Below are 57,671 nucleotides of genomic sequence, written 5' to 3'. Positions count from 1 at the left end.
TTATCGTTCAAATCTTGACATGAGTGTTACCAAAACACTTGACTTACGTTTGGATTTATACGGAAACTTTGCCCAAGTAAATACGCCACAAGTTGGTAGCCCATTTGGTTATAACGATTTGTTTTATGATTATAGTAGTTTCGCTACTTTAGCACCTTTTGCCTATCCGATTTATAATCCAGATGGTTCATTAGGATATAGTTCTTGGAGTCGTAACGAAAACCCAAGTTATAACGTAAACAACGTAATTGGTCGTTTGTCGTATTATGGCTATAGCCAGAGTAATGAAAGTAATATTAACTTCATTGGTTCGGCTAAACAGAAATTGAATTTTATTACGGAAGGTTTGAATATTCAAGGTCGTGTTTCTTTCACTAGCAATTACGCTTATACAAGAAGTATGACACGTGACCAGTTCCCATCTTTCCTTTATAATGCAAGTACAGATACTTACGAACCACGTGACCCTAACGTGTATAGAGTAAGAAGATTCTTTCTTGGGTATGACCCAAGAAGTACTTCAAGAGTATTCAATATGCAGTTTATCTTGAATTATGATAGAACTTTTAACAAAGCTCACCACGTGTATGGTTTGGCTTTGATGAATCGTAACTCAACTACAGCTTCTAACGGTAATAATGTTTACAATTTTATTCCTAATAACTTCCAAGGATATTCGGGGCGTTTAGGATACGATTATAAAAACCGTTATTTATTACAATTGAATGCTGCCTATAATGGTTCTGACCGTTTTGTGAGTGATAAGCGTTTTGGTTTATTCCCAGCGGCTTCGGCAGGTTGGAATATCTCTGAAGAGCCTTTCTTCCAACAAACAGGTATTTACAAAACTATTGATATGCTTAAAATTCGTGGTTCGTATGGTATTGTGGGTAATGATGCTTTGGGAAGTGGTTTCTCGTATTATTATCAACAAAACTATGGTACGGGTAACGGTGTGGTACAACCAAACTTCGGATATTCTAGTAATGGTTACAATGGTGTATTTGAAGGAACACTTTCTAATAACGACGTAACTTGGGAAAAAGAGAAAAAACTAGACGTTGCCTTAGAATTCGGATTATTGAATAGCTCCCTTACTGGTAGCGTAGATTTCTTCGACAATAATCGTTATGACATCCTTACTACTCGTGGAACGGTTTCTGCTATTTTCGGACAAGGTTTACCCCCTGTAAATATTGGTAAAGTAAACAACCGTGGTTTTGAATTAGAATTGGGTTATCAAAGTCCTACTCGTAATGGTTTCTCTTATTCAATCAAAGGAAATTACTCTGTTGCAAAAAACAAAATCATTTTCCAAGACGAACCTAGTTCTCTGTATCCATACCAAGCTTACACTGGTAATAGTATCGGACAAATCAGAGCATATACTTTTATTGGTTATTATAAAAATGCGGATGATATTGCAAGTAGCCCTAAAACGGCTGTACCAGTACAACCAGGCGATTTGAAATATGCCGATTTGAATAATGATGGCAAAATTGATGGTTATGATATGTCGGTAACGGGAAATCCGAATACACCAAATACTGTTTATGGTATCAATTTGGGAGTTCGTTATAAGAGTATTAGTATCAGTGCCAATTTTCAGGGAGCTCTCAACTTTAACGTAAGAGGTACCGCTGAATCTATCCGTGCGTTTTCATCAAACTTAACCGCTATACACCAGCAAGCTTGGACACCAGAATTAGGAGATAATGCCAAATATCCACGTCTTACTTTATTAGGTGGGATTAGTGATCCAGGAGGTTATCCTTCTACATTCTGGTTTATTCCAGGCGACTACCTTCGTTTGCGTAATGCTCAGGTAAATTTTGAAGTACCAAGCAAGTTCTCTCTAAAGCTAGGTATTCCGCAAATCCGTATTTATGTGAATGGTTCTAACTTACTTACGTTTACTAAATTAAGTAAACTGTATCAGTTCGACCCAGAGATTACTTCTGGAACGGACAGAGTAAGTTATCCGCCTCAGAGGTTAATTAACCTCGGCATAAGTGCCACATTCTAAGTATTTAACCTTATTTGAAGAAAATAGTCATGAAAAAAATATTGTTAATTGGATGTATCATTGGTAGCCTTGCCGCTTGCAAACCTTCTGATGATTTCCTCGACCCAAAAACAAATGCTTTAACCGAGGAAACGGTTTTTAGCGATAGTACTCGTACAATGGCTTTCTTATTTCGTATTTATAGCGACGTGGGTTTTAGCTTTAACAAAGGCCGTTGGGATTCTCACGGAAATACTGAAGAAGCAACCGACGACGCTGAATATCGTTACTCTGGTACTGGTCAAAAAGCAGTTGTACTCTACAGCGGAACGGTAAGTCCGACCAATTTTCCATTCTTTGAATTTTGGTCAACACCTTATACCAATATCCGTAGAGTAAATTTATTATTACAAAAATTACCACAAGCACCTTTATCTGCCAAACTGAAAACTCAAATGGTGGCAGAAGCTCGCTTTTTGAGAGCGTGGTATTATCATTGGCTATTAATTAGTTTTGGCGGTGTGCCTTTGGTGAATGATAAAGTATATGAAATTACCGATTTTATTAATGAACCTCGTAATTCTTATGCAGAATGTGTAAGCTACATAACTAGCGAATTGGACGCTGCTGCGGCACAATTACCAAGTAAAAATGAGTATTCTGAGCAAGATTATGGACGTATCACAAAAGGTGCTTGTTTGGCATTAAAAGCAAGAGTTTTGTTGAATGCGGCAAGTCCATTGTTCAATGGTGGTGCTGAAACACAAAATGCTGATTTAGCTAAAATTGTAAGTAACCCAACCTATGATGTAGCACATTGGCAAAAAGCGGCTGACGCTGCATTGGCAGTTATCAATTCAAACGAATACAGTTTGTATAAAGATAATATCACTGCACCAGGTAATGGTTTTGCACAAGTATTTTTGGAAAGAGTAAATCCAGAATATATTTTCTTCCAAAACCGTCCTGCAAACCGTGATATGGAAGGTTTTTATAATATGCCAACCAGAGGTGGTGGAAATAACGCTGTACCAACTCAAAACTTGGTAGATGCTTTCCCAATGAAAAACGGAAAAGCCATTACAGACGCTACTTCTGGTTATGACCCGAAAAATCCTTATAAAGACCGTGACCCTAGATTTGGTTATTCTATCGTCTATAACGAATCTTTATATTACTTGGCTTCTGCCAATGCACTAAGACCCGTTTATACACATGAAGGTGCTGCTTCAGATGGATTTACTGTGTCAGGACAAACGACAGGATATTATACTCGTAAAATGTGTGATGTAAACATTTCTGCCAATAGTAGTTTTAATACTAACAGAGGCTGGCCTTTATTACGCTATGCCGAAATATTATTGAACTACGCCGAAGCTATCAACGAAACTGGAAAACCAGAATTGGCTTATCCTAAATTGATTGAACTTCGTGAAAGAGCAGGTATTGAGCCAGGAGCAAATAATCTTTATGGTTTGAAAGCGGGCATGGCAAAAGAAGAAATGAGAGAGGTTATCAGAAATGAACGCCGTATCGAATTATCTTTTGAAGACCACCGTTGGAATGATATTCGTCGTTGGAAAATTGCGATGGTTGTTAACAATGGTTTCAACAAGCGTATGAGAATTATCAAAAACGGAACAACTTATACGTATGAAGTAACTGAGTCTATCAGACGTCATAATTTCCGTCCAGAAATGTATTTATTACCAATTCCAGATTCAGAAGTACGCAAAGCACCAGCAATGCTACAAAACCCAGGATGGTAATTGTGAGTTTTAAGTTGTAAATGAGTGAATTGTGGATAAATAGAATATAAAACCACAATTCACTCAATTTATTACATTAGCTATTCTAGTTCATTTCCTGCAAAAGCCAAACATTGCATCGCTGCTAAACCCCATTGGGCTACGCCATTGGTAGAAATTGCAATGCCTTCCTCTACAGGATTCAGTACTGTTGGTCCAACTAATTTTTTAATTTGAATAGATGGCTTTTTAATACCTCCTTCTCCTCCATAAAACTCTTTCCAAGCACGTTTTCCTAATTCAGCATTTTTACTCCGTTTAGCAACAAAGGCGGTTAGACGAGCGTGACCTTGTTCTAAATTCAATTTTTTCAAACTTTCGCCCAACGCTGCTATTTGTTCTTCTGCTGTGCCATTGTATAATTGACAATACTGTAACCAAGCTTTTTCAAAAATAGGCATATCTACTACATCAATCAGTTCAGCACAAATTTCAGCCAAGCCAAACACAGCACTCAAATGTGAAACCGACAGTTTTTTAGCATCTTCCTGACGGAATTTCCCTGTTGCCAATTCCATAATGGCACCACCTGTCAAAAAGCCATGAGCTTGTTCAGCAATGGTACGCATACTGTTGAGTAATTTGGCTTTTACTTGTTGGTTCTCAGTACGCTCCCATTCTGTGAGCCAAGCGGCCGACAATGCACCCCAGTCTGTTCCAAAAGAAACACTTGCTAGTTCGCCTTTAGGGTCTGATTCAGGTGCTTTTTGTCCGATTTTTCTTCCTGGAATAATCGTTCTCAGTGTTCTATCAGCATTTACTTGCTCTCGCATCAAATCCCCTACTCTTTCGTCTGCCGTTAAGTAATAATAAAAACGACGGTTGGCTGCCGTGCTGATTCTCAACTGTTTGGCACTACAACCCCAGTGTTGTACATTATGGCGAGAACCTAGCGGACTAAAACGCCCGATATGATGCACATCTACTTCGCCCGTGTGGCGAGTCATGGCTTCTGCCATTCTGAAAACATCATTTCTGCCTGTTCTCAAGAAATAATACCAAAGCCATAAATCTGTTGAAAGTTCTGAATTATCCCAAGCAAAACCGCCTACATCATATTTCCAAACGTGTCGGTCGTTATCATAACTGTGCATGACATCGCCAAAATTCCAGAAACCATACCAACGACGTTGGTCGATTTGCTTTTTATAATAATCAAAGTAAAAATCTAGTTGATTTTCAATCGCTTGTTTTTTGGCTGAAGCAGTTTTTTCAGGTACAGAAAAAGCACTACCAAAAATTCCTACTTGAGCCAAGTATTCTGGCGAAGCCACCAATAAAGCTGGTTCTTGAATCTGCTTGGCAATCTCTACCAAGTTTTCGCCAGAAGGTGTTTCAGCTAAAACCCAAATTTGTACCTCACTGGTGCGAGCCACGCCAAAAGGTCTGCCGAATTCTGGTTCATAATCTTCATAAGTAATATCTAAAGCACTGTATTGTTTTTCGTGCGTGTCTTCCCCCATTCCATCATGGTAAAAACGTAAATCCATCGCTGGCGATTTGGGTGCCCAAAACCATAAAGTTACTTCTCCCTGTTCTGTATGAGCATTTTTAATATCAATTTGTGCAGGAAAACTTTGCCAAAAATTTCGGATTCCAAAAGCAATTCCTCCTTTTGGCGTACCGAAATAGCCCGTTCCGCTGGCACGCCCACCGAATGCAGATTGTATCCACGAATGTCCCGCTTTCGTTCTTTTCTGAATATCAAAAGCATCTGGCGAACCTTGATATAAAGTATAATCTCCAAAAGCGGGAATGTATTGAATGTTTTTCAGCACATTATCAGGCAATTGCGTAACCGACTTCCCTCCTATTTGGGCATCTAAAGCGGTTCTTCCTGCATCTCTTCTCAAACCTGATAAACCTTGTACGGCTTCTGTAAAAACGCCTGAGTTTTCTCCAACAAAACGGATATGTCTATCATACAAAGCTTCTTTCATAGGCACAGAAAAGCGAATGCCCAAACCTTTGATAAAATCTTTGTTTTCGTCGCCATCATAAATAATGGTATGAATCATTCGGATAGATTCCGCTTCTGCATAGAAGTACAAACGAAGGACGAAAGGCAATAAACTTTTAGAAGCCGTATTTTGATGCGAGCCTTCAATCTTCACAACAGCTCTGATGTCGCCACTTTGTTCAATACTTACTTTATCAATTTTTCCTTCAAAAGTATCAATTTTAAATGTTTCTCCAGCTTCTACATTATCTTGAACAGACAAAACCAATTTGCCATTTTGTGCTATTAATTGACCATCTCTTTGTAAAGAAGTAATCAAGGTTTGTCCTTTTTTATTAATTTCACATTGAATTTTTCCTGTGTCAATTTTGATGCTATCCGCTCCTTCTTGAATCTTTAAAGAAACCGTTGGTTTTACAGGTGTTCCAACTTTCAACTGAATATTATCAGCTAATTTTTCATTTTTACTGATGGCATGGGCTGTCCACTTTAAACTTCCGTCTGGCCAAAATGCCAAAGGCCAAGTTTGAGTAGGAATATCGTTTCCATTACTTTTTAAGGTAAATTCTGTTCCCTTTTTATGTAAACCTTTTGCCCAAGGTGTTCCCCAAGTCGTTCCTCTGAAAAATGGAGAAACTTGTTTATCTAACCAAGCTAAAGACACTGCATTGGGTTCTGGAACGAAAACAGATTGATTTTCTTTCGAAAAATCAATAGAAGAAGACAAAGGTAAACCTGCGGCAATCATTGAATTTTTAACAAATGATCGACGAGTAAACGAAAAAGGTGATTTCATATATTGTTATTTTGAGAGTTAGCTGCTGAGTACTTTGACTGTCATTTTGAACTTCAAACCTATTGGAAAAATGCAAGTTTATTGCGCTCAGCTCAAGGCTAGAAAGCAAATTAATCTGTATTTTTACCCAATTTTAACCTAAAACTATTGTTTAAACGCCATGAATAAAAGAAATTTTGTACTTATTGTCTCTATACTAAATATACTAATCGCTTGCAAGCTTCAAATTCATCATAATAAAATCCTTTTTTCTGAAGATTTTCAAGGAGTACTCAATCCTAAAAAATGGGTTTCAGAAATAGAACCTCTGCCCAATTCTAAAGTATATACTATTGATAATAAGCTTGTTCTGGATACAAAAGGTGGTGTAAGCGTTTGGTTCAATCAAAAACTAAAAGGTAATTATATGATTACTTTTAAACGAAAGTTTGTTTTGAACGGTGGCGTAAACGACCGCCTTTCGGATTTGAATGTTTTTTGGTTGGCAGAAGACCCAAAGAATACCAATCTCTTTACTCGTACTGGAAAATTTGAAGACTACGATAATTTAAAAATGTATTATGTGGGCATGGGCGGCAATACCAACAAAACAACTCGTTTCAGAAAGTATGAAGCAGGAGAAAGAAAACTTTTAGCCGAAAAAAGCGAAGCCCAATATTTATTAAAGCCCAATCATGAATATCAAATCAAAATTATCGTTAATGATAATATGACAAGCTTTTGGGCTGATGATGAAAAACTTTTTGAAGCGAAAGACAAGCATTTTCCACCAGCATCTTACTTTGGTTTTCGTTCTACTTTCTCGCATCAGGAGATTTCGGATTTTAAGGTGATCGGTCTTTAAGAAAGCATATTACTCTCATTATTAAAATATTTAAACTCAAAAACTACATAACGAATGAAAAGAACTATCGCACTTTACCTATTTTGCCTTCTTGTTTTCGGAGGAAAAATGACCTTCGCCCAAGGCAAAAAGCAAAATGTTAGCTCCAAAATTGAGCAAGTAACCGTTTTCACCAGTGGTGCTCAAGTGAGCCGAAAAGCCAAAGCAAATCTACAAGCTGGCAAAACCGAATTAGTTTTTTCGGGCATTTCTCCCAACATTGATGTACAAAGTATTCAAGTAAAAGGCTTCGGAAATTTTACCATTTTGTCGGTTATCCATCAAACGAATTACCTCAACGAACAAAAGCGACGTGAAGAAACTTCTACGCTAGAAAACCAACAAGCAAGTCTAAAAGCTAAATTAAGAGTTGAAAAAAGTATGTTGGCAGTCTTCAAAAACGAAGAAACCATCCTCACTAAAAATCAATCCATCGGCGGAAGCAATACTGGTGTGAAAACTACAGATTTAAAAGAAGCTGTTGATTTTCAAAGAAATAGACTTTCGGAAGTACTCTTGAAACAAATTGAGTATGAAAAAACTATCCAAAAAATAGACAGCAGTATTCGTACAATCGACTATCAGTTAAGAGCCCTGAACAATAACAAAGAGTACGCAACTAGCGATATTTTAGTGACTGTTTCAGCTAAAGAAATGGGTAGTTCTTCTTTCGATGTAAGCTATTTTGTAAAAAATGCAGGATGGTTTGCTACTTATGATTTAAGAGTAAAAGACATTAGCAATCCGATAGATTTATCGCTCAAAGCCAATGTATATCAAAGTTCTGGTGAAGATTGGAAAGATGTAAAACTCACTATCTCAAACGGTGACCCAACCGAAAGTGGCATCGCTCCGAATTTAGAACCTTGGTATTTACGTTTTGGAGAAACCCAATCAATGGCATTTAGCTCACCAGTAATACATAATGCCAACGAAATTTCAGGAAAAGTAACTGAAAGAGGCACAAATTTACCTTTACCCGGTGTAATGATTAATGTAAAGGGAACTACGATAGGTGTTTCAACGGACTCAGAAGGAAACTATAGTTTAAAGCTCCCTGAGAATGCCCAGTACTTAGTTTTTAACTATATCGGTTTTAAAAGACAAGAAGCATATATCAATGGTAAAATCATCAATATTGCTTTGGAAGAAGATAAACAGGAACTCAACGAAGTAGTAGTGGTTGGCTATGGTGTTCAACATAAGAAGAGTATGACAGGTGCAGTCAGTACTATAAGTGCTGCTCGTTCTGCCCCATTAGTTGCTACAGAAAAGTATCAGCCCACTACTTTAACTTTTGAAATTGAAATTCCTTATACGATTTTGAATGATGGTAAAATGTATTCGGTTGATATTAAAAACCAAACTGTACCAGCATTGTATGAGTATTTTGCTGTGCCAAAAATAGAAAAAGACGCTTTCTTGACAGCTAAGTTAATTGACTGGCAAGACCTTAATTTATTGGAAGGTGAAGTAAACCTTTACTTAGAAGGTGCATATTTAGGTAAATCAATCCTCGATGTTCGTCATGCTGGCGATACACTCAATATTTCTTTGGGAAGAGACAAAGGCATTATCATTGAACGAAAAAGATTAAAAGAATTTAGCACCAAGCAGTTTTTGAGTAATTACAAAAATGAAAATAGAGGCTTTGAAATCAGTGTAAGAAATAATAAGCAGCAAAGTATTAACATTGTTATTCAAGACCAATTCCCGATTTCAACGACGAAAGAAATTACGGTGGACGAACAAGAGTACAAAGATGCCACGCTGGATAAAGAAAGTAAAATACTTACTTGGAAATACCAGCTTCCAGCCAAGCAGGAGAAAAAACATATTTTGAAATATAGCGTTAAGTATCCTAAAAATCAGGAGGTTAATTTAGAGTAAAGTAACATATAGTCAAACAAAAAGCGGATTACTCTTATCGAATAATCCGCTTTTGTTTTTTTACGAGTTTTGAAACAAAACTCGTAATTCATAGGAATTGATAGGTTTAGCTGTTAAACAATAACTAGTTCAACGAAATAAAACGATCAGAAGATGATACTGGTTTAGTTGTTCCAACTTGTACATTCTTCACGATTTTTGTATTTCCATCGCTGATTTCAAAGCTATATTTACCATCCTCTAATTCTTTTAAGTCAAATTTTCCGTGGTAAACTGTTTGTTTCTTACCGATGTATTCGGTGTGAATTACATTTCCATCTTCATTTTTTAAAAAAACCGTTACGTTTTTTCCTGCTAATTTTTCAATCATTACATTCATTTTCAATGTATTAATTGTTTGGTAAACGCCTACTGTAAAAGTTTTTTTAGCGTTTGTAGCGTCGTTAGTATCTGTACTTGCATTAGCAAAGAATGATACTGTTGTGAATAAAGCGATTGCGAAAGTTTTTACTAAAGTTTTCATTTTCTTGTTTTTTAGAAATTAAAATTTATTTGAAAGTTTGAGGTTAAATGCTTAATATTTACATTTTTTCAATCATGCCAATAGTATTAACAGAACTATGCCAAAAAACACAAACAGCTGTTTTTCAATAACTTAATATTTTTAAACAATTATTAAAGTGTTCGATTTTGTTACAGTGACTGTTCGATTTAAGGACGATTTAGGCTTTTCTACTTATAAAGAAAAGTGATACATAAAGAGCAGAATTGGGGATTTAGTATTTCTCGTTCCCAAATTCATCAAAACCTCCTTCATTTAAAGCCATTTAATTACTTTATTCTCGAAAAATTCAATTTTTAATAGCTAAAACAGGGATGAAACTTAGTGAGTACAGAATGCAGAATAAGTAATCTCACAGAAGCTTTGTGTTCGTAAGTAAAATATTACAGCAGTTGTTTTTGTAGGAAAAATGTTGGAGATAATTTGTAGAAATTTAAATGAATGCTGATTTACTTTTGCCAAAGAAGTACTCAAAAATCGTTGAAGCGACGGTTTTGGTCTAAAAAAAAACTCCTTTTGATAAGATTACCAAAAGGAGTTTTAAAAAATCAATTCACTAATTCCAACCGCCACCCAGTGCTCGATAAGTATTTACAAGGGCATTCATTTGTTGCATTCTGGTTTCAATCAGTTCCATTCTTGATTCTAAGACATCACGCTGAGTCAATAATACTTCCATGTAATCAGCTCTCGCTGATTTAAATAACTTGAGCGATATGCCTGTTGATTGTGTAAGTGCCTGCACCTGATTGTTCTTCATCGTGTAGTTTTTCTCCAAATTATCAATATTTGATAATTGGTTGGCTACTTCGATATAAGCATTCAGAATGGTACGTTCAAAATTATAAACAGCTTGTATCTGCTTAGCATTGGCATTTTTATAAGTCGCCGTGATAGCATTCTTATTGATTAATGGACCAGCTAAATCTCCTGCCAAAGAAGACATCAACGTCTGAGGAATACTTGCCAAATAAATAGGATTGAACGAGCGTAATCCCAAAGAAGCCGAAAGCCCCAGTGATGGATAAAAATTAGCTTTGGCAACACTTATATCTAGCTTTGCCGCTCCTAATTTGAATTCCGCTTGTCTAATATCAGGTCTATTTTCCAATAATTGAGATGGAACACCCGCATACATTTTTGTTGGAATTAATTCATTAAAATGTTCTGAATTCCTTTGAACGTGTTGCGGGAATCTACCTACAAGGAAATTAATACGGTTTTCAGTCTCAACAATATTTTGTTGAATTTTATACTGAAGACTTTTCGTTTTAAAAACCTCTGCTTCAAATCTACGTACTGCCAATTCGCTTACTTTTGCCGCATCTTTTTCTAATTTAATAATCGTTAGAGCATTATTAAGAATATCAATGTTTTTTTGGATAATGTCTAATTGATTATCCAATGCCATCAATTCATAATAAGAATTAGCAATTTCAGAAACAAGATTAGTAACTAAGAAATTTTTCCCTTCGACAGATGCTAAATAATTAGCAACTGCCACTTTTCTAGCATTACGAAGTTTGTGCCAAATATCTACTTCCCAACGGGCAAAAGCACCCAAATAAGTATTGGGTAAGATTTCGGGCGTTGCTCTACCTGGTTTTATTTCTGAAATATCATCACTCGCTCCTTGACTGGTATATCTTGATGTTTTGTCAACACCAGCTCCACCGCCAAGATTCACAAAAGGTAAGTATTCCCCTTTTCTAGCACTTATTTCGTTCTGAGAAATTTCAATTTCTTGTAACGTAATGTTTAATTCTTGATTATTATGCAAAGCGGTGTCAATCAATGACAATAAATTAGGATCTGTAAAATAATTCTTCCAAACAGTTTTTGCTGTGTTGGTAGAGTCCTGAGCGTTATTAAAACGCTCAGGGGTATATTTACTTTCCTTTTTTTCAACGATGTTAACGGGTACGACACAAGCCGAAACCGATAATGCTAAGACAAAGAATCCCAAGCATTGGTGGGTGATTTTATTGCTTATTGTTTTCATTATTCTTCTTCGGGTTGGGGGAAACTATCAATTGAATGAACAAAGTCTTCAGATAATGGGTCATCATCTTCGTTTTTAATCAGCTTTCTACCTTCTGCCAAAGTACCAAAAATGTAGTACAAGCCCGGTACGATTATTACGCCGAAAACTGTTCCGAAAAGCATACCGCCAAGTGCCGACGCTCCGATGGTATGATTACCAATTGCCCCAGCACCATGTGCAAGAATCAACGGAATCAAACCTGCGATGAAGGCGAAGGATGTCATTAAAATTGGACGGAAACGTACTTTTGCACCTTCGATAGCCGCTTCTCTTACAGTAAAACCTTCCTTATGTTTCATCATGGCAAATTCTACAATCAAAACTGCATTTTTACCCAGTAAACCAACCAGCATGACGAGTCCTACTTGTGCATAAATATCGTTTGCCAAGCCCATCAATTTCAGTAATAAAAACGAACCAAAAATACCCGCAGGCAGTGAGAAAATTACCGATAATGGAATCAAGAAACTTTCATACTGTGCTGCCAAAACGAAATACACAAACACAACTACGATAAGGAAAATGTAAATGGCTTCATTTCCACGCATTGTTTCGTCTTTTGAAAGTGCCGCCCAGTCAATATCAAATCCTTGTGGTAAGGTTTCTTTGGCTACTTCTTGAATCACCTTAATGGCTTCACCACTACTGTATCCTTTTGCAGGAGCACCTCTGATGGCGGCGGTATTGTACATGTTGTAGTGGTTAATTTCGTTTGCTCCCTGTACTTTTTTGATTCTCATAAAGGCAGAAAACGGCACCATTTCATCACGATTATTTTTTACATACAGTTTCAAAATATCCGTCGGAAGTCTTCTATATTCTGGTGCTGACTGCACGAATACTTTGAAAAAACGTTGGAATTTAATAAAACCGAGTTCGTAAGTACTACCAATAAAAATCGACAAAGTATTCATGGCATTACCGATAGAAACACCTTTTTGCATCGCCAATTGGTTATCGATTTCAATTTCATATTGCGGATAATTCGCACTGAAGAAAGTAAATAAGCCTGTTAGCTCTTTACGTTTTCCCAGTTCTTTCATGAAATCATTTTTTACTCTTTCCAATTGTTTATAGTCACCAGAGTTGGTTTTATCTAACAATTGTAAGGCAAAACCACCCGCTGCACCATAACCGGGCACTGCTGGCGGGTCGAAGAATTCGATGGTCGCTCCGGGTATTTCCTTGGCTCTTTCTTCCAATTCATAAATGATTTCATTCACCGAATGCTTGCGTTCCGACCAAGGCTTTAAGTTAATCAAACAAGTACCTGCATTTGAACCTCTACCTTCTGTCAATACTTCATAACCAGCGATTGATGAAACCGATTGTACGCCTTCTACTTTTTGAATGATTTCTTGTAATTTTCCAGAAATATCATTGGTTCTTTCCAAAGTTGAACCCGGAGGCGTTTGAATAATGGCGTAAATCATCCCTTGATCTTCAGAAGGAATAAAGCCCGAAGGTAAAATGGTAGTTATCCCAAAAATACCACAGCTGAAGGCGATTAATATTCCGAATGTAAGTACTCTTCGGTTTACAATTAGCCTTAATAAACCCACATATTTACCCGTCAGTTTTTCAAAACCGCTGTTGAAACTATCCAAAACTCTGTTCAACCATGTTTTCTTTCTTGGTTTTCCATGATTATTTTTCAAAATCATGGCACAAAGTACTGGCGTAAGCGTAAGGGCAACGAAACCTGAAATGACGATAGAGGTTGCCATCGTAATCGCAAATTGTCGATAGAAAATCCCTACTGGCCCAGTCATAAAGGCTACTGGAACGAATACGGCTGTCATTAATAAAGTAATGGCAATTACCGCACCGCTGATTTCACCAATTACTTTTCTGACGGCATTATAAGGCGAAAGATGTTCTTCTTCCATCTTGGCATGGACGGCCTCGACGACGACAATCGCATCATCGACCACAATACCAATCGCTAATACTAGGGCAAAAAGCGTAATCATGTTGATGGTCAACCCGAAAAGTTGCATAAACATAAACGCACCAATCAAGGAAACAGGCACAGCAATCGTAGGAATCAGCGTTGAACGCCAGTCGCCCAAAAAGATAAATACCACCAATGCCACCAAAATAAAAGCATCTCGTAAAGTATGAATTACGTTTTCGGTGGAAGCATCAAGGAAATTAGAAACGTCGTAACTGATTTCATAATCCATTCCCGGAGGGAAAGATTTTTTTAATTGCTCCAACTGTTCTTTTACTTTTCCAATTACTTCACTGGCATTACTACCATAAGTTTGTTTCAAGACAATCGCCGCTGATGGGTTTCCGTTTAGGTTAGAATAAATATCGTAATATTCACTACCCAATTTTACTTCTGCCACATCTTTTAGGCGAAGAATTTCACCATTTGGATTCGCTCTGATGATTACATTTTCGTACTCTTCTGGCTTACTAAATCTATCAGAATACGCCAAAACATACTCCAAAGCTTCCGAACGACTACCATCGCCTCTCCCTATACGTCCCGCTTTACCAATCACACTTTGGTCGTTGAGGGCTTCCATTACTTCATCTGGTGAAATATTATAGGCTCTCATACGATCTGGATTCAGCCAAACACGCATAGCGTATTGGCGGCTACCCAAAATTTTAGCTTGTCCCACACCATTAATCCTTTGTAATTCAGGAATCATGTTAATCCCTGCATAATTGAAAAGGAATTTCATGTTGGCGTTTTTGTCCTTACTGAACAAATTAACGTACATCAACATACTTGGCATGATAGGCGTAATTACTACTCCTTCCCTCTGTACAAGAGCAGGTAACTTATTGGTTACCTGTTGAACACGGTTTGAAACCTGCACTAAAGCTTCGTCTGGGTCAGTACCCAAATTGAATACAATTTGAATATTTGCCTCACCAGCACTGGTAGCATCGGAAGTCATGTATTTCATGCCCCAAGCACCATTGATAGATTGTTCCAAAGGAATAATCACTGATTCTGCCAGTGATTTGGCACTTGCACCCGGATAAGATGCTGAAACCATTACCATCGGAGGAGCAATTGAAGGAAACTGCGAAGTAGGCAGTGTCTTGATTGCCAGTACGCCCATAAAAATAATAACGAGCGATAATATGATGGCCAAGACTGGTCTCTTGATGAATTTATTAAACATATTATTAGTTTTTTGAATCGTTATTACTACTCAGCATATACTCTTAAATTGGCAAGAACTTTTTGTGGTTCTTCGTAGTCATATACTATTTTCGTATTGTCTTTTACCTTACGAATTCCCTCAAGCAGTATTCTGTCATTCGCTGAAACACCACTCTTAACTACATATAAATCAGGCATTTCAGCACTGATAGTGATTTCTTTTGAATGCACGACATTGTCTTTTCCTACCACAAAAACATACTTCTTTTCTAATACTTCAAAAGTGGCTTTTTGAGGAATAATCAACGCTTTTTTGAAAGGCACAACCATTTGGATATTACCAGTTTCGCCATGACGTAAAAGTCCTTTTGGATTCGGGAAGGTGGCTCTGAAGGCAATGTTACCTGTTTCGTTATTGAAGTCAGCTTCAATGGTTTCCTCTACGCCTTGATGGTCGAATAATTGATGATTTGCCATCGACAGGTTTACGGTCATCAATTTATTCCCTTGCGTAGTAGCTTTATAATTCAAATATTCAGCTTCCTGAACATTGTAATAAACCCACATTTTACTATTGTCCGAAAGCGTTGTAAGTAAATCGCCCTCATTCAGAAGGCTTCCTAATCTTACTTGAAAGTGGTCGATGATGCCATCAAAAGGTGCTCTGATTTCGGTGAAACCTAAGTGTACTTTGGCGACAGCTAACTCGGCTTTTGCTTTATCTAATTTGGCTTTTGCTAGGGCTAACTCATTGCGAGACACGATATTACTGTCTGCCAATAATTTGGTGTTTTTATATTCTACTTCCACAAAATTGGCTTCTGCTTCTGCTTTTTGTACTTCTGCTTGATATTGAACAGGTAGAATTTGAAATAAAAGTTGTCCTTTTTTCACAAACTTACCTTCGTCCACAAAAATTTGTTTTAAATAGCCTTTTTCTAACGCTCTTAGTTCGATGTGCTGAATGGCATGAATCTGACAAACATAATCATTGGTAATAGTAGTATCTTTTAGGATAGGACTGGTAACCAATAGCTTAGATTCTTCCTTTTTTTCTTCATCTTTTTTAGATTCACAGCTTGTATAGCATAACAAAGCACCCAAGCTCATGATGATGAGATTTTTTTTCATGATCATTTTCTTTAAATATATGGTTCTGGAAATTTTAGATTGTATAGGGTACAAAAAGACGTATAGTGCTAGTTGACAGCCTATTAATGTTGTTAATAAGAATGAAAATGGAATGGGGAAAGATTAGTGAAATATCAAATTATCACTAAAAGCAAAGGAATCATATTCTGAACACACTGAATACGATGAATAATTTATAAAGAGGGAAATGTGAAAAATGCTTACCGAAATGTAAGACTTGAGAAGTATTGAGTACTAAAAAAAGTTTTGTGTACCAACTAAAAAAAGGAGCAGCAGCAAGATAAGTATTAACTAAATTCTTTTTTTGAGAGAGATAACTTTCTTTATCATCGTCATCTTCCTCATGCTCTTCCTCGCAATCAAAGAATAAATTCTCACGATTTTCAAAAGATAAAGCAGTAAAGATATTGGTTAAACCATGTTGATGTGTGCCAACATTAATGTTTTTGACTGGGGCAAAAAGAGCAGCTTCTCTGTTTGTTCGAGCGTTTAGCTGATTGCTAAGACCCAACAAGAGAATGCTAATTGAGAGGAGATATTTTAATATTGCCTTTGTCATCAACGGCTAAGGTAATCTACGTTGATTATTTCTACAAAATTTTTAATCTTAAATTTTCAATAAATGACAAAAGTTCTTTTATTATTCATATATTATCTTATATCGTTTAAATAAATTATCGACTTGTTAAAAATATAGGCTCAATCTTTAAAGCAAATTTGCTTCAAAATTGAGCCTATTGTTTATCGTTTTTTTCTCTTATAAGAAACAATATCTTTAATTTTTTGATAGTTTCAAATTTTGTGAATTTGGATAAGGGTTATTAATTTCTTAAACTGTTCTAAAGTATTAAAAAAGAAACATTATCCTAGTAATTATAATACTCTAATTTATAATTACTAGGATAATGGTATTGAGAAAGACAAAGTTATTAAATTATCGAAGGAATTTTTTAAATCAAAAATCGGTCTGAAAAATTCATTTTCCCGACCGATTTTTGGTAGTTTTTTGTTCATTCGGCTACTAATTATAATTATTTCGATATATTTGTCCTTGCAAATATAAATTACAATATTATAATTACAAGGATGATTGCAAGAAATAGCCAAGTTGAAATCATTGAATTGCTCGAAGAATTTCCAGCAGTAAGTATTTTGGGTCCCAGACAGGTTGGAAAGACAACACTTGCGGAAGAGATAGCATTATCACTAAGTCCTGAACCGATTTATCTTGATTTGGAAAGCCCTATTGACCAAGCAAAGTTAAATGACCCAGAAGCCTATTTTGAATTACACAAAGGGAAACTTATTATTTTGGATGAAATTCAGCGTGTACCTGAACTATTTGCAGTATTGAGGGGTGTGATTGACCGCCGAAGAAGACAAGGTTTCAGAACTGCTCAATTCCTGATTTTAGGTTCTGCATCACTTGACCTTTTGAAGCAGTCTTCGGAATCTTTGGCTGGTAGGATTGCGTACAAAGAATTGACAGGTTTGACAGCTTTAGAAGTCTATTCTCTAAGCGAAACCAATATTGATATACTTTGGCTTAGAGGTGGCTTTCCAGATAGTTTTCTTGCACAAACAGACGCTGCCAGTTTTAGATGGCGACAAAATTTTATCAGCACTTATCTTGAAAGAGATATTCCACAATTGGGAACAAGGATTCCTGCGGTAACATTACGGAGGTTATGGACGATGTTGGCACATCATCAAGGAGGACAACTAAATACGGCACAATTAGGGGCAAGTCTGGGAATAACCATTCCAACTGTAAAGCGATATATTGAATTATTAGAAGATTTATTTCTTGTCAGAACTATTCTGCCGTGGTCTGGAAATGTTGGGAAAAGATTAGTCAAAACGCCCAAAGTCTATATTCGTGATAGTGGATTGACTCACGCTTTGCTAAACCTTACTACTCAAGACGATTTGTTGGGGCATCCAATTGTTGGAGCAAGTTGGGAAGGTTTCGTTATTGAAAATATCATTGCTTGTTTACCTCAAGGGCTAACATTTTGGTTTTACAGAACTTCAGCAGGAGCTGAAATAGATTTAGTCATTGAAATTAACAATCAAGAAAGATATGCCATTGAGATAAAACGTTCTTTATCACCTACAGTTTCTAAAGGTTTTTATTTGGGCTGTGAAGACATAAAAGCTACAAAACGATACGTAGTTTATCCCGGAAAAGAAAGCTATCCTTCTGCTGAAGGAGTAAAAACTATTTCTTTGGTAGATTTAATGAAAGAATTACAAGGTTAAGTTTAAATTGTGAATATCAATTGGCTAACGATTTTAAACTCCTAAAATAGTTTTATACAATATTTGAAACATGAATCATCTCAAATTTTTAAAATCAAAAAAGCGGTCGAAAACTGAATTTCCGACCGCTTTTTGAATGATAAGACACAAATTATAAGTAATGAAATTTCATAATTCAAAACTCAAAATTTATATCTCCCAATGTCTATCGCTTAAAATAATTCTTTCTCTTTTTTGCTTTTGCTGATTCGCTTTCACCGATGATTTTGTCGATAGCCGCTTGCTTTTGACTTTTTAAAAGTCGGTCAGCTAAGTCTGGGCGATTGAGTTTGTGCAAACGCTTACGAATCCAATCTTTAAATTCTGGTTTGTACCAGAAAAAGTAATTGTTCTGATTCTGCTTTTCCTCTTTCGTTTTTGCCGTTTTGATAGGCAATAAAGTATATGGATGTACGCCAGAATAATATATCACTTCGGCAACCGTCATCGGCGTAGGAGTGAAATCTTGTACTTGTTCTAATTGAAAACCTAAATCCTTGGTTTCAGCAGCAAGATTTGCCATATCAGCTTCTTCACAACCAGGGTGCGAAGAAATAAAGTAAGGAATCAAAGGCTGTTTCAAGTTATGCTTCGCTTGAATGTTATCGTATTTTTCCTTGAACTTTCTGAAATACTTAAACGAAGGCTTACGCATTACTCGCAAAGTAGCATCAGAAGTATGTTCAGGAGCAACTTTCAAGCGACCAGAAACGTGGCGAGTAACCAATTGTTCCATGTAAATATCATGGTTGCCGTCTTGGTTATTTTTATTGAAATCATCCACCAATAAATCATAACGAACTCCCGAACCTACAAATGCTTTTTTAACACTTGGATGAGCATCTACTTTTTTGTAAATCTCCGTCAAAGGCGTATGCGAAGTATCTAAATTTGAACAAATCACAGGGTGAATACAACTCGGACTTTGGCAACGATTACAAATTGATTCATCTTTTCCCTTCATTTGATACATATTCGCCGAAGGACCGCCCAAATCTGAAATATAGCCTTTAAATTCTGGATGTTTCACAATTTGGTCAACCTCTTTCATAATCGACTTTTCACTTCGAGAAGCAATAAATTTGCCCTGATGTGCCGAAATCGTACAGAAACTACATCCGCCAAAACAACCACGGTGCATATTAATTGAGAACTTAATCATCTCATAAGATGGAATCGGTCCTCTTTTTTTATACTTCGGATGTGGCATACGAGTATATGGTAAATCAAAAGAAATATCCATTTCTTTTTCCTCCATTGTTTTAAAAGGAGGATTAATTACCAAAATCTTGTCGCTTACTTTCTGAATAATCCTGTTCGCTTGCCATTTGTTCGATTCAACTTCTACTACTTTGAAATTGGCAGCGTATTTAATTTTGTCTTGCAAACAAATTTCATGGCTTGAAATCTCAACAGTATCCCAGTTATTGAACTCTCCAAGTGCTTCGCTTGCAGGTTGTAAGTAAGAAATCTGATTGACATTACGAATGGTATTCAAAGGAACGCCTTGTTTTACCAAACGTAAAATCTCACGTAGCGGTTGTTCTCCCATGCCATAAACCAACATATCAGCACCCGAATCGAATAGGATAGAAGGCAACAATTTATCTTGCCAGTAGTCGTAATGCGTAACACGGCGAAGCGAAGCCTCAATACCTCCAATTAAAACTGGAACATCGGGATAAAGCTCTTTTAATATTTTGGTATAAACCGTAGTAGCATAATCTGGACGATAACCCGCTTCTCCACCAGGCGTATATGAATCGTTTGAACGCAAACGTTTATTGGCAGTATAATGATTCACCATAGAATCCATACAGCCAGCCGTTACGCCAAAAAAGTATTTTGGTTTTCCTAATTTTTTAAAGTCACGTAAATCATCTTTCCAGTTGGGTTGAGCCACAATCGCAATTTTGAAACCCTCACTTTCGATGATACGTCCAATTACAGCCGTTCCGAAGGCAGGATGATCTACGTAGGCATCTCCCGAAATTAGAATCACATCTAACTCGTCCCATCCACGTTTTTCTACCTCTTTTTTGGTCAGAGGCAACCAGTCAGTTATTGGTCTTTCAATCATAATACAAAATTACACAAGAAAGGAATGATAAAAATCATTTTTCTACAATAATTAAGCTGTTGTGATTATTTATTTGAACGCTAATCAAAATCGTCTTTATCAATTGAGATACTTTATCTTTCAAATTAATCTAAGTGGATTTGTATAAAGAAAGAGAAAATCAGCCATCAATCATTTCTCACTCTATTTCAAAACGATATTTTCAAGAAATTTCTGTACTCTTTTTCAACTACTCCCCTCTCCTATTCACTTTTAAAAATTCATTAAACCTTTTACTTTCAATTCTTTGAGTGTTCTGTTAAGGCTTCTTGTTGTAATGCCCAAATAATTAGCGATTTCTTGTTTAGAAATCAAGTTGGCTAAGTCTGCAAAATCATCTTTCAATCTCAATAATTTAGATTCAACGGGATGAGATTGATTGTAAGAATGGCGAATGGCCTTGTAATATATTTTGTTGGCTAAAGTTTTTAATATCAAACGATTAAAAACTTCATTTGTATTGAGTAAATTATAAAAAAAATCCTTAGAAATTTTATACATAATAACTTCAGAAATAGCATCAATATTACAAAAACTTAGGTCATCTCTGATTGCCTCAATTTCTCCAAATATCCATCCTTCGCCAAAGAATTCCTGAATAAAATCTGCACCTGTATCTTCCGTTAAGTAACATTTAGCAATACCACTTTTGATGATATAGACTGAAAACACTTGTTTATGCTCAAGTAATATTTGACTCTTCGGCTGGAAAGTCTGCTCAATAATATTACCTTCCGTATCTGAATGATAAAGTGGCCCCAAAAAATTCAATAATTCTTTATTTATTCTGAGCATTTTATTGCGAGACAATTGTCCTTTTAAATAGCTAAAAATGATATTTCCTTTGCAAACTTAAAATTAAAAATAGGAATAATTAAAAGAAGATTACCATGAAAGTTAACGAACTCTTAAAGCAATTTAAATTTATCAAGGAAATTGATAAACTAAAGTATATTCAACGTAAAACGAAATTATTCAATAGCGACAGGCACGAAAACGATGCCGAACATAGTTGGCATTTGGCAATGATGGTGTTGGTTTTAGCCGAACATTCCAACGAACCTATTGATGTATTGAAAGTTTTAAAAATGGTATTGATTCATGATATTGTAGAAATTGATGCTGGCGATACTTTTCTGTACGATACTACAAAAAACCATGTGAATACAGATGAGGAATTTATTGCAGCACAACGCATCTTTGGTATTTTACCGCCAAACCAAACACAGGAATTTATTGATATTTGGTTAGAATTTGAAGAGGGAAAAAGTAATGAAGCAAAATTTGCCAAAACAATGGATAGACTTCAACCCATATTACAAAATCGTTCTAACCAAGGCGGTACTTGGACAGAATTTAACGTAAGCTACGAAACCGTTTTTGAAAAAGTAAAAGGTATTCAAAAAGGTTCTGAAAGTATTTGGCAATACACAACTTCGGAATTGAACGAAGCTTTTGGGAGAAACTAAGGGGAAAATCTATAATTTCTCAAATTAATCTTCCAAAATCTACAGGTAAATATTTTACTTAATTGAATACGATTAAATATGATTTAAAAATTACTTATAAAGCATAATACATTAAAGGATAGACATTTACATAAAATATTGAATTAATTATTTTGTACTTTAATAATAATACAAAAAGGTTTATTGTAAATCCTATTTTCCATAAATCTTATGTACTGTAATTATTTCCTTCCAACAAGCATCTTCTAAATGAATCATTAGAAGGTTTTTTTTCAAAGTAAAGCTGTCAAATGACTTTCTGGAAACTCTTTTTGGACAATAATATTCAACACATTTTTCAAAAAGCCATCCATTCACACTAAAGGCATTATTTAATATTATTTACAGATAGCATTGGGTTCATTGTGAACCCAATGCTATCTGTAAATAAACCCCTTTTCATATAACTGAAAACAGCCGTTTCGATAAGTGAGACAATTTGAATGCTTATACATATCATTCTCACATCAATTTATCCTAATTATTTGCTACTATGGTTTATTTAAACTAAGACAAATTGAATGTCCAACAGAGACAATTTGAATGAATTATTTAAGCATACTTTAAAGACAGCTAAATCTCTAATAGAGACTTTTTGAATGTATTTATTAGAGTCATAAAGTTTAATAGAGTACTTATAAAAGAGACAAATTGAATGCTCTTATCAGAGTAAAGTGAGACAATTTGAATTAATTATTGTTCAAAAGGCTAAAGTTTCAATCATTTTTAAAACGAGACTTTTTGAATGTATTCTTTCAGATGAAAAAAGTATAGTCATACGCTATCAAGTGAGACAAATTGAATGCACAGATAAGTGCTTATCTATCAAGCAACTGAACGAATTAATCATAATTCATAACTAAATTCAGAGATTGAGAAATTGTTGAAATGAGACAATTTGAATTAGTTTAAAAACATCAATGAATCTTTAACACATATTAGAAGAGAGACTTTTTGAATGTCATCAAAGAACATTCAAAAGATAGAAAAGAGACAATTTGAATTAATAATTCGCAAACGGAATAGTTGAAAAGAGTGAGAAGTGAGACTTTTTGAATGTCTCATTGACAATTTTAAGAATAATCTACAAATCCATGCAGAATTCTAAGAAACTATTTAAATATATTGTTGCTTTCAAGTGAATTAAATTTAAAATGAAGCAATAAACCCTTGAAAAACAGTATAACAGAAAATATTATTGAAAATCTTTAAAAAAAGAATAAAAAAATAGATAAACATCAATGTTTTATTCTTTGTTGATTTTATTATTTATATTCTTTTAAGTATTTTAGGAGGCATAAGTTATTGATTATGAGTATATTAAAAGGCAATATAGAGACAAATTGAATGCGGACTAGAGACAATATGAATGCACAAGCGAGACAAATTGAATGCAGACTAGAGACAATATGAATGTATAAGCGAGACAAATTGAATGCAGACTAGAGACAATATGAATGTATTGTGTAAGAATGCTCCTAAAAATATATTTAAAGGATTTTGTTGATTACTCATGAAGTATTAAATTGCAAGCGATTATTAAAATTTAGATGTCTCTGTCCGCTGTTGATTACTATGTTTCATGATAGTTATGGGAAATAAAAAAACGGATAAAGTTGCTAGTGCAATGGCAGCCGTATCGAATTCACCCTTCAAGTTAGTAAAAAGTAATCCTGTAATCAATGCTCGATATGATTTGAGTACGATACAGGTAAAAATACTTTTGCACATGATTTCAAAAATAGATCATACCAAAGACAGACTAGACACTATCACAATTTCAGTACAAGAGTTTAAGAAAATCACGGGGATTAGTACCACCGCCATTTATTCTAGGATTAATATCGAATTAGATAATTTTCTAAAGAAAACAATATACAACAAGTTTGACGGTGGTTTAATCAACACGACCATCATTGCGGGTTATACTTACAACAATGGCTTAGGAAAGTTTAATATAGACTTCTCTCCTACTTTAACGCCTTATTTGTTGCAATTGAAAACCAATTTCACAGTTATTGATATTCGTTCACTTTTGCAATTGAAGAGTATTTATGCTATCAGATTTTATGAATTCTGTAAGGAATCTGAACGATTGGGCACTTTTAAATTTGAAGTAGAAAAACTCAAAGATATTTTGGGTCTGGGTGACCGTTATGCCAAATACACTGATTTTCGAAAAAGAGTAATCAACGTTGCTCAAAAAGAATTGCAAGAAACCAGCGATTTGTATTTCACTTATGAAGAAAGAAAAAAGGGAAATACTGTCGTCATATTAGTTTTTACCATTCAGCGAAATGCCAATATTTCGGTACCGAATGATGATATTGAGGAAGCAACGTATGAATTAATCAAAGAAAGTAAGAAAAGTACTCCTGAAAATAAGGAAGTTACAGAATTTTTAAAATTGCTAGGAGAATACGGAGCTTCGGAAGAATTGATTCAAAAATGGTTGAAAGTTTATCCACTGCAAAAAATCAAAGAAACAGTTAGTTATGTGTTGGCTGAAGTTAAAGGAGGAAAGCTAATCAGAAATGTTATTGGTTATATCATTCAATTGTTGGAAGATGAGAAGTTTGCTGTTTTATTGAAAGAAAAAGAATCAAAGCAAAAAGAAGAAAGAGAAAAAAAGAAAAAAGCACATTTAGAAAAAGCTAGAGAAGAAGGTTTGAACATGAATGTGTTCAATTTAAAAAAGAAGTATCATACTTATTGCCAGAATAGAATTACTGAGTTGCTGAAAACGGATTCAAATTGCTATGAATTTGTAGTGAATAAATTGAGTACTTCTTTGGAAACCCAGTTTGCTTTTGAATCATTCAAAAAACATTTTCAAGATATTGTTTCTGCAGAAAATATCATTCAATATTTAGACATTAATCCATCTTTCAACGGTGCGATTATTTCAATTGTAGAAAGTACTTACAAACAGCAAATTCATGCTAGTCCTGAAGCAATTGCTTTACAAAAAGAAGCGAAGAAAATGGGAATCAATCTTGTATAATTAAAATCTGTCGTCTCATCTTTTGATTATTAAATAATCCTTTTAACGTATAGTGTAGCCCGTCAAGTTTTATCTCATTTCAATTTCAATTTTTCAACTAGATTTGAATCTCTGTCTATTGTTTTAGCAATTTTTGAGGTATTTTTTGAAAATGTATAATTATTTACAAAGATTATACATTTGTTTTGTTGCATATCTGTTACAAAAAAATTAAGTTTGTAACAGATATGTAATAAAACCTAAAATTATTTAGAAATGCTTACACAAGAAAATGCTTTAAAGTTCTTTAGACATAACCCTGCTTTGTCGATAGCGGGTATTGAAAAAGAAGCATCTTTACCTTCTGGTACTTTAAGACAAGCAGTAGCAGGAAACCGAAAGCTGAATGAAAACCATTTGGTAGCATTAGAAGGCGTTTTGATGAAATATGGTTATTCTAAAGATTTATATCAAAAAGCAAGAGTTGTCTCGGTTGTAAATCATAAAGGAGGAGTTGGAAAAACAACCACGGTTTCGTGTTTGGGAGAAGCCTTGGCAAACAAAGGTTTTAGAGTATTGATGATAGACCTTGACCCACAGGGAAATTTATCGCAAATTCTTGGTATTGAAAATCCAGAAGTACAAGTAGCAGATTCGCTGATAAATGATGCAGAATTTCCTGTTGTCCAAATTCAAGAAAACCTATTTTTGTCACCATCGGATATTGATTTAGCCAAAGCAGAATACGAACTAATATTATTGACTGGTGGAGATTTACGTCTTAAAAACCGTATTATTCCTCTATTGAGCGAATTTGACTATGTTTTGATAGATTGTCCGCCTTCTTTGGGTAAGTTAACGGTTTCGGCAATGTATGCTTCAGATGCTTGTTTGGTAACAATGTTGCCTGAAATGGCGGCGATGAAAGGCGTAAATACTTTATTGGATAAAGTACATGATGTAAAGAAAAACCTAAATCCTATGTTGGATATCGATGGTTTGGTTTTTACGATGGTTAAAAAGAATTCGGTGCATGATAATATTAAAGAAGCCATTAGAGCAAATTTACCCATCAGGATTTTCAAAACAGAAATTAAGCATTTGGTCGATTTTCAAAAAGCACAAGTAATGTTGAATACCATTTCAAAGTTTTCTGGTGCTTCAGAAGCAGCCAAATTGTACGCTGATTTCTGTAATGAATACATTGAATACCTTCAATTGGTTAAATAAGAGGAAAGATGAAAAAACTAGATTTAGGAAAAGCCATTGCAGCAACCACAAAAAGCACTTTTGTCAATAATAAATTAATATCTGACGAGCAAGTAAAAAAGAGTATAGAAGTACTGGAAGAACTCAGAATGTTTATTCCACCTCTGGGTGCGGAAGAGTTTTCTTTGTTAGAACAAAATATTTTGAAAAATGGCTGTCGTGATGCTTTGACTTTGTGGGAAACCAAACGAAGTGCGATTGAAGCAAATGCTGAGTATCCAAACGAGCCAGTATATATTTTGGTTGACGGACATAACCGTTTTCAGATTTGTAAACAGCACAATTTGAATTTTAGTGTGCAACTCATGCCTTTCAATTCCAAAGAGGAAGTGAAAGATTACATGATTGATTTACAATTAGGAAGACGAAACCTTAGTTCGGAACAAATTTCATATTTCCGTGGATTAAGATTTTTGAATGAAAAAACGGGGCCGGGCAAGTACGATAGATCGGGTCATTGGGTCCACAATGAACCCAATGCTAGTCCACAAGAAAAAGGCAGAACCGTTGAAAAACTTGCGAAAGAGTATAATGTAGGTGCTTCGACGATTAAAAGAGATGGACAATTTGCAGAAGGATTATCTAAAATAGAACCTACATTAAGAAATGAAATTCTGACAGGAAAAAAGAAGATTGATAAAAAAGTCATTCAAACTTTAGGACGAATCTCAGAAAACATTGAGCCAATTACAGCAATAAGTGAGATTGAAAAAATAGTAGAAGCAAGTGCTTTAGGAGTAAAGCTAAATATCAAAAATAGTAAATCAGAAGAAAGTACACATGATTTAAGTATTTGGATGAATACTTTAACAGCAAAAACAGAAAAGGTTTATGCAAGTAGAAGTAAAGAAGATTTTGATAATTTAAGGAATACTTTGGAAGAATATGGAGCCTATTTAGGTATTCTTTAAAGTTTTTTGACAATATAAAATAGAATAGGAGAGAGGGCAATCGTTCTTTGCCAACAAATCAATAGAAATCCTGAGGCTGAATTCCTCAGGATTTCTGTTTTAAAAATGAATGTATGCTCATTGTTTTTTGTGTTAAGATGTGTTTAAAATTAAGAATCAAGCAATAAAGACTTTTTAATTTAGCGGAATTTGATAATTTTTGTATATAAATTCAAGATTCCACAATTTAATGTTTTAAAATTATGAATTACGTTGTCATAAAAGGTAGTACGAGCCAAGGAGGGAATATGCTTTCTGACAAAGAGATTTCACAAATCAATGGCGATGCAAATAGAATCAATCAATCACTTTGTCCAGACTTATTAGAAAAACTCAATAGGATTTTAGCTGATGAAGAAGTAGCAAATTTCTTTTATGCAAAACTTTACACCACGGTTTTACAATTGCTTTTCAATACCACCAAAATGCCAGAAGATAACACTCCTTTGAAAATGCAAGATGTTTTAGAACCGCTCGGAATCAAATATTTTCAGTATAAAGCATTGTTACAAGGCAAAGGGAAAGCATCTACATTAAATCAACTTGTACACGCCTTGGCACTTCAAGGAATAGATTACAGCAAATTATTACATTCTGAAGCTTTGATTGAAATGGCGGATGATTACATGACGCAGGTTTTAGGAAAGTCGTAAAGATTCAACAAGAATTTAAAGTTGATAAATATTTAAGCCAAACTTCGTTAAGTTTTGTGCCAAAGTAGCAATTGAACAAACCCAAACGTTCGGTCGAAGTTCATAATCTTGAGCTGAGGGCGTAACAACCAGTAGCGGCGGATTACCTAAATCTTGTAAAGAAATACTGTTCCCTTTTGAAAGGGTAGGAGAGTCGGATAATTTGATTTCTATAGCAAGTTTAATCCCTAAGCCTTGTTCAATAACTAAATCTAATTCAGCACCATCCTGAGAACGATAATAAAAAGGGAGAGTATCTTGTGGTAAAATACTGATGATTTCCTGAATGATATAACCTTCCCAAGAACCGCCAGCTACTATATGCCCTAAAAGGCTATTAAAATCCTTTACATTCAATAAGTGATGCAAAAGTCCACTGTCACGAATATAAATTTTAGGACTTTTCACTAGGCGTTTACCAATATTTATAAAATAAGGCTGTAAACGACGCACTAAAAAGGCTTGTTCCAAAAAGTCAATGGCATTTTTTACTGTTGGTTGACTTACACCCAGTGAATTTGCCAAAGTAGAATAATTTAAAATTCCACCTTGAATACTGGCAAGCATCATCAAAAGTCGGCGCATGAGTAATGGCGAAACTGCAAGCCCTAATTGAGGCAAATCTCTTTCAAGGTAACTCATCAAAAAATCATTTAGCCAAATATTTTTGATACGTTCATTTTTTGCTAAGTATGCTGCTGGAAATCCACCCCAAAGCCAGTGGTTTTGATAATTCTCTGGTGCAATTTCACGATAATGCAATGGATGCATTTCTAAATATGAAATTCGTCCAGCGAGCGATTCAGCTGTATTTTTCAATAAATCTGGCGAAGCCGAACCCAAAAGTATAAATCGCCCAGCTTCACGTTGTTGGTCGATTAAACCACGGAGTAAGACAAAAATATTAGGAAGCCGATGAATTTCGTCTAAAATAACAGTTTGTTGCTGTAAGTTTTTGAGAAATAATTCGGGGTCGGATAAAAATTTATTCAAATCAGATGGTATCTCTAGGTCAAAATAGATACTTTCTTTTGGTAGCTCTCTTTGAATAGCTTTTACCAAAGTTGTTTTTCCTACTTGTCTTGGGCCTAAGATTGCCGAAACAGGAAAATGGTTTACTCTAAAAAGTAATTCTGAACTAATTTCTCTTTGAATCATAATCTCATTTTTATTCCTGCAAATTTAAAATAAAATTTTAAATTTGCAGGAATAAAAAGTAAAAAATATAATAATTTTAGAAAAAATATCGTACGAAAATACATATATTGTTCAGTATAAATGTTCTTAAGTTTTACTAATTAAATATACATACTGTTGAAATGCTCCTTTTCTATATAATATTTCAAAGAGATTGCTTGAATAACTTAAAAAGTATATTGTTTTGTAACACAAATGAGGTTATTGTAAAAGATTTATAACAAAAAAAGAATGAACACACTCGATTTATTCCGCCTTGATGGCAAAATAGCATTAGTAACAGGTTGTAAAAAAGGCATCGGAAAAGCAATGGCTTTAGCTCTGGCAGAAGCTGGTGCGGATATTATTGGCGTTTCGGCATCATTAGAACTTGAAGGAAGCCAAGTGGAAAAAGAAGTAAAGGCATTAGGCAGAAATTTCAAAGCTTATCAATGTGACTTTTCTGATAGAAATGCTCTTTATACTTTTATCAACCAAGTAAAAACGGATTTTCCAGTCATTGATATTTTAGTAAATAATGCAGGAACGATTTTAAGAAATCCTGCTGCTGAACATTCAGATGAATATTGGGATAATGTATTGAGTATCAATTTAGATGCTCAATTTATTCTTACTCGTGAAATTGGTAAAATGATGATAAGCCAAGGTTCTGGGAAAATCGTATTTACTGCTTCTTTGTTGACTTTCCAAGGAGGAATTAATGTGCCGAGTTATGCGGCAAGTAAAGGTGCTATCGGAAGTTTAGTAAAAGCTTTCGCCAACGAATGGGCATCAAAAGGAATTAACGTGAATGCCATTGCACCGGGTTATATCGCTACAGATAATACGGAAGCTTTGCGTGGAGACGAAAATCGTTCAAAAAGTATTTTAGACAGAATTCCTGCTGGACGCTGGGGAGAAACCGAAGACTTTAAAGGAGCAACAGTTTTCCTTTGTTCAGATGCTTCAAAATATGTTCAAGGAACAATCTTGACCGTAGATGGCGGTTGGATGGGAAGATAAACGATTTCCTAAACACTTTATATACAATCGAAACGCCTTGGAAACGGGGCGTTTTTTTATTTGATTAAGATTTTAAGGCAATGCTCAATTAATTTGTTATAGGCAGGACAAGGTAGTGTAGCGTGAAATAATAACGTATTTAAAGGTAGGTACATGAGAGTACTTGTTTTATTCCAAGATATATTTATACTTATTTGGTATTGAGTAAGTAATTGTCTTAATTAAAGAATGGTAAAAGATTTAATACACTCATCTCCAATAACTTAATTATATATTTTATCCAATTTAAATACTATCATGAAGCTAAAAATTATCTTTCTCTTTTGCTTTTTAATGGCAAACGCTGTTTTTGCCCAATTAAAGCTCCAATATTTAACGACTGAAAATCTAAAAAATCCAATTGGAATTGATGCCGAAAGACCAAGATTTGCTTGGCAATTAATTTCTGATAAGAAAAATGTAAAACAAACAGCTTACGAAATACAAGTAAAAAATGGGAAAAAGGAGGTTTGGTCGAGTGGGAAAGTAAATGCTTCTTCTTCTATTTTTAATGCTTATCAAGGTGAAAAGCTTCCTTCTAATACGCTTATTACTTGGCAAGTAAGAGCTTGGGATAATCAAGGACAAACGTCGGAATGGACTTCTGCCAATTTTCAAACAGCTTTAAACAAAGGCGATTGGAAAGCAAAATGGATAAGTTCGGGCTTTGTCAACGATACTGTAAATGGTGTTGTGCCGATGTTTAGAAAGAGTTTTGAATCAAAAAAGAAAATCGTAAATGCTACGGCTTTTGTAACGGCAAGAGGTTTATACGAAATTCAATTGAACGGCAAAAGAGTAGGCGACGCATTCTTGACTCCGGGCTGGACGAGCTACAACAAACATTTGCAATACCAAGCTTATGACGTTACGAGTTTAATGACTTCTGGAAAAAATGCAATCGGTGCAACTTTAGGAAGTGGTTGGTACAGAACTCGTTTGGCTTGGTTGCATCAGCAAAATATTTATGGTAAAGAAACAGCCTTACTTTTTCAATTGGAATTGACTTACTCTGATGGTTCAAAGGAAAGTGTTATTTCGGATAATTCTTGGAAAGTAGCAGAAAGTGATATTCGTTTCGCTGAAATTTATGATGGCGAAGTAATTGACGCTCTTAAAAGAACAGCTAATTGGGCAAGTATCGCATTCAATGATACAAATTGGAAAAATGCAGTAGAGAAAAACTTCCCGACAGATTATCTGAATGCTTCAATAAATGAACCCATTAAAAAACATGAAACGTTTAAGCCAGTAAAAGTATTTAAGGCAACGAATGGTGAAACAATTTTAGATTTTGGACAATATTTGGTGGGTTGGATAACGCTTTCTGCACAAGGAAAATCTGGCGATAAAATTACACTTTCGCATTTTGAGATGATGGATAAATTCGGAAATCCATACTTTGCCAATCTTCGTTCGGCAAAAGCTCAGGCTACTTATATTTTAAGTGGTAATGGTAAAGATTTCTTTGAGCCACGATTTACGTTTTTTGGTTTTAGATATGTGCGAGTAGAAGGAGTGGATGGAAAAATCAATCCAGAAGATTTTACGGCTTATGCTTTGTATTCGGATATGGAGCAAACAGGGAATTTTGAGACCTCAAATGCTTTGGTAAATCAATTACAAAAAAATATTCAATGGGGACAAAAAGGTAATTTCTTGGACGTACCAACCGACTGTCCGCAGCGTGATGAGCGTTTAGGTTGGACAGGTGACGCCGAAGTATTTTCAAGAACAGCTTCTTATAATTTCAATGCCAATCAGTTTTTTGTAAAATGGTTAAAAGATGTCACGGCAGACCAATTTCCAAACGGAGCAGTACCACACGTGATTCCGAATGTATTGAATGACGGTCCTTCGCAAGCCGCTGGTTGGGGCGATGCTGGCATTATTATTCCATATAATGTTTATGTAGCTTTTGGCGACAAACAAGTACTTGAAACGCAATATGAAACCATGAAGAAAAGTGTGGAGTATATCCATAAAGTAGCTAAAAATGATTTATGGAATACTGGTTTTCAGTTTGCTGATTGGCTTTCGTACCGTGTTGATGATTCAAAAGGAATGATTGGAATGAAATCAGCTATTACAGATAATTACTTGGTGGCACAATGTTTTTATGCTTATAGCGTGCAGTTAATGATTAATACTGGTAAAATATTAGGTAAAACTGAGGATGTGCAAACCTATGAAAAGCTTTTGGGAAGAGTCAAAACACAATTCCAAAACGAGTACATGACAGCTTCTGGAAAATTGATTTCTGAAACGCAAACGGCTTATATTTTGGCTTTACAATTTGATATGTTGCCAGAAACACTTCGACCGCAAGCCTTAGAAAGATTGGTAGAAAATATCAAATCGTACAATTATCACTTAACGACAGGTTTCTTAGGAACGCCTTTCTTGAATCCAGTTTTGAGCCGATTTGGTAGAAATGATGTGGCTTATAAATTGCTTTTGCAAGACACTTATCCGTCTTGGTTATATCCAATCAAAACACATGGAGCTACCACTATTTGGGAACGTTGGGACAGTATGAAACCAGACAGTACTTTCCAAGACCCGGGCATGACTTCCTTCAATCACTATGCTTATGGAGCAGTAGGCGACTGGATGTACAGAAATATTGCAGGGATTGATACTAAAGAATTTGATGGTGCAGGCTATAAAGAAATTATCATAAAACCACAAATAGGAGGGGGGCTTACTTATGCCAAAGGAAGCTTGAAAACCAATTATGGAGTAGTGGCTTCTGCTTGGAAAATAGCAAATGGAAAACTGACTTGGGAAGTAGAAATTCCAGCAAATACTACCGCTACGCTGACTTTTCCAACACAAAAAATCAGTTCAATTACTGAAAATGGTACAAAGCAAAGTGTGGGCTCAGACGGAACAATGGGATTAGGTTCAGGCAAATATACTTTTGTGATGGAGCTTTAGGAAATCACGTATTTTGAAAATGAATTTCAAAACATGAGTCATCCCGAATTTTAAAATCATAAAAAAGCGGTCAAAAAAATAGTTTTGACCGCTTTTTTATGATTGATGGGTAATGAATTCCTACTGTTTGAGCGAAGCGAGTTTAGGAATTCTTGAATTTCTTTTGTTACTTTTCTTGTTTCAAGACAAGAAAAGTAAGGACTATACAATAATAAATATAAAAACCGTTCAAATTGTCCTAAACCTCATTATTCAAAGAAAAAATTCGGGATGACTCATGTTTTGCTTTGTAGTCTTTTATAGCACATTAAAGGTATAAATCTTACCTTTTTCGGTAGCAAAATCATATAAGAAAGTCGAAGGAATTGTCGCCAATTTAATACTTGCTTTAGGCGAAATGATTGGTTTCTCCGTTTCTTCCGTCATAAATAATGGATTACTGTTTTCTCCTTTTGCAGTTTGTAAATTGAATTTTTGTCCTTTGATAGCTGTTGTGATACGCAAACGACAATTTCCGCCAATATTAGATTTTATTTGTAAGCTTGTTACTTTTCCGTTCGCCCAAGTCATTTTTAGAATTTCAAAACCACCACGAGTTTTTAAGCCAGAAATACTTCCTTTTTCTTTCCAAAAATCAGGGAGAGCAGGCAATAAATGGATTGCACCATCATGACTTTGCACCAGCATTTCTGCAATGCCAGAAGTACAACCAAAATTACCATCAATCTGGAAAGGAGCGTGAGCATCAAACAAATTTGGATAAGTACCACCACCCGCTGCATTTACACCTAAAGGTGATAATTGATTTTGAATTAATAAATGTGCATGGTTTCCGTCTAGCATTCTAGCCCACCAATTTACTTTCCAACCCATACTCCAACCTGTTGAAACATCTGTCCGTTTGATTTTTTACTTTGTATTGTTTTTCCAGCCAAGATTTCAGCTTCCTTTTGTTTTCCTTCAAAAACCAATTGACGAATAGCAGGTAATGAAGCCAGTGCATCTGGATTATCATTTCTATTGGGGCTACCCGTCCAGACAGAAGTTTCATTTAATTGTAAAATCTCTTGAGCTACATTTCCATAAACCATCGCTCCAATTTTACCATTGCCAATGGGCAAAGCTCTTTCCCATACATTGCCTGAAGGTTTATCATACCATAAAACCAATGATTTTTGTGCTTGTACAAGGTTTGAAATAGCAAAAAAGAAGATAAAAAGTAGTTTCATATTATATAGATTACTTGTCATTTTTATAGTAATATGTTTAGCGTGTAATTAAGATATTCGATTAAGACATCCTGAAAAATAAAACTATTCAAAGAAGTATTTGTACAAAAATGAAAAATATAAAAAAATACTCTTTACTGGTTGGTTTATTTAAATCTTTACGAATCTTACTCAAAAATTCGGGAGTGATTCCTAAGTATGAAGCAATTTGAGTATTAGGTAGGCGAGAGGCTAAATCTGAGTGTCGTTCAAGAAAATCCAGATAACGCTCTTCGGCAGTTGAGCTAAACGTTTGTAATACTCGATTTTGTTATTCAACAATTACTTTAAAAATTCTGTCAAGCTTCGGAATATTCAAGTACAAAAAATAAAGGTCTTGTTGCTCTACTAGAATTATTACTGAGGCTTCAATCGCTCAATATACTAAGCTTGAATTAAATAATTTGATTCCCAACCAAGTATTCATGTCTTTTAAAAAACTTGAAGGGATGAAAGTGTTGAAAGTAATCAAAGATTCTACCGTAAAGAAAGTAGATGAGGCTACTTTTGTACGGATTAAAGACCTTGATTTTAAAGATGGTATTATTGAAGTAAAAGTACTGAGTAGATTGTTAAAAACGGCTTCACCGTTCGACCGTGGTTTTATTGGAGTGGCGTACCGAATCAATGCTGATAATTCAAAATACGATTGTATCTACATTCGTCCGACTAACGGTAGAGCCGATGATTATGTTTGCCGTTATCATTTAATACAATTAAACTGTTTTTAAATGATAACAAATAGCCTTCTTTAGTTGTTAATGAACACTTAGGGGAAAATAATACTATTGGTGCTTTAGGTTTATTTGTGGATGTTGCCACAGAAGGCTATTTTAAAGATTACCAAATATAAAGAGTAGCCAGATACTGTTATCCTTGATTTAACTCTCCAAATAGAAAAAAGCAATCAATTGCATGGCTACACCTTCTTAAAAATAGATTCCATCTTATTCAATTTTTAGTGTATCAAGTCATATTTATTTCACTTCAAAAATAGAAAAGTAAAATTACTTCTACTATTCTCTTTTCCAATTTTCCTACACATTCCGAGGATTTAGCACCAATTATGGTAATATTTATGGTGTTTATTTAACAATTTTATGTTCACTGAACATTTGGTACGTAGATATGACGATATGTGCTACTTAATTTTTTATTGATTTACTTACTTTACATCCTCAAAAAAGTATTTAGACAAAATAATCATATTTAACAATCTCATGGAAAAATTCAGCCGTCTTACTTCCTTCCTATTTAACTGTGACGATAAATGTACTAAATTATCTCAAAACTCATTTGTAAAGACTGATTATTAGATTATTGGACTGCTCCCAATTTCTTATTTGGAGCAGTTTTTCTCTGAAAATTATTTGAAACGTATAGCATTGAAAAGAGAAATGATATTAGATAAAGTATTTTTTTAAACAGAATCATCAATTATATATATATATATTTATACCAGAAATTATGAATTATAATAAAATAATAAAATCATTTTATTGCACACTTTTGCTTTGTGTTTCATTTATTCATTTGTCTTTGAGTCAGAACAAAACTCAATCGCTAAAGTCGGCTTATCAAGAAGATTTTTTGATAGGTACAGCCTTGGGTACAGAACATATTTTGGAAAGAAATGAAAAAGCAAATGTGTTAATTAAGCGAGAATTTAATGCCATTACTCCTGAGAACATCATGAAATCTCAGGTTATTCATCCTAGACCAAATCAATATAATTTTGATTTAGCAGATAAGTATGTTGAATATGGACAAAAAAATCATTTGTACGTTGTGGGGCATACGTTGGTTTGGCATTCACAATTACCAAGGTTTGTAAGTAAAATAAAAAGTGCAGATTCGATACGTATATTTATGACCGAACATATTAATACTGTTGCAGGAAGATATGCAGGAAAAATCAATAGTTGGGATGTGGTGAACGAAGCACTGAATGAAGATGGAACATTACGCAAATCAGTTTTTTTTAATAAGTTAGGAGAAGGCTATATCAAAGAAGCTTTCGACTTAGCTGCCAAAGCCGACCCAAATGCAGCATTGTACTATAATGACTACAATATTGAGCAACCAGCTAAACGCAAAGGAGCGATTGAAATCATTAAAAAATTGCAAGCAAGTGGCACAAAAATAGACGGGGTAGGTATTCAAGGGCATTGGAGTATTAACAACTTGAACTTGAAAGATATTGAAGACTCTATTATTGAATTTTCTAAATTAGGTATCAAAGTGGCATTTACAGAACTAGACCTTACCGTATTACCTAACCCTTGGGATTTAAGAGGGGCTGATGTAAATCAACGATTTGCTGAAAGTCCCGCAATGAATCCCTATAAAGATACTTTGCCAGATTCAGTACAAACAGCTTTAGCAAATCGCTATACAGATATTTTTAAACTTTTCTTGAAACATAAAGAAAAAATTAGTAGAGTTACTTTTTGGGGTGTAGATGATAGTCACTCATGGTTAAATGGTTTCCCAATCCGTAATCGTACTAATTATCCTTTGTTGTTCGATAGAGCTTTAGAGCCTAAAAAAGCATATCATGCTGTATTAAATCTTAAAGTAGCAAAATAAATTTGACCCAATGAATAAAGAAAAAGGAGTACAGAAATTATCTGTTTTAGAGAAAGTTGGCTATAGCCTTGGAGATTTAGCCGCCAATTTAATTTTTCAAACATTAATGACCTTCTTGGCATATTTTTATACCGATGTATATAAAATACCAGCAGGGAAAGCCAGTTTGGTGATTTTTACGGGTGGAATCATTGGTGCATTTTTTAATGTAGCCATGGGCTTAATTGCCGATAGAACCAGTACTCGTTGGGGAAAATTTCGTCCATGGATTCTTTGGACTTCTGTTCCTTTTGGGGTCATAGCACTTCTAGCATTTTCCACGCCCAATTTTAGTGAAGATGGTAAGGTTATTTACGCATTAATCACCTATTTATTATTGGTGCTTGTATATTCTGCCAATAATTTACCTTATTCGGCACTAAGTGGCGTAATGACGGGCGATATGGCCGACCGTAACAGTTTATCATCGTATAGATTTGTGGCGGTAATGGTGGCTCAGTTTATCATTCAATCGTTATTATTACCTCTAGCAATTTCACTAGGACATGGTGATAAAGCTGTTGGCTTTGAAAAAGTAATGTTTTTCTTTGCTACAATTGGAGTGGTCTGTTTTCTAATCACATTTCTTACTACCAGAGAAAGAGTATTACCCACCAAACAAGAAAAAAGTAGCGTAAGTCAAGACCTTTCAGATTTAGTAAAAAATCGTCCTTGGGTAATTATGCTTTCCTTAACGATATTGATTTTCATTACTTTATCGCTAAAAGGGGGTATGTATATTTATTATTTTAAATATTACTTAAATCCTGTTGCACAAGCTACTTTCCTGCAAGAAATAGGTTTTAACCATTTTATCGAAGGCTTGAATCAATTTATTACAGGTTTGGGTTTAGGGAAATTTGAATGGCCTGAAGATGCTCCAACTTCAGCAAATAGTTTATTCAACGCTGGTGGAATTATTATGATGATTGTGGGAATTATGTTCTCAAAACCTTTGGCTGATAAATTTGGGAAACGTAATGTTTTTGGCATATTCCTAACACTTTCGGCTTTATGTTTAATCATGTTTAATTTTTATGCCAGAGATTCAATAGGAATTGTGTTTGTTACTCAGCTCTTACACGGTTTTACTTATGGCGTAACGATTCCTTTACTTTGGGCAATGATTGCCGATGTAGCAGATTATAGCGAATGGAAAAATAACCGCAGAGCGACAGCCATCATTTTTTCTGCCATGATTTTTGGATTAAAAGCTGGTTTAAGTATCGGTGGTGCTATCGGAGCAACATTGTTATCTAACTATGGATACATTGCCGAAAAAGCTGACCAAACAGCCGAGGCTGTTTCAGGTATCAAGATGTCGGTAAGTATTTATCCTGGAATAATTTTCATTTTAGGGGCCATTTTAGTCATTTGGTACGAAATTGACAAAACCATGGAATTGAAACTTGAAAAAGAATTAAAGCAAAGAAGAAACGCATAAAATTATTGACAAATGCCAGAAGTAAGCATAGAACATATTGATTTTGAGGAGTTGAATCGCAGAGCGATTTCGCAACCGCTTGTAAAACATATTTATACCGCCGATCCTTCGGCTCATGTATTTAATGGTAAAATTTATATTTATCCTTCACATGATATTGAAGCAGGTATCCCTTTTGATGATTTAGGAAGCCATTTTGCGATGGAAGATTATCATGTAATTTCGATGGATTCTGTAACAAGTGAAGCGATTGATAATGGTATTGCACTTCATGTAAAAGATGTTCCGTGGGCGGAACGCCAAATGTGGGCACCAGATGCTGCACACAAAGAAGGAAAGTATTATCTATATTTTCCCGCCAAAAAATCAGATAATATTTTTCAGATTGGTGTTGCAGTGTCTGATTCACCCGTTGGTCCATTTGTAGCAGAACCTTTGCCAATTGAAGGAAGTTATTCAATTGACCCAGCGGTTTTTGAAGACAAAGATGGTTCTTTTTACATGTATTTTGGTGGACTTTGGGGCGGACAACTTCAAAGCTACCGAAATAATCAATACTCAGCCGAAAATCAAGAACCTCAAGCAAATGAAGCAGCACTTAATCCATTAGTTGCTAAACTCAGGGATGATATGCTTGGCTTTGCAGAAGCACCCAAAGAAGTATTGATTTTGGATGAAAATGGAAATCCATTATTAGCTGGGGACACCGAAAGACGTTTTTTTGAAGCGTCTTGGATGCACTTTTATCAAGGAAAATATTACTTTTCTTATTCTACTGGCGATACACATTTCCTTTGTTATGCTACTGGTGATAATCCGTATGGCCCATTTACTTATCAAGGTAGAATATTGAATCCTGTAGTTGGTTGGACGACACACCATTCTATTTGTGAAGTAGATGGAAAATGGTATCTTTTCTATCACGATTCAAGCCTTTCAGAAGGAGTAACGCATTTACGAAGCGTAAAAGTCACTGAAATTACTTACGATGTGGATGGAAAAATTCAGACAATTGAACCTTATTCTTGAGCCTAATTTTATTCAAGGCTATTAAGTATTAGTAATTCTCATTAAATGCGGTTTAAATGACAAAGAGATTTCTGTTTCCAATATTATTAATACTTAGTCAAAACATATTTGCACAAGTAAAGCAGGCACAAAACCCAATCATCTTTGCAGATGTGCCAGATATGGCTATGATTCGTGTTGGAAATACATACTACATGAGTAGCACAACTATGCACATGAGTCCTGGAGTACCTATTATGAAATCAAAAGATTTGGTAAACTGGGAAATGCTTGGCTATGCTTATGATACTTTAGCAAATGTAGATGATTTGAGTCTTCGTAATGGCAAAAGTACTTATGGCAGAGGTTCATGGGCAAGTAGCTTGCGGTTTCATAATGGTACTTATTATGTGACGACTTTTGCACAAACAACTGGAAGAACGCATATTTATACTACTAAAAACATCGAAAAAGGACCTTGGAAAGCCATTTCCTTCAAACCTTCTTATCATGACCAGACTTTATTTTTTGACGATGACGGTCGTAATTATTTGATTTATGGTAGCGGGAAACTACAATTAGTAGAACTAAATGCTGATGTGTCTGGCGTAAAAGAAGGAAGTACAGAACAAGTAATTATTGAAAACGCCAGTACTCCTTCGGGAACTAACGGTGGTTTACCCGCAGAAGGTTCTCAGCTTTTTAAAGTAAATGGTAAATATTATTTATTCAATATCAGCTGGCCTCGTGGCGGTATGCGTACTGTGATAATTCACCGAGCTGATAAAATTACAGGGCCTTGGGAAGGAAAAGTGGGATTCCAAGATTTAGGAGTAGCTCAAGGAGGATTGATTGACACACCCGACGGAAAATGGTATTCGTACCTATTCCGTGATTTTGGTGGAGTTGGTCGGATTCCCTATTTAGTACCAGTAAAATGGGAAGACGGTTGGCCAGTATTAGGCGAAAATGGTAAAGTTCCAGAAAAATTAGACCTTCCAGCCAGTAAAGGATTGATTCCAAATCTCGTTAATTCTGATGAATTTACTCGTAAAAAAGGAGAATCAAAATTGCCATTAGTTTGGCAATGGAACCATAATCCTGACAATAACTTATGGTCGGTTTCTGAACGAAAAGGATATTTACGATTAAAAACGGGCAGAATTGATAGCAGTTTTGTATTAGCTAGAAACACGCTTACTCAGCGAACCATTGACCCAGTTTGTGCTGGAATTACGTCTTTAGATATTTCAAATATGAAAGAAGGAGACTTTGCTGGATTAAGTCTTTTACAAAAAAACTTTGGTTTGGTAGGTGTGAAAATTGAAAATGGAGAAAAATCAATCGTAATGTATAGTGCTTCTTCTGGAAAACCTGTTGAAATCCAAAAAGTACCGCTTCAACAAAACACCATTTTTTTAATGGCACAATGTGATTTTAGAAATCGAGCTGACACTGGTTATTTCTTTTACAGCCTAGATGGAAAAGTTTGGAAACCGATTGGCGAAGCTATCAAAATGCCTTATACCATTCCGCATTTTATGGGTTATCGTTTTGGTTTATTCAACTATGCCACCAAAAATATAGGTGGTTATGCTGACTTCGATTTTTTTAAAATACAAGACAATCTTATTATTAATAAGTAATTACTCGCATTAATAATGTTTGCAATAGACCGACGCTACGGCTTATTGTAAGCATTCTAAATAAATCAATAGGCTTCTTGTGTAAAAGAGAGGCCTAATTTTATTTGAATACATAAGTTAAAATTTACCTACATGAAAAATATTATTTTGAAATACTTACCTCTTTTAAGTATTGTATTATCATTCACTTCAAATGAGATTTATGCCCAAAGTAACGCTTCATTTTACGATGAAGTAAAAACTTTTGTAAATCCTGTTTTACCTGGCGATCATCCAGATCCTACAATGATTAAAGTTGGAGACGATTTTTATCATTGTGGCTCAAGCTTCCATTTTACGCCTTACATGCCGATTTATCATTCTAAAGACCTTGTTCATTGGAAAGTTATCAGCCGTGTATTACCACCACAAAAAGCTAATTGGGTAACCGACAGACCATCTGCTGGTACTTGGCAAGGAGCAATTACTTATTTTTATGGCTCTTATTGGATTTATTTTTCTGCAAATGGACAATGGTTTTCAAAAGCAGATTCTCCATCAGGACCTTGGACTGAACCTGTTCAAGTAAAATCAAATCCTAAAACTGGGCCTTTAGGTTATGATAATTCCATCTTTGTGGATGATGATGGTAAGCCTTATATGGTCATTAAAAATGGACAAAAAACCAACCGTTTACAAGAACTAGGGAAAGATGGGCAACTTACATCTTCTGTAATTGACCTTGACTGGATTAATGCTAAATTACAATATAGCTGGGCAGAAGGCCCAGTAATGTGTAAGCGAAATGGTTATTATTATTACTTTCCCGCTGGCGATGTATCTGGAGGGCAGTACGTACTTAGAGGTACTGCTCTTACCAGTGATTCTACCAAATGGGAACGTCTTGGAGAATTTTTTAAACCTATAACAGATACCAAAACAGGCTTCCGTCGCCCTAATCATATTTCCGCACCAATTCAGTTGGCTGATGGTACTTGGTGGACTATTGGTCAGAGTTATGAAAAATATGATGGAAATGATTGGTCGGGTTTGGGTCGTCAAACATCATTATATCCCGTTATTTGGGAAGGCGACAGACCTTGGGGAATGGCACCAACAACATTACCCATAGCTAAACCTATACTTCCAAAATCAGGAATTTTATGGAGAAGTGTTGATTCAGATGAGTTTGACCAAACTCCTTTGGCACTAAGCTGGCATTTCCTCAGTAAAAAAGATGCCAATCGTTATTCATTAGATGCTAGAAAAGGCTGGTTACGATTATTACCAGATAGTACTCGTACAAGTATCGTACAAAAAGAAACTGACCATTATTATTCTGCAGTAACCAAAGTTGATATAAATGCCTCAGAGTCAACTGTAAAAGCAGGTATTTATATGACTAATGGTGACCAAAAGGTATTTGCACATCTCTACAGTGGATTTGAAAACGGCAAGAAGTTTTTTTTCCAATTCGGTAAAACATCTTTCTCAATTCCAAATACTTTTGGAGATGTCGTTTGGCTAAAGGTAACTAGAAATCAACATGACTTAACAGCTTTTGCAAGTGTCAACGGTAAGAATTGGACTAAAATCGGAGAAAGTATCAGTCTTATTAATCTTGATAAAACCCAACCTAATTACAATTCATGGGTTGGCACAAGTGTAGGGCTATTTGCCGAAGGAAAATCTGCTGATTTTGATTCATTTGTTTGTAAAGATGGTTTTTCAGAACTTCCAGCTGTTGGATACAGTAACTACTATGGAGTAGAAAAAGTAAAAATTGGAACGGAAGAAGCCGTTACTAATGATTCAAATTTAGGAGGTTGGTTGATGATTTCAGGTGTTGATTTGGGCAATAAAAGTAAATCTGCTTCGCAAATTCAAGTTCAAATGACGGCAAAAAGTGCTGGAAAAATGGAGATTTGGCTTGATGATTTAGGAACAGGTAAACTGATTGCTACTATGCCTTTTACTGAAACGAATGATTCTTGGAAAACACTCACAAAAAAATTAAAAGGTATTTCAGGGCATCACGATGTTTTTATCAAATTTCCGAAAGAACAAAGTAAGTTATTGAATATCAAAAGCATCCAGTTTAAATAAAATGGTAAAGAAGAGATTATATTTTTTATTGGTAATCAGTCTATTGGTTACAAGTTTTAAGGCTCTTTCACAAGACAAAAACTTTTACATTTTCTTGAGTTTTGGGCAATCCAATATGGAAGGTAATGCCAAGTTTGAGCCTCAGGATACCGTCAATGTCGATAGCCGTTTTCAGGTAATGGAAGCAGTAGATTGCCCCAATTTAGGTAGGAGTAAAGGCAATTGGTACACGGCTGTTCCTCCTTTATGTCGTTGCTACACAGGAATTACACCTGTTGACTATTTTGGAAGAGCAATGCTTGCCAACCTTCCTGAAAAAGTTAGAATAGGTATCATTAATGTTGCTGTTGGTGGTTGTAAAATAGAGCTTTTTGATAAAAATAACTATGAATCTTATGTGACTACTACACCCAATTGGCTTAGAAATATGGTAAAAGAATATGATGGAAATCCGTATGGTCGATTGGTAGAAATGGCAAAACTAGCACAAAAAGACGGTGTGATTAAAGGTATTTTATTACATCAAGGAGAATCTAATACGAATGACTCACTCTGGACAAAAAAAGTGAAAGGAGTGTATGATAACTTGATAGGTGACCTTCATCTAAAAGCAAAAAAAGTACCTTTGTTAGCTGGTGAAACCGTAAATGCCGACCAAGGAGGTATTTGTGCAAGTATGAATAAAATTATAGCCACGTTACCAGAAACAATCAAAAATGCCCATGTAATTTCATCAAGTGGCTGTACAGATGCTGCTGATAATTTACACTTTAATGCAGCAGGTTATCGAGAACTTGGCAAACGTTATGCTGAAAAAATGCTTTCGCTGATGGGGTATAGTTTTCATCAAAAATAGTTTTTTTTAATTCAAGAATTTAGGTTCTCTATTACTGGTAATTCAGGAAATAGAGAACTTTTTTTTGGTATGTACATCAATTGTTTTTTAAACAATCAACTAAAGTGTCCTTATAATTCTCAAAACGATAGAATGTGCTACTTATCTATTTATTACTAATTTCTGCAAAAAGGGCTATTTACTTACCTAACAAAAATAATTACTACTATAATTAGCCATAATTGGTATCCATAATGTTCATTTTAGGAACATCTATTCAATTTTTTGAATAATAATGGTGTGAAATTGACACTTTCCAAGATTACTGAACATTTGTAATATATATATAGTGATTAGTGCTACTCTATTTTTTCCTCATCAACTTATTTTGCAAAAGTAATTTCATATTATTTATTAAATGAATCATATTTATTTACCTATGAAACAATTTGACTTATCCATTTCAATCTTTCGGAAAAAGCTGTATTTAATTGTATGGTGTATTTCCCTTTTGATTGGGTTTTCGGGCTTTTCGTTAAAAGCTCAAACAGTAAAAGGGACTGTAAAGTCCGCTTCAGGGGAAGGGATTCCCGGAGCAACCGTTAGTATCAAGGGAACCCCCAGAGGAGTAAGTGCAAGTAAGGATGGTGTTTTCACTATAGCTTGTACGCCTAAATCAATTCTAGTTTTTAGTTCTATTGGTTTCATTACGAAGGAGGTTCTCGTTGGTAACAAAACTTCAATTGATGTTGTATTGGAAGAATTCCAATCTGCTTTGGATGAGGTTGTAGTTGTTGGCTACGGAAAACAAAAGAAAGAAGGTGTTGTTGCTGCGGTGACACAAGCAACAGGTAAAACACTGGAGCGTGCAGGCGGTGTATCAAGTATCGGAGCTGCTCTGACTGGAAATGTACCGGGGCTTATTACCAGCTCAGGAACAGGGATACCGGGAGGAGAAGATCCACAGATAATCATTCGTGGTATTAGTAGCCCAAATAATTCAGCTCCACTTATCCTAGTTGATGGTGTTGAACGTCCAATGAATTCTGTTGATATTAGTTCTGTTGATGCCGTAACAGTATTGAAGGATGCTTCGGCAACTGCAGTGTTTGGTTCTAGGGGAGCGAATGGGGTAATCCTAATTACCACAAAAAGAGGGAAAACTGGTAAAGCTACAATTAGAGCTACGGTGAATACAATCATGAAATCAGCTTCAAAGTTACCTGAGAAGTATGATTCTTATGATGGATTAACCATCAGAAATCAGGCAATTGAATACGAACTCGCAGCAAGACCAGATGGTTGGAGAAACTTTTTACCAGAAGCAATTCTTCAAAAGTACAGAAACCCTGCCAATTTAGCAGAAGCAGAGCGTTATCCAAATGTTAACTGGGAAGAAGCTTTATTTAGAAAAAATGCAATTTCTAATAACGCAAACATTAACATTAGTGGTGGTACCGACTTTGTGAAATACTTTACGAGTGCCGATGTATTGCATGAAGCTGATTTATTCAGAGTGTATGATAATAACAGAGGTTATAAGCAAGGATTTGAATTTGACAGATTAAACGTTCGTAGTAATCTTGATTTTCAATTGTCACCAAGTACTTTATTCAAAACTAACATTTCTGGTTCGTATGGTGTCAGAAAAACACCTTGGGGCTTTACTGGTGGGGGTGGGCAGTATGGAGCTTGGATTGATGCTTACAACGCTGCACCAGACGCTATTTTACCCAGATATTCAGATGGCTCATGGGGTTTTTACGCACCCAATGAACAAAAAGCGGAAAACTCAGCAAGAATACTTGGATTAGGTGGAGTTGCTAACACCACTACGGCTCAAATAACAACAGACTTCTCGCTTGAGCAGGATTTAGGAAGACTCATCAAGGGATTAAAGTTTACTGGAAATATATCTTTTGATAACACTTTTGTGGAAAGTGATAGAGGGATTAATGATTTGTATAATGACGCACAGTTGAAATGGATAGACCCAGAAACGGGAATCGTAACCTATAAACAAGCGGTAGATGGAGTGACGGGATTTGATTTTCAGGAAGGTATCCGATGGTCTCCAGCTGCTGGTAATATTGGAGCGAGTCAGCGACGTTTGTTTTACCAATTCCAATTGAATTACGCAAAAAACCTTGGAGGGAAGCATTTTTTGACTGCGATGGGATTGATGAACAGAAACGTGTTTGCCAACGGAAGTATAGTGCCTACATACAGAGAAGACTGGGTATTCAGAACGACGTATACTTTTAACAACAAGTACACCATAGAATATAATGGTGCTTATAACGGTTCAGAGCAATTTGCTTCTGACTATCGATTCAACTATTTCTCATCTGGAGGGGTAAACTGGATATTGTCGAATGAAAAATTTATTAAATCAATAAGAGCGATTGATTTATTGAAATTGAGATTTTCGTACGGACAGACAGGATTTGATAATCTTGGGATAAGATGGCCTTATTTAGATCAATGGGCTTTCGAGCGATTGGCAAGATTAGGTACTACTGGGGAAGCAGCAGAGCAAAGTCCATACAGACAATACAGACAAACAGGAGTTGGTAACCCAACAGTTCAGTGGGAAGAATCAGAGAAATTTAATGTCGGAGTTGATGTGGAATTACTAAAAGGTCTCATCAAAGCCAAGGCTGACGTTTTCAGTGACAATAGAACCAAAATTTTGTTAGGAAATCGTCAAGATGTGCCTTCATATTATGGAGCAGCACCACCAGTAGCCAACTTAGGCCAAGTAAAATCAAGTGGTTATGAACTGGAGCTACACATTAGTAAAACGCTCGGTAAATTTCGTTTGTGGACTGATTTAAACATGACTCATACACAAAATAAAATTATCGAAGCAGCAAACCCAGAGTTACTACCTGATTATCAAAAAACTGAAGGTAAGGCAATCAATCAGGAGTACTCTTATGTAAGTGAAGGAAAATATAATACTTGGGATCAGTTGTATGGAAGTACAATTCATAATGCACAGGATAACCAAAAATTACCAGGGAATCTTTACATAGTTGATTATAATGGCGATGGTGTAATTGATGCACAAGACCGTGTACCATTCGGTTATACAAACTGGCCTCAAAATACTTATAATGCTACTTTTGGATTAGACTGGAAAGGGTTCACGGCATTCGTTCAATTCTATGCAGTGAATAATGTTAGTCGTCAGGTTGGCTTTGCAAGTTTAGTAAACCAAAAAAATACGGTTTATAAAGAGGGAGAATATTGGTCGCCATCTAATGCTGAAGGTATTCCAATTCCTCGTTGGTCATCAACTCCTGCCGATTATTACCGTGGTACACAGTATTTGTTCGATGGCTCGTATGTTCGACTTAAAAACGCAGAAATTGCTTACAGTTTAACATCGGGAGCTAGTAGGAAATTAGGTCTTGCAGGATTAAGAATCTACTTAAACGGGAATAATTTAATTGCTTGGAGCAAAATGCCTGATGATAGAGAAGCAAACTTTGGTGGAGCTCAATTTTCTCAGCAAGGGGCATATCCAACTGTTAGACGTTATAACCTTGGTTTAAACATCACATTCTAATCAATCAAAATCATGAAAAAGAAAATCAATATTCTAATTGCCTCTTTATTCCTTTCCATGACTTCAGGATTAACTTCTTGTAAAGAGTTTTTGGATCGTGACCCACAAGCGGCAGTATCTGACCAAGATGCTTACAAGAATTTTGTAAGTTTTCAAGGATTCACAGAAGAACTTTATCATACCATTCCTGATTTCTCAAACGGTTATTGGACTAGTTCATTCAACTGGGGTGATGATGAAATACAATCAGTTTCAGCAACAGGACACTTTGGCGTAAAAATTGATAACGGAGATTTCTGGGGATGGCAAAGAAACTTTGACGGATGGCAAGCTGGCTGGCTTGACCGAAATAATAACTCTACGAATGACGACCGTTTTACAAAGTCATTGTATGGTTTGGGTTGGTATGGTATTCGTAAGGCCAATATGGGTCTTGCCAATCTTGATAAAATGAATGATGCAACCCAAGAAGAAAAAGACTTAATCAAGGGACAGTTATTGTTTTTTAGAGGCTGGTATCACTTCATGTTTATGCAATTTTTTGGTGGGCTTCCATACATTGATACTGTATTGCCTGGTGACCAAAAATTGACATTACCACGCTTGAAATACAGTGAGTGTGCCGAAAAAGCAGCCAAAGATTTTAGAGAAGCTGCCGACTTACTTCCAACAAATTGGGATGCAACCACTGCTGGTAGAAGAACACTTGGTAAAAATACACTTCGTATTAATAAAATAATGGCGCTTGGCTACTTGGCCAAAAACTATTTGTGGGCTGGTAGTCCTTTAATGAACTCAGTTTCAGGTGGTGGTAGAACATATAATGTTGAATATTGTAAAAAAGCAGCAGATGCGGCAGCAGAATTATTAAGTCTTTGCGAAAGCGGACAAGCACCTCATAGTTTACTTCCTTTTGATAAATATTCCACAAATTTTTATACAACTGGACAAAACTGGGCACTCCCAGGAGGCACAGAAGCAATTTTTACAGGGCCATATTATGGTGCACATGGTTCAACGTATGGTACTGCCAAACAATATACCCCACTGGTTATCAGTGAAGGAGATACCAAATTCCTCCCAACTGCTAATTATGTTGATATGTATGGTATGGCAAATGGTTTACCAATTGCTGATGCAACAAAACCAGATCCAGTATCAGGATATAATCCAGAATTGCCTTGGAAAGGTAGAGACCCTCGTTTTTATAATGACATCGTTTATGACGGCATGAAAATGGTAAATGGTAATATCCCTAATGCGTCAGAAACGATAAACCGCTATGCGAATTTGCATACAAGAGGAACCTACAGAGATGTTGCAAGTGGAAGTAGAACGGGATACTTAAATTATAAATTTATCCCAAGAACAGCCAACAAATTCGATTTAGGTTATAGCTACGATAAAAGCCTTAACATCAAAGTTCCATACATGAGACTTGCTGATGTTTATCTGATGTATGCAGAAGCGGCAGCACAAGCCTATGGTGGTCCAAGTGGAAAATCTCCGGGATATTCTAAAACTGCGGTAGATGCAATAAATACTTTGAGAACAAGAGCAGGTGTTGGTTTTGTTGCTCCACAGTTCTTGAGTAGCGTAGAAACTTTTATGAGCGAAGTAAGACGTGAAAGAGCTGTTGAACTTGCTTTTGAAGGACACCGTTTCAACGACCTTCGTCGCTGGTTATTATTGACAGAAAACCCGTACACACTTAAAAAAGCTGTTGAGTTTGATAGAGCAAGTACTCTTGACCCTGCCAAAGATTCTAAAGAAAACAGAGTGTTGAATTTAAGAGAAACGGTAATCTTGGAACGTAAGTTTACAGCGAAACATTACTGGTTACCAATGAAGACAAACGATGTAAATTTATATTTAGAGTTCCCTCAAAATCCAGGTTGGTAAGAGTCTAATTATGAAATGTAATGGTAGGATATTTTCCTACCTACCATTACTAATATTCAATATTCAAACAGATAAACGAAAATTATGAAGTTTATAAAAATACTAACTGTTTTGTGTACGTTATTGGCTTTTTCAAATGCTAAAACTTTTGCACAAGACGCTCCAATTTTTAAAATCAGGGCTACCGTTTTGGGACCTGATAAAAAACCCATTGTTGGGGCTACAGTAAGTTGCTCTGCTGAAGGCAGTCAGACAACTACTACGGATGAACAAGGAACATTTACGATAGCCGTTCCATCTGATGAGGTGTTGTCAGTATCTGCAAAAGGGTACAAAACTTATCACGTAACAGTTATAAAGCCAATCGTTGAAATTAGGATGCAGGTGGGACAAGAAGCGGACTTTGTTCGTTTGCCATTTCGTGACGTTGAAAAACGAGATTTGATGAGCGGTGTATCACAGGTAGATGCAAAAGAATTATTAGACAAAAACTATTTCACCTTTCCACTTGATGGAATGGATGCTTTAGTGCCTGGTTTTAATGGAAATAGTAACTGGGGTATGGGAAGCTATTTATTCATGATTGATGGTGTTCCTCGTGAACTTGGAAACGTAGCACCTACTGAGATAGACCAAATCGTATTCCTGAAAGGAGCTCATGCAGTTGCTTTGTACGGTAGCCGTGCAGCTAAAGGTGTTGTGAATATTATCACTAAAAGAGGAAAATCTGGATCAAATACTTTGAATCTTAGAGTTAACAGTGGAATAAACCTTCCAAAAAGTTATCCAAAGTTTTTGGGATCTGGGGAGTATATGACATTGTATAACGAAGCCAGAAAAAATGATGGATTGACTCCTTTATACTCAGAAAACGAGATATTCAACTTCTCTTCTGGTCGTAACCCATACCGTTATCCGAATGTAGATTTTTATTCGCCAGAATACTTATCAAGTTCTTTTGGTCGTCATGATGCTACCGCAGAAATTACTGGTGGAAATGAGCGAGTAAAATATTACACTAATATTGGTTATTCTACGCAAGGTTCGCTTTTGAATTTTGGTGAGTCAAAAAACAATAACAGTTCAGATCGTTTGAATTTTAGAGGAAATATTGATGTAAACCTAAATGAGTTTATTTCATTGAATGCAGATGCTGCCGCAATTTTCAATACGGGAAGAGGAGTAAATACAAACCATTGGAACAATGCTGCTACCATTCGTCCAAATAGATTTTCACCATTAATTCCTATTGATTTAGTTGAAAAGGATGATGTTGCATCGCAAATTTTATTACAAAATAGTAACAATATCATAGATGGAAAGTATTTCCTTGGAGGAACGCAGTTAGATCAAACAAACGGTATTGCAACAACTTATGCAGGAGGAAATAACCAAAATGCAAATAGACAATTTCAGTTTAATACAGGTATTAAGGCTGATTTGAGAAATGTTTTAGAAGGCTTGAGTTTTAAAACTAATTTCTCGGTTGACTACGCTACTTCTTATACATTGGCTTACAATTATACTTATGCAACTTTTGCTCCTACTTGGAATAATTATAGTGGAACGGATTTGATAAGTAACCTTACAGTTTATGGTCAAGATACAAGATCGGGAACTCAAAACGTAAGTAATAATACTTATCGTCAAACAATTGCATTTTCTGGTCAATTAAACTACGATAAAACAATTGGCGAAAAGCATAATTTTTCAACTATCTTATTAGCTAACGGATTCCAACAATCCGCCTCAGCAGTTTACCACAGAACAAGTAATGCAAACTTAGGATTTTTGGCAAGTTATAATTTTGACCATAAATACTATTTAGATTTTAGTGCTGCTTATGTGGTTTCAGCTAAATTACCAGAAGCAAACAGAGCTGCTTTATCTCCTTCACTTTCATTGGGTTGGAGAATCGGTCAAGAAAGTTTCTTGAAAAACTCGAGTGTAGTAGATGATTTAAAACTAACAGCATCGGCAAGTATCTTGAATACTGATTTAGACATCAATGAATATTACCTATACCAAGGCATTTATTCGAACTTAGGTGACTGGTATGGCTGGAAAGACGGTACAGGTTTTCAATCAACGGTATCACGTAGAGGAGATAACCCAAACATGGTTTTCCCACAAAGACAAGAGTTGACGTTTGGTATTGAAGGTTCGTTTTTCAAGAAATTATTAACATTAAATACTTCGTTTTTCTACAACAAAATCAAAGGAAATATCATCCAATCAAATGTTTTATTTCCAAACTATTTTCAAACAGGTCAGCCTGGTGGCTTTTTATATTCATCGTTTATTCCCTACGTGAATTATAATGAAGACGAACGCATAGGCTTTGATTTTGGTGTAAATGTTAACAAGAGAGTAGGCGAGTTGAATATGTCATTGGGATTGAACGGTACGTATTACGATACAAAGGCTACAAAAAGAGCAGAAATATACGAAGACGCTTATCAAAATCGTCAAGGAAAAGCACTTGATGCGATGTGGGGTTTACAAAACTTAGGTTTCTTCCAAGACCAAAGCGATATTCAAAACTCTCCTTCGCAACAGGCACTCGGACTGGTTAAACCTGGTGACATCAAATACAAAGACCAAAACGGTGATGGTATCATCAACCAACGTGACGAAGTATTCTTAGGAAAAGGGGGCTTTTTTGGAGCACCAATGACGATAGGAGTAAACTTTACTGCACAATGGAAAAAATTGACCTTTTTCGCACTTGGCACAGGTAGATTTGGTGCAAATGCAATGCGTCAAGGTTCGTATTTCTGGGTATCTGGAGAAAACAAATATTCTGAAGTGGTAAGAAATCGCTGGACAGAAGCTACTAAAGAAACTGCTACTTACCCAAGATTATCGACATTAGCAGGAACTAACAACTTCCGTCCTTCAGACTTCTGGCTTTATAAAACTGATAGATTTGATTTAACGAAAGTTCAAATTTCTTACGACTTGACGAGTTTGTTAAAGACGAAATCATTGGTTAAAGAATTCGGTATATATGTGAATGGATTTAATTTACTGACAGTTTCGTCACAAAGGGAAATTTTAGAGTTGAATGTTGGTAGCTCTCCACAAACACGATTATTTAACTTAGGCGTAAAAGCGCTTTTCTAAATTTTAAATTAATGTCGAAATATTATATCATGTCAAATAAAATAAAAGGAATATTGGTAATGTTGGTGTCAGTCTCGGTCTTCCTCAGTGGATGCCAAGACCTCATCGAACCAGCTCAAGAAAATAACAGACAATTGGAAGCAACGGCATATTTACCCAATGATGCACGTTTCCCTTATGGTATTTTAATGAACGGATACAATAGAATTCCAACAAACTTCTGGTCATTTAATGATGTCGCAACTGATGATGCTGTGACCAATGATCAAAACAATGGTTATTTGAGAATCGCTACTGGTCAGTGGACACCCGCTAACAACCCAGCAGACCAATGGACAAACTGCTTCACAGGAATCCAATACGTAAACTTGATGTTAGGAGAAGTTGATAAAGTTCAATGGGTTGCTGATGCTGGTGCAAGTAAATTGTTTGGAACTCGTATTAAAGGAGAAGCTTACGGTTTAAGAGCCTTGTTTTTGTATCATTTACTTCAGTCGCATGGCGGTGTTGGTAAAAATGGGATGATGTTGGGAGTACCTATCTTGAATAAAGCACAAACTACTAATGATAATTATAATTTGCCACGTGCATCATTTGATGATTGCATGAAACAAATTTATCAAGATTTGGATAGTGCAGAAGCCAAACTTCCTTTGGATTACATCAATCTTGCATCAGGACAAGAAAATCTGATTCCAGCTAAGTATGGTAAAGTTACTGTTGAACAATATAACCGTGCTTTTGGAATAACTTTCAGTGGACTAATAGCAGGACGCATCATCAAAGCAATCCGCTCGAAGGCAGCACTTTTGGCTGCAAGTCCAGCTTTTAATGGTGGTAATGTGAATAAATGGACTGATGCAGCCAAGTATTCATCAGAGGTACTCAATCTAAATGGAGGGCTAAGTGCCATTGTAGCGAATGCTGCGAGTGGGTTAACTTGGTATTCCAATGTGGCAGAAATTGGAACATTGAAAGATGGTGCCAATCCTCCAGAAGTATTGTGGCGTAATAACTGGAATGAAAACAGAGATTTGGAAACGGCCAACTTTCCTCCAACATTATTTGGAAACGGTAGAATTAACCCAACCCAAAATTTGGTAGATGCGTTTCCCATGTTGAATGGTTATCCTATCAATGACCCAAAAAGTGGATATGTTGCCAATAATCCATACACTAATCGTGACCCTCGTTTGAGAATGTTTATTTTAGTAAATGGACAAACTTCAGGTGTAAACAACACAGCAATAAACACTGCTGCTGATAGCCCAACTAACGATGGTTTGACAATTGCTGCAACATCTACAAGAACAGGGTATTATTTGAGAAAATTGTTACGCCAAGATGTTAACTTAAATCCAACATCGGCAACGAATCAGCGTCATTATAAGCCACATATTCGTTACACAGAAATTGCCTTAAATTATGCAGAAGCAGCCAACGAAGCAAACGGACCAACGGCTACTGGAGGTAATTCTTATTCAGCATACGACGTGATTAGAGCTATTCGTAGAAGAGCAGGAATTGGTTTGACCAACAACGATGAATATCTTGAATCAGCAAAAAATAGCAAAGAAACGATGCGTGCATTAATCCGTAACGAAAGACGTTTAGAATTATGTTTTGAAGGTTTCAGATTCTGGGATTTACGTCGTTGGAATAGTGATTTGACAGAGGGTGCAAAAGGTGTAAGTATTCGTAGTGGTAATGTTTACACAATTATTCCTTCGGTTGAAACAAGGGTATATCAAAACTTTATGAAATATGGACCAATTCCATACTCTGAAATATTGAAATATTCAGCGTTAGAGCAAAACCAAGGATGGAACTAATTTCTTATCAAAATTCTATTAAAAAATATTATATATGAAAAAAGTGGTTTTAATATTGGCGATAACCCTTGTAGGGCTTATTTCCTGTAACCAAGAAGCAGTATTTCCTGATTTCAAATACCAGACAGTGTATTTTGCCTATCAGTATCCTGTTAGAACAATTACGCTAGGGGAAGATGCTTTTGTGAATACTGATTTAGACAATGCTAAAAAATGTCAAATCTATGCAGCAACTGGTGGTGTGTACGAAAGTAAAAATAACGTATCTATCAAAGTAGAAGTAGATAACTCTTTGCTTGGTAATGGTTTGTTATTCAGTGCCGGTAATGAAGTACTTGCCATGCCAAGAGAATACTATACATTGGCATCAGATAAAATTGCAATTCCGAATGGTACGCTTGCGGGTGGTGTTGACGTGCAGCTTACAGATGCATTCTTCGCAGATACCAAAGCAATCAAGAACACTTATGTAATTCCTTTAAAAATGACAGGTGTAACAGGTGCAGACTCAATTCTGAATGGTAAGCATTTTATTCTTTATGCAGTTAAATATGTTAACCCTTGGCACGGAAATTATTTGAGACGTGGAAGAGATGTTGTGACTGGTGCAGTTAATCAAACAATTGTTCGTCATGCACAGTATGTTGAACAGGATGAAATCAATAAGTTGTCAACCAAATCTTTGAATGAATTGAATTTTCCCATTACTGTAAAAGACAAAGATGGTAGAAACCTTTCTATAACGCTTACTTTAAGATTTGACGAAGGTGGAAGATGTACAATCTCTTCAGGAACAAGCGGATATACGGCAACTGGTAGCGGAGCATTCGTTAAAAAAGGCGAGAAAAAAAGCTGGGGAAATAAAGATAGAGATGCTCTTTATCTAAAATATGATATCAATCTTTCAGGTATTAATGTTTCCTCAAGTGATACACTTGTAATGCGTGACCGTGCTGTAACATTTGAAACGTTTACTCCAATTGCAAAGTAATCAGTAAATTAAATACTTATAATCTTTAAATTGTATGAACAAATTATATAAAATTGCACTTGGCCTGACCACTGTTTTGGCGACTTCGTGTACTGCATACGAACCGCTGGAATTTGATGTGCTAAAACCTGAAAGTGTTGCTCTTCAGGAGGATATAGATGCTTACCCAGCATTAAAATCCTATATTAATCGTACGGCTCATCCAAATTTTAAATTAGGTGTTGCTTTGTCACTTAATGATTATGTTAATAGGGGAGTAATGTACAGATTAGCCAACAAAAACTTCGATGAAATAGCCTTAGGCTACGAAATGAAGCATGGTGCAATAGTACAAGCAGATGGTAGCCTTGCGTTAGATAACGTTGGTAAATTATTAGCAGCAGCCAAAGAAAATAATATTTCAGTGTATGGCCATACTTTATGTTGGCATGCTAATCAGAATGCTACTTATTTGAAAAAAGTAATTGCACCCGATGTTTTATCATCAACTGGACCAGGTTGGGACTTGATTACTGCCGCTGATTTTGAAACAGACGCTGCTGCTAATTTCCAAAGCAATGCGAATGCTGTAATCTCTTATACTGCTGCTGGCGGGGGTGCTAACGGAGTTGGTAGAGCATTGAAAATTACCAATGCAAGTGTTCGTACTAATGATTGGGAAGCTCAATTTTTCGTGAAATTTTCTCCTGCTGCTGTGGTAGGTGAAAAATATACCCTTAAAATGGATATAAGAGCAGATGTTCCCGCAACATATCCAACCCAAGCACACGTAACTCCTGGCGCATACAAACACTGGGACTTTTTTGGAGCTCTTTCAGCTACTCCAACTTGGACTACCTATACCAGAGAAATTACAGTTACCGCTGATATGGCTACTTGTGGGGCAATTGCTTTTAATCTTGGTAAAACTGCTACTAACTTTTATTTTGATAATGTTACTTTAACAAAGTACAATGCTACGGGTAGCATCCAAACAAAAGAAAAAACTGTAGAGCAAAAGAACACCCTCATTACCAGTGCTTTAGACAAGTGGATGGCTGGAATGATGAACGTAAGCAAACCTTATGTAAAAGCATGGGATGTTGTAAACGAACCAATGGACGATGGCAAACCTTACGAATTAAAAACAGGAGTAGGTAGAACAACAGCTGGTGATGAATTCTACTGGCAAGACTACATGGGTAAAGATTATGGTGTAACTGCTTTTAAGTTAGCTAGAAAATATGGTAATGCTGGAGACATCCTTTTCATTAATGATTATAATCTAGAATACAGTCTGGATAAATGTCGTGGACTTATTGCCTACACAAACTATATCGAAGGAAAAGGAGTGAAGGTTGATGGTATTGGAACACAAATGCACATCGACATTAAGTCTGATAAAACCAAGATTGCAGATATGTTTAAGTTATTAGCTGCTACTGGTAAATTGATTAAAATTTCGGAATTGGATATTGGTTTAGGTGGCGTAAAAACAGCAAGTGCTACTCAAGCACAGTATAAGGAACAAGCTGAGATGTATAAATATGTTATTGATAAATATTTTGAGCTAATTCCTGCTCCACAAAGATATGGTATCACTTTATGGAGTCCGTTAGATAGTCCAGCTAATTCAAGTTGGAGAGCTGATGATCCAATTGGACTTTGGACTCAACAATATGTAAGAAAAATGGCATATTCGTATGTAGCAGAATCTATTAAAGCAAATATGAAATAGCATTTTTGGCAAAAAATCATCACGTGAGTTTGCAATCCCCCACATCTAACGATGATGGGGGATTTGCTTCAATAAAAGGGTTAAAGTAGATTTAAGTACAAAAACTACTTTGATACAAATATTGAAGAATAAAGATATTTTTGGCTTTTAGAAGTAACTTTTAAAGTTTTACAAATTTGCTCTAAAGCATAATCAGTTTGGGTTGGGGAATGACGATAATTTGGAGCGTCGAACCGATAGTTGTTAGGTTAAAGTCTAGGAAAATGAAAAAGCTTTACTTTTTAGTCATCTTTTGTTTAGTTGCTCACTATATTGATGGGCAACAAAAAGAATATAAATTCATTAATTTCAGTAGTAAAAACGGGCTGACCTCAAATTCTATTAA

At 35.6% G+C, this 57,671-nt stretch carries 37 protein-coding genes (2 of these 37 cut by a window edge); 26 read left to right on the top strand and 11 right to left on the bottom strand.

What is annotated here, in order from left to right; all coding sequences use genetic code 11:
- Together HNP25_RS10635 and HNP25_RS10630 are read left to right on the top strand one after the other, a co-directional pair.
- A protein-coding gene (locus HNP25_RS10635) for a SusC/RagA family TonB-linked outer membrane protein (RefSeq protein WP_184134022.1) crosses the window boundary here: on the top strand, positions 1–2,026 show its 3' portion. Its footprint begins 1,100 nt before the window's first position; 2,026 of the gene's 3,126 nt are visible here — the last part of the coding sequence; its start codon lies off the left edge, out of view; its stop codon occupies positions 2,024–2,026.
- 29 nt (positions 2,027–2,055) lie between these two features.
- Positions 2,056–3,774, top strand: a complete 1,719-nt coding sequence (locus HNP25_RS10630; RefSeq protein ID WP_184134020.1) for a RagB/SusD family nutrient uptake outer membrane protein — start codon at positions 2,056–2,058, stop codon at positions 3,772–3,774.
- 80 nt (positions 3,775–3,854) lie between these two features.
- Here the strand turns inward: HNP25_RS10630 and HNP25_RS10625 are convergent, their stop codons facing one another.
- Entirely contained in the window at positions 3,855–6,569 is a 2,715-nt protein-coding gene (locus tag HNP25_RS10625) for an exo-rhamnogalacturonan lyase family protein (protein ID WP_184134018.1), read from the bottom strand.
- A 160-nt stretch (positions 6,570–6,729) separates the two neighbouring features.
- Here HNP25_RS10625 and HNP25_RS10620 point away from each other — a divergent pair, with 160 nt between their 5' ends.
- Positions 6,730–7,413, top strand: coding sequence for a DUF6250 domain-containing protein (locus tag HNP25_RS10620; protein WP_184134017.1), 684 nt, complete (start codon positions 6,730–6,732; stop codon positions 7,411–7,413).
- A 54-nt stretch (positions 7,414–7,467) separates the two neighbouring features.
- Positions 7,468–9,342 carry a DUF4139 domain-containing protein gene (locus HNP25_RS10615; protein ID WP_184134015.1) on the top strand — a complete coding sequence of 625 codons (1,875 nt, stop codon included), beginning with the start codon at positions 7,468–7,470 and terminating at the stop codon, positions 9,340–9,342.
- Positions 9,343–9,466: 124 nt separating this feature from the next.
- On the opposite strand, the gene HNP25_RS10610 is transcribed toward HNP25_RS10615, so the two are convergent.
- From HNP25_RS10610 to HNP25_RS10590, 5 genes are all read right to left on the bottom strand, one after another.
- Complete coding sequence (locus HNP25_RS10610; protein ID WP_184134013.1) at positions 9,467–9,865, bottom strand: hypothetical protein; 399 nt, start codon at positions 9,863–9,865, stop codon at positions 9,467–9,469.
- A gap of 595 nt (positions 9,866–10,460) precedes the next feature.
- The gene (locus tag HNP25_RS10605) at positions 10,461–11,906 is read right to left on the bottom strand and encodes a TolC family protein (protein ID WP_184134012.1); all 1,446 of its coding nucleotides are present in this window, start codon (positions 11,904–11,906) and stop codon (positions 10,461–10,463) included.
- Positions 11,906–15,097, bottom strand: coding sequence for an efflux RND transporter permease subunit (locus tag HNP25_RS10600; protein ID WP_184134010.1), 3,192 nt, complete (start codon positions 15,095–15,097; stop codon positions 11,906–11,908). Before HNP25_RS10600 ends, HNP25_RS10605 begins: the two co-directional genes overlap by 1 nt.
- A gap of 26 nt (positions 15,098–15,123) precedes the next feature.
- On the bottom strand, positions 15,124–16,209 hold the full coding sequence (locus tag HNP25_RS10595) for an efflux RND transporter periplasmic adaptor subunit (protein WP_184134008.1): 1,086 nt from the start codon (positions 16,207–16,209) through the stop codon (positions 15,124–15,126).
- Positions 16,210–16,369: 160 nt separating this feature from the next.
- Positions 16,370–16,789, bottom strand: a complete 420-nt coding sequence (locus HNP25_RS10590; RefSeq protein WP_184134007.1) for a hypothetical protein — start codon at positions 16,787–16,789, stop codon at positions 16,370–16,372.
- Between the two features lie 527 nt (positions 16,790–17,316).
- On the opposite strand from HNP25_RS10590, the gene HNP25_RS10585 reads away from it, so the two are divergent.
- Positions 17,317–18,492 carry an ATP-binding protein gene (locus HNP25_RS10585; RefSeq protein ID WP_184134005.1) on the top strand — a complete coding sequence of 392 codons (1,176 nt, stop codon included), beginning with the start codon at positions 17,317–17,319 and terminating at the stop codon, positions 18,490–18,492.
- A gap of 205 nt (positions 18,493–18,697) precedes the next feature.
- Here HNP25_RS10585 and HNP25_RS10580 read toward each other — a convergent pair whose 3' ends face one another.
- Both HNP25_RS10580 and HNP25_RS10575 read right to left on the bottom strand, forming a co-directional pair.
- Positions 18,698–20,611, bottom strand: coding sequence for a YgiQ family radical SAM protein (locus tag HNP25_RS10580; protein WP_184134003.1), 1,914 nt, complete (start codon positions 20,609–20,611; stop codon positions 18,698–18,700).
- A 252-nt stretch (positions 20,612–20,863) separates the two neighbouring features.
- Positions 20,864–21,445: a Crp/Fnr family transcriptional regulator gene (locus HNP25_RS10575; RefSeq protein WP_184134002.1), complete on the bottom strand. Its 582-nt coding sequence runs from the start codon at positions 21,443–21,445 to the stop codon at positions 20,864–20,866.
- A 95-nt stretch (positions 21,446–21,540) separates the two neighbouring features.
- Between HNP25_RS10575 and HNP25_RS10570 the strand changes: the two genes are divergently transcribed.
- The 5 genes from HNP25_RS10570 to HNP25_RS10550 all read left to right on the top strand — a co-directional run bounded on the left by HNP25_RS10570 (position 21,541) and on the right by HNP25_RS10550 (position 28,013).
- On the top strand, positions 21,541–22,119 hold the full coding sequence (locus HNP25_RS10570) for an HD domain-containing protein (RefSeq protein WP_184134000.1): 579 nt from the start codon (positions 21,541–21,543) through the stop codon (positions 22,117–22,119).
- A 1,630-nt stretch (positions 22,120–23,749) separates the two neighbouring features.
- Positions 23,750–25,162 carry a replication initiation protein gene (locus HNP25_RS10565; RefSeq protein ID WP_184133998.1) on the top strand — a complete coding sequence of 471 codons (1,413 nt, stop codon included), beginning with the start codon at positions 23,750–23,752 and terminating at the stop codon, positions 25,160–25,162.
- A gap of 255 nt (positions 25,163–25,417) precedes the next feature.
- Entirely contained in the window at positions 25,418–26,371 is a 954-nt protein-coding gene (locus HNP25_RS10560; protein ID WP_184133997.1) for a ParA family protein, read from the top strand.
- A gap of 8 nt (positions 26,372–26,379) precedes the next feature.
- Positions 26,380–27,321, top strand: a complete 942-nt coding sequence (locus HNP25_RS10555; protein WP_184133995.1) for a hypothetical protein — start codon at positions 26,380–26,382, stop codon at positions 27,319–27,321.
- Between the two features lie 242 nt (positions 27,322–27,563).
- Positions 27,564–28,013 (top strand): hypothetical protein, encoded by a 450-nt coding sequence (locus HNP25_RS10550; protein ID WP_184133993.1) that lies wholly within the window; start codon positions 27,564–27,566, stop codon positions 28,011–28,013.
- Between the two features lie 15 nt (positions 28,014–28,028).
- Here HNP25_RS10550 and HNP25_RS10545 read toward each other — a convergent pair whose 3' ends face one another.
- Positions 28,029–29,210, bottom strand: a complete 1,182-nt coding sequence (locus tag HNP25_RS10545; RefSeq protein WP_184133991.1) for an ATP-binding protein — start codon at positions 29,208–29,210, stop codon at positions 28,029–28,031.
- 270 nt (positions 29,211–29,480) lie between these two features.
- On the opposite strand from HNP25_RS10545, the gene HNP25_RS10540 reads away from it, so the two are divergent.
- Together HNP25_RS10540 and HNP25_RS10535 are read left to right on the top strand one after the other, a co-directional pair.
- Positions 29,481–30,251 carry an SDR family oxidoreductase gene (locus HNP25_RS10540; RefSeq protein ID WP_184133990.1) on the top strand — a complete coding sequence of 257 codons (771 nt, stop codon included), beginning with the start codon at positions 29,481–29,483 and terminating at the stop codon, positions 30,249–30,251.
- A 297-nt stretch (positions 30,252–30,548) separates the two neighbouring features.
- On the top strand, positions 30,549–33,230 hold the full coding sequence (locus HNP25_RS10535) for an alpha-L-rhamnosidase (RefSeq protein WP_184133988.1): 2,682 nt from the start codon (positions 30,549–30,551) through the stop codon (positions 33,228–33,230).
- A gap of 297 nt (positions 33,231–33,527) precedes the next feature.
- Here the strand turns inward: HNP25_RS10535 and HNP25_RS10530 are convergent, their stop codons facing one another.
- A complete protein-coding gene (locus tag HNP25_RS10530) occupies positions 33,528–34,103 on the bottom strand; it encodes a glycosyl hydrolase family 95 catalytic domain-containing protein (RefSeq protein WP_184133986.1) in 576 nt (191 codons plus the stop codon).
- Entirely contained in the window at positions 34,088–34,480 is a 393-nt protein-coding gene (locus tag HNP25_RS10525; protein ID WP_184133985.1) for a glycoside hydrolase N-terminal domain-containing protein, read from the bottom strand. Before HNP25_RS10525 ends, HNP25_RS10530 begins: the two co-directional genes overlap by 16 nt.
- A 443-nt stretch (positions 34,481–34,923) precedes the next feature.
- Here HNP25_RS10525 and HNP25_RS10520 point away from each other — a divergent pair, with 443 nt between their 5' ends.
- The 14 genes from HNP25_RS10520 to HNP25_RS10455 form a co-directional block, all read left to right on the top strand.
- Positions 34,924–35,229: a hypothetical protein gene (locus tag HNP25_RS10520; RefSeq protein WP_184133983.1), complete on the top strand. Its 306-nt coding sequence runs from the start codon at positions 34,924–34,926 to the stop codon at positions 35,227–35,229.
- An 808-nt stretch (positions 35,230–36,037) separates the two neighbouring features.
- Entirely contained in the window at positions 36,038–37,087 is a 1,050-nt protein-coding gene (locus tag HNP25_RS10515; protein ID WP_229202833.1) for an endo-1,4-beta-xylanase, read from the top strand.
- 10 nt (positions 37,088–37,097) lie between these two features.
- Entirely contained in the window at positions 37,098–38,570 is a 1,473-nt protein-coding gene (locus HNP25_RS10510) for an MFS transporter (RefSeq protein WP_184133980.1), read from the top strand.
- A 12-nt stretch (positions 38,571–38,582) separates the two neighbouring features.
- The gene (locus HNP25_RS10505) at positions 38,583–39,599 is read left to right on the top strand and encodes a glycoside hydrolase family 43 protein (RefSeq protein ID WP_184133978.1); all 1,017 of its coding nucleotides are present in this window, start codon (positions 38,583–38,585) and stop codon (positions 39,597–39,599) included.
- Between the two features lie 56 nt (positions 39,600–39,655).
- On the top strand, positions 39,656–41,224 hold the full coding sequence (locus HNP25_RS10500; protein WP_184133976.1) for a glycoside hydrolase family 43 protein: 1,569 nt from the start codon (positions 39,656–39,658) through the stop codon (positions 41,222–41,224).
- A gap of 132 nt (positions 41,225–41,356) precedes the next feature.
- Positions 41,357–43,309 (top strand): family 43 glycosylhydrolase, encoded by a 1,953-nt coding sequence (locus HNP25_RS10495; protein ID WP_184133974.1) that lies wholly within the window; start codon positions 41,357–41,359, stop codon positions 43,307–43,309.
- Position 43,310: 1 nt separating this feature from the next.
- Positions 43,311–44,165: a sialate O-acetylesterase gene (locus HNP25_RS10490; RefSeq protein WP_184133973.1), complete on the top strand. Its 855-nt coding sequence runs from the start codon at positions 43,311–43,313 to the stop codon at positions 44,163–44,165.
- A gap of 418 nt (positions 44,166–44,583) precedes the next feature.
- The gene (locus HNP25_RS10485; RefSeq protein WP_184133971.1) at positions 44,584–47,718 is read left to right on the top strand and encodes a SusC/RagA family TonB-linked outer membrane protein; all 3,135 of its coding nucleotides are present in this window, start codon (positions 44,584–44,586) and stop codon (positions 47,716–47,718) included.
- Between the two features lie 12 nt (positions 47,719–47,730).
- A complete protein-coding gene (locus HNP25_RS10480; RefSeq protein ID WP_184133969.1) occupies positions 47,731–49,620 on the top strand; it encodes a RagB/SusD family nutrient uptake outer membrane protein in 1,890 nt (629 codons plus the stop codon).
- A gap of 84 nt (positions 49,621–49,704) precedes the next feature.
- Positions 49,705–52,746 (top strand): SusC/RagA family TonB-linked outer membrane protein, encoded by a 3,042-nt coding sequence (locus tag HNP25_RS10475; protein ID WP_184133967.1) that lies wholly within the window; start codon positions 49,705–49,707, stop codon positions 52,744–52,746.
- 29 nt (positions 52,747–52,775) lie between these two features.
- Entirely contained in the window at positions 52,776–54,578 is a 1,803-nt protein-coding gene (locus HNP25_RS10470) for a RagB/SusD family nutrient uptake outer membrane protein (RefSeq protein WP_184133966.1), read from the top strand.
- A 34-nt stretch (positions 54,579–54,612) separates the two neighbouring features.
- Complete coding sequence (locus tag HNP25_RS10465) at positions 54,613–55,569, top strand: DUF5627 domain-containing protein (RefSeq protein WP_184133964.1); 957 nt, start codon at positions 54,613–54,615, stop codon at positions 55,567–55,569.
- A gap of 34 nt (positions 55,570–55,603) precedes the next feature.
- Entirely contained in the window at positions 55,604–57,286 is a 1,683-nt protein-coding gene (locus tag HNP25_RS10460) for an endo-1,4-beta-xylanase (protein ID WP_184133963.1), read from the top strand.
- Between the two features lie 263 nt (positions 57,287–57,549).
- A protein-coding gene (locus HNP25_RS10455; RefSeq protein ID WP_184133962.1) for a hybrid sensor histidine kinase/response regulator transcription factor crosses the window boundary here: on the top strand, positions 57,550–57,671 show its 5' portion. Its footprint extends 3,970 nt past the window's final position; the window shows 122 of its 4,092 coding nt (coding positions 1–122); its start codon is at positions 57,550–57,552; its stop codon lies beyond the right edge, outside the window.

Source organism: Arcicella rosea (genome assembly GCF_014204325.1).
In the GTDB taxonomy this organism is placed as follows: Bacteria; Bacteroidota; Bacteroidia; order Cytophagales; family Spirosomataceae; genus Arcicella; species Arcicella rosea_A.
This window is presented reverse-complemented; position numbering and strand designations above follow the sequence as displayed.

Excerpts from the sequence above, each read along its gene's own strand:
- HNP25_RS10480 (WP_184133969.1), top strand. The coding sequence starts at position 47,731 with ATGAAAAAGAAAATCAATATTCTAATTGCCTCTTTATTCCTTTCCATG.
- HNP25_RS10570 (WP_184134000.1), top strand. The coding sequence starts at position 21,541 with ATGAAAGTTAACGAACTCTTAAAGCAATTTAAATTTATCAAGGAAATT.
- HNP25_RS10510 (WP_184133980.1), top strand. The coding sequence starts at position 37,098 with ATGAATAAAGAAAAAGGAGTACAGAAATTATCTGTTTTAGAGAAAGTT.
- HNP25_RS10530 (WP_184133986.1), bottom strand. The coding sequence starts at position 34,103 with ATGGGTTGGAAAGTAAATTGGTGGGCTAGAATGCTAGACGGAAACCAT.
- HNP25_RS10465 (WP_184133964.1), top strand. The coding sequence starts at position 54,613 with ATGAAAAAAGTGGTTTTAATATTGGCGATAACCCTTGTAGGGCTTATT.
- HNP25_RS10470 (WP_184133966.1), top strand. The coding sequence starts at position 52,776 with ATGTCAAATAAAATAAAAGGAATATTGGTAATGTTGGTGTCAGTCTCG.
- HNP25_RS10560 (WP_184133997.1), top strand. The coding sequence starts at position 25,418 with ATGCTTACACAAGAAAATGCTTTAAAGTTCTTTAGACATAACCCTGCT.
- HNP25_RS10630 (WP_184134020.1), top strand. The coding sequence starts at position 2,056 with ATGAAAAAAATATTGTTAATTGGATGTATCATTGGTAGCCTTGCCGCT.
- HNP25_RS10540 (WP_184133990.1), top strand. The coding sequence starts at position 29,481 with ATGAACACACTCGATTTATTCCGCCTTGATGGCAAAATAGCATTAGTA.
- HNP25_RS10520 (WP_184133983.1), top strand. The coding sequence starts at position 34,924 with ATGTCTTTTAAAAAACTTGAAGGGATGAAAGTGTTGAAAGTAATCAAA.
- HNP25_RS10490 (WP_184133973.1), top strand. The coding sequence starts at position 43,311 with ATGGTAAAGAAGAGATTATATTTTTTATTGGTAATCAGTCTATTGGTT.
- HNP25_RS10525 (WP_184133985.1), bottom strand. The coding sequence starts at position 34,480 with ATGACAAGTAATCTATATAATATGAAACTACTTTTTATCTTCTTTTTT.
- HNP25_RS10595 (WP_184134008.1), bottom strand. The coding sequence starts at position 16,209 with ATGAAAAAAAATCTCATCATCATGAGCTTGGGTGCTTTGTTATGCTAT.
- HNP25_RS10575 (WP_184134002.1), bottom strand. The coding sequence starts at position 21,445 with ATGCTCAGAATAAATAAAGAATTATTGAATTTTTTGGGGCCACTTTAT.
- HNP25_RS10590 (WP_184134007.1), bottom strand. The coding sequence starts at position 16,789 with ATGACAAAGGCAATATTAAAATATCTCCTCTCAATTAGCATTCTCTTG.
- HNP25_RS10505 (WP_184133978.1), top strand. The coding sequence starts at position 38,583 with ATGCCAGAAGTAAGCATAGAACATATTGATTTTGAGGAGTTGAATCGC.
- HNP25_RS10620 (WP_184134017.1), top strand. The coding sequence starts at position 6,730 with ATGAATAAAAGAAATTTTGTACTTATTGTCTCTATACTAAATATACTA.
- HNP25_RS10535 (WP_184133988.1), top strand. The coding sequence starts at position 30,549 with ATGAAGCTAAAAATTATCTTTCTCTTTTGCTTTTTAATGGCAAACGCT.
- HNP25_RS10485 (WP_184133971.1), top strand. The coding sequence starts at position 44,584 with ATGAAACAATTTGACTTATCCATTTCAATCTTTCGGAAAAAGCTGTAT.
- HNP25_RS10550 (WP_184133993.1), top strand. The coding sequence starts at position 27,564 with ATGAATTACGTTGTCATAAAAGGTAGTACGAGCCAAGGAGGGAATATG.
- HNP25_RS10600 (WP_184134010.1), bottom strand. The coding sequence starts at position 15,097 with ATGTTTAATAAATTCATCAAGAGACCAGTCTTGGCCATCATATTATCG.
- HNP25_RS10545 (WP_184133991.1), bottom strand. The coding sequence starts at position 29,210 with ATGATTCAAAGAGAAATTAGTTCAGAATTACTTTTTAGAGTAAACCAT.
- HNP25_RS10495 (WP_184133974.1), top strand. The coding sequence starts at position 41,357 with ATGAAAAATATTATTTTGAAATACTTACCTCTTTTAAGTATTGTATTA.
- HNP25_RS10610 (WP_184134013.1), bottom strand. The coding sequence starts at position 9,865 with ATGAAAACTTTAGTAAAAACTTTCGCAATCGCTTTATTCACAACAGTA.
- HNP25_RS10605 (WP_184134012.1), bottom strand. The coding sequence starts at position 11,906 with ATGAAAACAATAAGCAATAAAATCACCCACCAATGCTTGGGATTCTTT.
- HNP25_RS10625 (WP_184134018.1), bottom strand. The coding sequence starts at position 6,569 with ATGAAATCACCTTTTTCGTTTACTCGTCGATCATTTGTTAAAAATTCA.
- HNP25_RS10615 (WP_184134015.1), top strand. The coding sequence starts at position 7,468 with ATGAAAAGAACTATCGCACTTTACCTATTTTGCCTTCTTGTTTTCGGA.
- HNP25_RS10500 (WP_184133976.1), top strand. The coding sequence starts at position 39,656 with ATGACAAAGAGATTTCTGTTTCCAATATTATTAATACTTAGTCAAAAC.
- HNP25_RS10580 (WP_184134003.1), bottom strand. The coding sequence starts at position 20,611 with ATGATTGAAAGACCAATAACTGACTGGTTGCCTCTGACCAAAAAAGAG.
- HNP25_RS10475 (WP_184133967.1), top strand. The coding sequence starts at position 49,705 with ATGAAGTTTATAAAAATACTAACTGTTTTGTGTACGTTATTGGCTTTT.
- HNP25_RS10585 (WP_184134005.1), top strand. The coding sequence starts at position 17,317 with ATGATTGCAAGAAATAGCCAAGTTGAAATCATTGAATTGCTCGAAGAA.
- HNP25_RS10565 (WP_184133998.1), top strand. The coding sequence starts at position 23,750 with ATGGGAAATAAAAAAACGGATAAAGTTGCTAGTGCAATGGCAGCCGTA.
- HNP25_RS10460 (WP_184133963.1), top strand. The coding sequence starts at position 55,604 with ATGAACAAATTATATAAAATTGCACTTGGCCTGACCACTGTTTTGGCG.
- HNP25_RS10555 (WP_184133995.1), top strand. The coding sequence starts at position 26,380 with ATGAAAAAACTAGATTTAGGAAAAGCCATTGCAGCAACCACAAAAAGC.